62 protein-coding genes, 2 tRNA genes and 2 pseudogenes (1 of these 66 only partly in view) are annotated in these 57,374 nt (G+C 34.1%); 48 read left to right on the plus strand and 18 right to left on the minus strand.

All coding sequences use genetic code 11. The features are described 5' to 3' along the window. From FGF67_RS14230 to bshB1, 3 genes are all read right to left on the minus strand, one after another. On the minus strand, positions 1–112 hold the start of the coding sequence (locus FGF67_RS14230; protein WP_139698432.1) for a hypothetical protein. Its footprint begins 2,336 nt before the window's first position; only the first 112 of its 2,448 coding nucleotides appear in the window; the start codon lies at positions 110–112; the stop codon falls past the left edge of the window. Between the two features lie 204 nt (positions 113–316). After that, a tRNA-His gene (locus FGF67_RS14235) sits at positions 317–392 on the minus strand. 113 nt (positions 393–505) lie between these two features. Beyond that, the gene (bshB1, locus tag FGF67_RS14240; RefSeq protein ID WP_139698433.1) at positions 506–1,222 is read right to left on the minus strand and encodes a bacillithiol biosynthesis deacetylase BshB1; all 717 of its coding nucleotides are present in this window, start codon (positions 1,220–1,222) and stop codon (positions 506–508) included. Between the two features lie 297 nt (positions 1,223–1,519). Here bshB1 and FGF67_RS14245 point away from each other — a divergent pair, with 297 nt between their 5' ends. Next, the gene (locus FGF67_RS14245; RefSeq protein WP_233244093.1) at positions 1,520–3,361 is read left to right on the plus strand and encodes an SLC13 family permease; all 1,842 of its coding nucleotides are present in this window, start codon (positions 1,520–1,522) and stop codon (positions 3,359–3,361) included. A 106-nt stretch (positions 3,362–3,467) separates the two neighbouring features. On the opposite strand, the gene rlmF is transcribed toward FGF67_RS14245, so the two are convergent. Continuing rightward, on the minus strand, positions 3,468–4,346 hold the full coding sequence (gene rlmF / locus FGF67_RS14250) for a 23S rRNA (adenine(1618)-N(6))-methyltransferase RlmF (RefSeq protein WP_199240696.1): 879 nt from the start codon (positions 4,344–4,346) through the stop codon (positions 3,468–3,470). A gap of 111 nt (positions 4,347–4,457) precedes the next feature. Between rlmF and FGF67_RS14255 the strand changes: the two genes are divergently transcribed. Then, complete coding sequence (locus FGF67_RS14255; protein ID WP_139698435.1) at positions 4,458–5,114, plus strand: HAD family hydrolase; 657 nt, start codon at positions 4,458–4,460, stop codon at positions 5,112–5,114. Positions 5,115–5,157: 43 nt separating this feature from the next. Here the strand turns inward: FGF67_RS14255 and FGF67_RS14260 are convergent, their stop codons facing one another. From FGF67_RS14260 to mscL, 3 genes are read right to left on the minus strand one after another with little or no spacing between them, the layout of a single operon-like run. Beyond that, complete coding sequence (locus FGF67_RS14260) at positions 5,158–6,042, minus strand: DUF2167 domain-containing protein (RefSeq protein WP_139698436.1); 885 nt, start codon at positions 6,040–6,042, stop codon at positions 5,158–5,160. 40 nt (positions 6,043–6,082) lie between these two features. Then, positions 6,083–6,244, minus strand: coding sequence for a hypothetical protein (locus FGF67_RS17455; RefSeq protein ID WP_199240694.1), 162 nt, complete (start codon positions 6,242–6,244; stop codon positions 6,083–6,085). A 4-nt stretch (positions 6,245–6,248) separates the two neighbouring features. Next, positions 6,249–6,695, minus strand: coding sequence for a large conductance mechanosensitive channel protein MscL (gene mscL, locus FGF67_RS14265; RefSeq protein ID WP_139698437.1), 447 nt, complete (start codon positions 6,693–6,695; stop codon positions 6,249–6,251). A 204-nt stretch (positions 6,696–6,899) separates the two neighbouring features. Between mscL and FGF67_RS14270 the strand changes: the two genes are divergently transcribed. Both FGF67_RS14270 and FGF67_RS14275 read left to right on the plus strand, forming a co-directional pair. Then, positions 6,900–7,502 (plus strand): transcriptional regulator, encoded by a 603-nt coding sequence (locus FGF67_RS14270; RefSeq protein WP_139698438.1) that lies wholly within the window; start codon positions 6,900–6,902, stop codon positions 7,500–7,502. Continuing rightward, on the plus strand, positions 7,496–8,212 hold the full coding sequence (locus FGF67_RS14275) for a DUF3307 domain-containing protein (protein WP_139698439.1): 717 nt from the start codon (positions 7,496–7,498) through the stop codon (positions 8,210–8,212). Before FGF67_RS14270 ends, FGF67_RS14275 begins: the two co-directional genes overlap by 7 nt. Positions 8,213–8,215: 3 nt before the next feature. Here FGF67_RS14275 and ccsA read toward each other — a convergent pair whose 3' ends face one another. Beyond that, complete coding sequence (gene ccsA, locus FGF67_RS14280; RefSeq protein ID WP_139698440.1) at positions 8,216–11,422, minus strand: cytochrome c biogenesis protein; 3,207 nt, start codon at positions 11,420–11,422, stop codon at positions 8,216–8,218. 120 nt (positions 11,423–11,542) lie between these two features. After that, on the minus strand, positions 11,543–11,932 hold the full coding sequence (locus tag FGF67_RS14285; RefSeq protein ID WP_139698441.1) for a group III truncated hemoglobin: 390 nt from the start codon (positions 11,930–11,932) through the stop codon (positions 11,543–11,545). Positions 11,933–11,973: 41 nt separating this feature from the next. On the opposite strand from FGF67_RS14285, the gene FGF67_RS14290 reads away from it, so the two are divergent. From FGF67_RS14290 to FGF67_RS14345, 12 genes and pseudogenes are all read left to right on the plus strand, one after another. Next, positions 11,974–12,759, plus strand: a complete 786-nt coding sequence (locus tag FGF67_RS14290; protein ID WP_317128561.1) for a Rossmann-like and DUF2520 domain-containing protein — start codon at positions 11,974–11,976, stop codon at positions 12,757–12,759. Then, positions 12,740–13,270 (plus strand): KdsC family phosphatase, encoded by a 531-nt coding sequence (locus tag FGF67_RS14295; protein WP_139698442.1) that lies wholly within the window; start codon positions 12,740–12,742, stop codon positions 13,268–13,270. Before FGF67_RS14290 ends, FGF67_RS14295 begins: the two co-directional genes overlap by 20 nt. 26 nt (positions 13,271–13,296) lie before the next feature. Next, the gene (locus FGF67_RS14300) at positions 13,297–14,217 is read left to right on the plus strand and encodes a geranylgeranylglycerol-phosphate geranylgeranyltransferase (protein WP_139698443.1); all 921 of its coding nucleotides are present in this window, start codon (positions 13,297–13,299) and stop codon (positions 14,215–14,217) included. Next, the gene (locus tag FGF67_RS14305) at positions 14,217–14,810 is read left to right on the plus strand and encodes a Maf-like protein (RefSeq protein WP_139698444.1); all 594 of its coding nucleotides are present in this window, start codon (positions 14,217–14,219) and stop codon (positions 14,808–14,810) included. The genes FGF67_RS14300 and FGF67_RS14305 overlap by 1 nt, the downstream gene beginning before the upstream one ends. 59 nt (positions 14,811–14,869) lie before the next feature. Continuing rightward, on the plus strand, positions 14,870–15,787 hold the full coding sequence (locus tag FGF67_RS14310; protein ID WP_233244094.1) for a septum formation inhibitor Maf: 918 nt from the start codon (positions 14,870–14,872) through the stop codon (positions 15,785–15,787). A gap of 47 nt (positions 15,788–15,834) precedes the next feature. After that, positions 15,835–16,386, plus strand: coding sequence for a mechanosensitive ion channel family protein (locus tag FGF67_RS14315; RefSeq protein ID WP_139698446.1), 552 nt, complete (start codon positions 15,835–15,837; stop codon positions 16,384–16,386). Positions 16,387–16,418: 32 nt separating this feature from the next. Continuing rightward, positions 16,419–17,486, plus strand: coding sequence for a magnesium/cobalt transporter CorA (corA, locus tag FGF67_RS14320; protein WP_139698447.1), 1,068 nt, complete (start codon positions 16,419–16,421; stop codon positions 17,484–17,486). Positions 17,487–17,645: 159 nt separating this feature from the next. After that, positions 17,646–18,089: pseudogene (locus FGF67_RS14325) on the plus strand (DUF4269 domain-containing protein); the annotation flags it as partial. Positions 18,090–18,353: 264 nt separating this feature from the next. Then, positions 18,354–18,839: a hypothetical protein gene (locus tag FGF67_RS14330; RefSeq protein ID WP_139698448.1), complete on the plus strand. Its 486-nt coding sequence runs from the start codon at positions 18,354–18,356 to the stop codon at positions 18,837–18,839. An 87-nt stretch (positions 18,840–18,926) separates the two neighbouring features. Continuing rightward, positions 18,927–21,452 carry a PIG-L family deacetylase gene (locus FGF67_RS14335; RefSeq protein WP_139698449.1) on the plus strand — a complete coding sequence of 842 codons (2,526 nt, stop codon included), beginning with the start codon at positions 18,927–18,929 and terminating at the stop codon, positions 21,450–21,452. 119 nt (positions 21,453–21,571) lie between these two features. Then, positions 21,572–23,293 (plus strand): sodium:solute symporter, encoded by a 1,722-nt coding sequence (locus tag FGF67_RS14340; RefSeq protein ID WP_139698450.1) that lies wholly within the window; start codon positions 21,572–21,574, stop codon positions 23,291–23,293. Further along, a complete protein-coding gene (locus FGF67_RS14345) occupies positions 23,262–24,248 on the plus strand; it encodes a Gfo/Idh/MocA family protein (RefSeq protein ID WP_139698451.1) in 987 nt (328 codons plus the stop codon). Before FGF67_RS14340 ends, FGF67_RS14345 begins: the two co-directional genes overlap by 32 nt. Positions 24,249–24,344: 96 nt before the next feature. Here the strand turns inward: FGF67_RS14345 and FGF67_RS14350 are convergent, their stop codons facing one another. The 3 genes from FGF67_RS14350 to FGF67_RS14360 form a co-directional block, all read right to left on the minus strand. Then, complete coding sequence (locus tag FGF67_RS14350; protein ID WP_139698452.1) at positions 24,345–24,887, minus strand: hypothetical protein; 543 nt, start codon at positions 24,885–24,887, stop codon at positions 24,345–24,347. Positions 24,888–25,052: 165 nt separating this feature from the next. After that, positions 25,053–27,035, minus strand: coding sequence for a helix-turn-helix domain-containing protein (locus FGF67_RS14355; protein ID WP_139698453.1), 1,983 nt, complete (start codon positions 27,033–27,035; stop codon positions 25,053–25,055). 149 nt (positions 27,036–27,184) lie between these two features. Beyond that, positions 27,185–28,036: a DUF2911 domain-containing protein gene (locus FGF67_RS14360; protein ID WP_139698454.1), complete on the minus strand. Its 852-nt coding sequence runs from the start codon at positions 28,034–28,036 to the stop codon at positions 27,185–27,187. Positions 28,037–28,240: 204 nt separating this feature from the next. Here FGF67_RS14360 and FGF67_RS14365 point away from each other — a divergent pair, with 204 nt between their 5' ends. The 19 genes and pseudogenes from FGF67_RS14365 (at position 28,241) to FGF67_RS14450 (ending at position 40,854) form a co-directional block, all read left to right on the plus strand. Continuing rightward, positions 28,241–28,897, plus strand: a complete 657-nt coding sequence (locus tag FGF67_RS14365; protein ID WP_139698455.1) for an MIP/aquaporin family protein — start codon at positions 28,241–28,243, stop codon at positions 28,895–28,897. A gap of 84 nt (positions 28,898–28,981) precedes the next feature. Further along, positions 28,982–29,638, plus strand: a complete 657-nt coding sequence (locus FGF67_RS14370) for a TetR family transcriptional regulator C-terminal domain-containing protein (RefSeq protein WP_139698456.1) — start codon at positions 28,982–28,984, stop codon at positions 29,636–29,638. A 12-nt stretch (positions 29,639–29,650) separates the two neighbouring features. Continuing rightward, positions 29,651–30,964, plus strand: a complete 1,314-nt coding sequence (locus FGF67_RS14375) for an ABC1 kinase family protein (protein ID WP_139698457.1) — start codon at positions 29,651–29,653, stop codon at positions 30,962–30,964. Then, on the plus strand, positions 30,961–31,593 hold the full coding sequence (locus FGF67_RS14380) for a flavin reductase family protein (RefSeq protein WP_139698458.1): 633 nt from the start codon (positions 30,961–30,963) through the stop codon (positions 31,591–31,593). The genes FGF67_RS14375 and FGF67_RS14380 overlap by 4 nt, the downstream gene beginning before the upstream one ends. Next, a complete protein-coding gene (locus FGF67_RS14385; protein WP_139698459.1) occupies positions 31,590–33,014 on the plus strand; it encodes an SDR family oxidoreductase in 1,425 nt (474 codons plus the stop codon). The genes FGF67_RS14380 and FGF67_RS14385 overlap by 4 nt, the downstream gene beginning before the upstream one ends. A 1-nt stretch (position 33,015) precedes the next feature. Beyond that, entirely contained in the window at positions 33,016–33,144 is a 129-nt protein-coding gene (locus FGF67_RS14390; protein WP_139698460.1) for a DUF2256 domain-containing protein, read from the plus strand. Beyond that, positions 33,110–33,274, plus strand: coding sequence for a hypothetical protein (locus FGF67_RS17275; RefSeq protein WP_199240697.1), 165 nt, complete (start codon positions 33,110–33,112; stop codon positions 33,272–33,274). The genes FGF67_RS14390 and FGF67_RS17275 overlap by 35 nt, the downstream gene beginning before the upstream one ends. 112 nt (positions 33,275–33,386) lie before the next feature. Next, on the plus strand, positions 33,387–33,815 hold the full coding sequence (locus FGF67_RS14395; RefSeq protein WP_139698461.1) for a hypothetical protein: 429 nt from the start codon (positions 33,387–33,389) through the stop codon (positions 33,813–33,815). Next, a pseudogene (locus FGF67_RS17560) lies at positions 33,812–34,077 on the plus strand (TIGR03643 family protein). Before FGF67_RS14395 ends, FGF67_RS17560 begins: the two are co-directional and overlap by 4 nt. Positions 34,078–34,120: 43 nt before the next feature. Next, positions 34,121–34,816 carry a GTP cyclohydrolase I FolE gene (gene folE, locus FGF67_RS14405; protein ID WP_139698462.1) on the plus strand — a complete coding sequence of 232 codons (696 nt, stop codon included), beginning with the start codon at positions 34,121–34,123 and terminating at the stop codon, positions 34,814–34,816. Positions 34,817–34,820: 4 nt separating this feature from the next. After that, positions 34,821–35,039 (plus strand): hypothetical protein, encoded by a 219-nt coding sequence (locus FGF67_RS14410; RefSeq protein WP_139698463.1) that lies wholly within the window; start codon positions 34,821–34,823, stop codon positions 35,037–35,039. Positions 35,040–35,198: 159 nt separating this feature from the next. Further along, the gene (locus tag FGF67_RS14415; protein ID WP_139698464.1) at positions 35,199–35,414 is read left to right on the plus strand and encodes a hypothetical protein; all 216 of its coding nucleotides are present in this window, start codon (positions 35,199–35,201) and stop codon (positions 35,412–35,414) included. Positions 35,415–35,437: 23 nt separating this feature from the next. Further along, entirely contained in the window at positions 35,438–36,121 is a 684-nt protein-coding gene (locus tag FGF67_RS14420; RefSeq protein ID WP_139698465.1) for an SDR family NAD(P)-dependent oxidoreductase, read from the plus strand. Between the two features lie 4 nt (positions 36,122–36,125). Further along, positions 36,126–36,662: a glutathione peroxidase gene (locus FGF67_RS14425; RefSeq protein WP_139698466.1), complete on the plus strand. Its 537-nt coding sequence runs from the start codon at positions 36,126–36,128 to the stop codon at positions 36,660–36,662. A 6-nt stretch (positions 36,663–36,668) separates the two neighbouring features. Next, positions 36,669–36,845: a Lacal_2735 family protein gene (locus tag FGF67_RS14430; protein ID WP_139698467.1), complete on the plus strand. Its 177-nt coding sequence runs from the start codon at positions 36,669–36,671 to the stop codon at positions 36,843–36,845. Further along, complete coding sequence (locus FGF67_RS14435; protein WP_139698468.1) at positions 36,832–37,290, plus strand: TspO/MBR family protein; 459 nt, start codon at positions 36,832–36,834, stop codon at positions 37,288–37,290. The genes FGF67_RS14430 and FGF67_RS14435 overlap by 14 nt, the downstream gene beginning before the upstream one ends. Positions 37,291–37,292: 2 nt before the next feature. Then, a complete protein-coding gene (locus FGF67_RS14440) occupies positions 37,293–37,760 on the plus strand; it encodes an SRPBCC family protein (RefSeq protein ID WP_139698469.1) in 468 nt (155 codons plus the stop codon). Beyond that, positions 37,760–39,067 carry a cryptochrome/photolyase family protein gene (locus tag FGF67_RS14445; RefSeq protein WP_139698470.1) on the plus strand — a complete coding sequence of 436 codons (1,308 nt, stop codon included), beginning with the start codon at positions 37,760–37,762 and terminating at the stop codon, positions 39,065–39,067. Before FGF67_RS14440 ends, FGF67_RS14445 begins: the two co-directional genes overlap by 1 nt. 119 nt (positions 39,068–39,186) lie before the next feature. Next, entirely contained in the window at positions 39,187–40,854 is a 1,668-nt protein-coding gene (locus tag FGF67_RS14450) for a formate--tetrahydrofolate ligase (RefSeq protein ID WP_139698471.1), read from the plus strand. Positions 40,855–40,861: 7 nt separating this feature from the next. Here FGF67_RS14450 and murA read toward each other — a convergent pair whose 3' ends face one another. The 3 genes from murA to FGF67_RS14465 form a co-directional block, all read right to left on the minus strand. Beyond that, positions 40,862–42,172, minus strand: a complete 1,311-nt coding sequence (gene murA, locus FGF67_RS14455) for a UDP-N-acetylglucosamine 1-carboxyvinyltransferase (protein ID WP_139698472.1) — start codon at positions 42,170–42,172, stop codon at positions 40,862–40,864. Between the two features lie 6 nt (positions 42,173–42,178). Continuing rightward, on the minus strand, positions 42,179–42,823 hold the full coding sequence (locus tag FGF67_RS14460; protein ID WP_139698473.1) for a DUF4290 domain-containing protein: 645 nt from the start codon (positions 42,821–42,823) through the stop codon (positions 42,179–42,181). A 68-nt stretch (positions 42,824–42,891) separates the two neighbouring features. Beyond that, positions 42,892–43,185, minus strand: coding sequence for a DUF493 family protein (locus FGF67_RS14465; RefSeq protein ID WP_139698474.1), 294 nt, complete (start codon positions 43,183–43,185; stop codon positions 42,892–42,894). A gap of 177 nt (positions 43,186–43,362) precedes the next feature. Here FGF67_RS14465 and FGF67_RS14470 point away from each other — a divergent pair, with 177 nt between their 5' ends. The 5 genes from FGF67_RS14470 (at position 43,363) to FGF67_RS14490 (ending at position 47,955) form a co-directional block, all read left to right on the plus strand. After that, on the plus strand, positions 43,363–43,902 hold the full coding sequence (locus FGF67_RS14470) for an AAA family ATPase (RefSeq protein WP_139698475.1): 540 nt from the start codon (positions 43,363–43,365) through the stop codon (positions 43,900–43,902). 2 nt (positions 43,903–43,904) lie between these two features. Then, positions 43,905–45,812 (plus strand): RecQ family ATP-dependent DNA helicase, encoded by a 1,908-nt coding sequence (locus FGF67_RS14475; protein ID WP_139698476.1) that lies wholly within the window; start codon positions 43,905–43,907, stop codon positions 45,810–45,812. Between the two features lie 51 nt (positions 45,813–45,863). Further along, the gene (gene fmt, locus FGF67_RS14480; RefSeq protein WP_139698477.1) at positions 45,864–46,811 is read left to right on the plus strand and encodes a methionyl-tRNA formyltransferase; all 948 of its coding nucleotides are present in this window, start codon (positions 45,864–45,866) and stop codon (positions 46,809–46,811) included. Positions 46,812–47,000: 189 nt separating this feature from the next. Further along, positions 47,001–47,273: an HU family DNA-binding protein gene (locus tag FGF67_RS14485; RefSeq protein WP_139698478.1), complete on the plus strand. Its 273-nt coding sequence runs from the start codon at positions 47,001–47,003 to the stop codon at positions 47,271–47,273. Positions 47,274–47,394: 121 nt separating this feature from the next. Then, entirely contained in the window at positions 47,395–47,955 is a 561-nt protein-coding gene (locus FGF67_RS14490; protein ID WP_139698479.1) for a YqgE/AlgH family protein, read from the plus strand. Here FGF67_RS14490 and FGF67_RS14495 read toward each other — a convergent pair. Continuing rightward, the gene (locus tag FGF67_RS14495; protein WP_139698480.1) at positions 47,952–48,794 is read right to left on the minus strand and encodes an aminotransferase class IV; all 843 of its coding nucleotides are present in this window, start codon (positions 48,792–48,794) and stop codon (positions 47,952–47,954) included. The two genes, FGF67_RS14490 and FGF67_RS14495, sit on opposite strands and share 4 nt — an antisense overlap. A 66-nt stretch (positions 48,795–48,860) precedes the next feature. Continuing rightward, positions 48,861–49,253: an START-like domain-containing protein gene (locus tag FGF67_RS14500; protein ID WP_139698481.1), complete on the minus strand. Its 393-nt coding sequence runs from the start codon at positions 49,251–49,253 to the stop codon at positions 48,861–48,863. Between the two features lie 129 nt (positions 49,254–49,382). On the opposite strand from FGF67_RS14500, the gene FGF67_RS14505 reads away from it, so the two are divergent. The 3 genes from FGF67_RS14505 (at position 49,383) to FGF67_RS14515 (ending at position 51,545) form a co-directional block, all read left to right on the plus strand. Next, positions 49,383–49,456: transfer RNA gene (locus FGF67_RS14505), tRNA-Met, on the plus strand. 54 nt (positions 49,457–49,510) lie between these two features. Further along, the gene (locus tag FGF67_RS14510; protein ID WP_139698482.1) at positions 49,511–50,845 is read left to right on the plus strand and encodes a tyrosine-type recombinase/integrase; all 1,335 of its coding nucleotides are present in this window, start codon (positions 49,511–49,513) and stop codon (positions 50,843–50,845) included. After that, on the plus strand, positions 50,838–51,545 hold the full coding sequence (locus tag FGF67_RS14515; protein ID WP_139698483.1) for a hypothetical protein: 708 nt from the start codon (positions 50,838–50,840) through the stop codon (positions 51,543–51,545). Before FGF67_RS14510 ends, FGF67_RS14515 begins: the two co-directional genes overlap by 8 nt. 885 nt (positions 51,546–52,430) lie before the next feature. Here the strand turns inward: FGF67_RS14515 and FGF67_RS14520 are convergent. After that, on the minus strand, positions 52,431–52,844 hold the full coding sequence (locus FGF67_RS14520; protein ID WP_139698484.1) for a hypothetical protein: 414 nt from the start codon (positions 52,842–52,844) through the stop codon (positions 52,431–52,433). Between the two features lie 81 nt (positions 52,845–52,925). Here FGF67_RS14520 and FGF67_RS14525 point away from each other — a divergent pair, with 81 nt between their 5' ends. The 5 genes from FGF67_RS14525 to FGF67_RS14545 all read left to right on the plus strand — a co-directional run bounded on the left by FGF67_RS14525 (position 52,926) and on the right by FGF67_RS14545 (position 57,371). After that, on the plus strand, positions 52,926–54,107 hold the full coding sequence (locus FGF67_RS14525) for a tyrosine-type recombinase/integrase (RefSeq protein ID WP_139698485.1): 1,182 nt from the start codon (positions 52,926–52,928) through the stop codon (positions 54,105–54,107). 197 nt (positions 54,108–54,304) lie between these two features. Further along, a complete protein-coding gene (locus FGF67_RS14530; RefSeq protein WP_139698486.1) occupies positions 54,305–54,880 on the plus strand; it encodes a hypothetical protein in 576 nt (191 codons plus the stop codon). 175 nt (positions 54,881–55,055) lie between these two features. Continuing rightward, positions 55,056–55,730, plus strand: a complete 675-nt coding sequence (locus tag FGF67_RS14535) for a hypothetical protein (RefSeq protein ID WP_139698487.1) — start codon at positions 55,056–55,058, stop codon at positions 55,728–55,730. 234 nt (positions 55,731–55,964) lie between these two features. Then, complete coding sequence (locus tag FGF67_RS14540; protein ID WP_158293227.1) at positions 55,965–56,711, plus strand: carboxypeptidase-like regulatory domain-containing protein; 747 nt, start codon at positions 55,965–55,967, stop codon at positions 56,709–56,711. Positions 56,712–56,930: 219 nt separating this feature from the next. Further along, on the plus strand, positions 56,931–57,371 hold the full coding sequence (locus FGF67_RS14545) for a hypothetical protein (protein WP_139698489.1): 441 nt from the start codon (positions 56,931–56,933) through the stop codon (positions 57,369–57,371). Positions 57,372–57,374: the final 3 nt, after the last annotated feature.

Consider the following 57,374-nt stretch of genomic DNA (forward strand, 5'->3'; position numbering starts at 1 on the left):
CGTCATAAACATTATCAAAAGGTGCGTTATCTCCTAACAATACTATTTGAGCCATTGATAGTGAATGTATAAAACATATAAAAAGTATACCTAAGAGGTTTTTAACTGCCATATTTTACGTTTAGTTTAATTAGTCTAGTTTAAACTTAACCTCCTACATGAATAGTCATGCATGATTAAGCATTTATATTTTTCCCGAAAATAATGTTTATAAAGAAAATAGACAATTATGAACTTGCACTAAGTTTCCATAAAACAAGGAGAGTCTAAAAACAAAAAAAGCCCTTCAATAAAAATTGAAAGGCTTGGTATTTTTGGGTGGAAGATCGGTCTCGAACCGACGACCTCCTGAACCACAATCAGGCGCTCTAACCAACTGAGCTACAACCACCATTTTGGCATTTTTGCAATGCGTGTGCAAATGTAAACGATTTCAACGTTATCTACAAAGACTTTTTTCAATATTTTATTTAAAAAAGTAAATTTAAAATTCTAGTGTTCATAACTACTTCAAATCAAATAAACTATCAACAGCCACATAACGTTCAGCCGAAAAACCTTCAGCATATTCCACACCTATTAATCTACCCAAATCTCTAGCTCGATAGATAACACTATCGGTAAAATTTTTACTTGAAATTGGGGTTTCAGGTTCCTTACTATTGGCATCGTAAAACTGTGTTTTATAAGCCAGGACGGCCTTCATTTTAATATCCATAAATCCAGAAACATCAACCACAAAATCGGGCTCTATATTCTTCCATTGCATATAATGATATACTTGTTTTGGCCGCCAAGATTGCTGTAATTTATCTTCTAAATAGGTTTCTATTTTTATTAATCCGCTTAAGAAACAAGCATCACTAGCTAGCCTACTTCCTTTAGGGTGATCAATATGCCTGTCATCAATAGCATTACACAATACAATGTCTGGTTGGTATTTTCTTAAAACTTTTATAACTTCTAATTGATGCGATTTATCATTAATAAAAAACCCATCAGCAAAGCCTAAATTTTCTCTAACACATACACCCAATATATCAGCTGCTTCCTTAGCTTCTTTTTTTCTGGTTTCGGCAGTACCTCTAGTACCTAACTCTCCCTGTGTTAAATCTAAAATACCTACTTTTTTTCCCTTGGTCACTTCTTTGGCTATTATGGCCGCACAGCCTAATTCAACATCATCAGGATGAGCCCCTATTGCCAGAATATCTAATTTCATATTTCTACAATTTCGTATGTTTTTTTAATAAAATTTAGATGAATTACGTTAATTACAAAAATCTAAATCATAAAAATGTGTGCTTTTTTATGAATATCTAAATAAGCAAAATTACTATCACGTTTTCGCTTATGTCATTTATAAATAAAATTGTAAAAATATCACAATTATTAAAAAATGAGCGCTTCGCAAAAATAATGACTAATATCATAATAATTGGAGATTATCGCATGTAGTTTTACACCGTAAACAATCAAGCACTCTTAGGGAGTGTATTAGCTAAAAGAATTATATATTATGATCTATTTAATGCTCACTATTTTAGTCATTACAATTGGGCTTTTTATTTGGGGAAAATTCACCCCAGATATTGTTGCACTCATGTCTATGCTAGCCCTATTCTTAACAGGTATTTTAACTCCTACAGAAACCTTAAGTGGTTTTAGCAACCCCACAGTTATTATGATTGCTGCCTTATTTATTGTAGGAGAGGGCATTGCCCAAACTGGCTGGACCGCTATGGCTGGTAAAAAGTTTGTAGAATGGGCAGGCAAAAGTGTCCCTAAACTTCTGGTTATTGTATCACTTGGAGCTGGTGTTTTATCTGGATTTGTAAGTAATACAGGTACTGTTGCAACCTTGATGCCTTTAACCATATCATCTGCATGGAGCATAGGTACTTTGCCTTCAAAAATGCTTATGCCGGTGGCCTTTGGATCTAATACTGGTGGACTTTTAACCTTAACAGGAACACCACCAAATATTATTGCTAGTAATGCTTTGGTTGAAGCTGGATTTGAGGGCTTTTCATTCTTTGAATTCTCATTAATTGGTGTGCCTTTATTAATTGTTGCCCTACTCTATTTTAGATATGTTGGTTACAAACTATTACCTAGTAACAGAACAAATAATAAACCTGTAAATATTGAATCTACACTTCACAATTGGATTGGAGCTTATAAAGTTGATGACGGGTATTACCGCCTAAGAATAAGAAGTCTTTCACCGCTTATCAATACAAAACTTGAAGATTGGCATTTTGAAAGAGATTATGATGTTATCATCATTCGATTAAAAAGAAGACATCCAAATATTCTAAAAGGTATTCCAGCTTATGAAGAGTTTCCTAGCATGGGAACAGAGTTACGCTATCACGATATCATAACTGTAAAAGGTGAAACTGAAGCAATTAATAAATTGATGATTAAATTCAGATTGGGGCTGCTACCGTTAGAACCCATTACAGATGAACTTAAAAACAATCTCATTAACCAAGAGGTAGGAATGACAGAAGTTATTGTAAACCCTAATTCTATCTTGGTAGGGAGAAAATATAAACTTGGAGACTATTTCCGTAGATTTGGAATCCAGTTACTTGCTGCTTCAAGAAATAATACCCCTTTACAAGACAAAGAAATTACAGTTAAAGCTGGGGATGCATTTCTATTAAGAGGTACCTGGGAAAACATTGATGACCTGAAAAAACAACATGAAAACCTTGTAATAATAGGTAGTCCTGAGGGGATGGCTAAAAATGTAGACAGCTTGAATTCAAAGTCTTATATTGCAATGGGCGCCTTATTACTTATGATTTTGCTCATGGTATTCAAGATTGTACCAGGTTCAATTGCCGCATTAATTTCAGCAGGTGTTGTTTTGCTTACTGGTTGTGTGCCTATTTCAAAAGCATATAAAGGTATTAGCTGGACAAGTGTTGTTATGATTGCCGCTATGATTCCTATGGGTGTGGCTCTACAAAAAACAGGAACGGCGCAATTAATTGCCAACACACTAGTTGAGCACCTAGGTGCTATTCACCCTGTTTTATTACTTGGAGGCGTATTTTTATTAACCACGACCTTTAGTCAGGTTATTAGTAATTCTGCAACAGCTGTTTTGATGGCACCAATTGCTATTTTGGCTGCCGAATCATTAAACCTCTCTCCTGCTCCATTCATGATTGTTGTTGCTATTAGTGCTTCAACAGCATTTTTAACACCAATTGGTACCACAACAAATGCTATGGTGATGACAGCTGGTGGCTATAAATTTATGGATTACTTAAAAGTTGGTGCACCACTACTATTTGTATTCTTCTTAATTTCATTACTCATTGTACCACTTATATGGCCATTTTAACAGTAATTTATCATAAATAAAGAAAATCATTTATATATACTTAGCAGAAATTCAATCTGAAAAAGGGACTCTTTAATGGGTTCCTTTTTCTTTAAGTATAAACCCTTTAGTTAAACGTCCAAGCCACAAATCTAGACACCTTATTCCCTTGCCCCATATTTATAACGTTTACTTCTGTTGCTCCTAATTTTTTTAGTGATACCCTAATACCTCTCACCAAGTCTTTTTTAGACACTAAAGTAGTAAACCATTTAAACTGCTTAGAATGCAGCATACTCTCAAACAAATAGTTATGTATAAAAGCTTTTTCTCCTCCCTTATACCACAATTCATTATGTTTCCCTGAAAAATTTCTAGTGAATTCTTCTGAATTTTTTCCTAAACCTTTTAGTTTTCTTTGCGTGGCCTCTAAAGCTTCTTGTTCAGATTTATAAAATGGCGGATTACACATAGATGAAGTAAATAACTCATTTGTATTTACAATATGTTTTAAAATACAATCAACTTCGGGTTGATGTCTCAACTCAATAGTATCCTTCAAATGATTTTTAGCAACAATACGTTGTGCCCATTTCAATGACATGTTGTCCACATCTGTAGCTACAAAAGTCCATTGATATTCCGCTTGACCTAGCAACGGATAAATACAACTTGCTCCAGTACCAACATCTAAAACCCTTATACCTTTTGTTATGCCTTTTGTTTTTAAAAAATCGGCTAAATGATGGATATAATCAGCTCTTCCTGGAATTGGCGGACACAAATTATCATCAGGAAAATCCCAATACCTAATATTATAATCTTTAAATAATAAAGCGGTATTAAGAGCCTTCACAGCTTTAGGATTTGAAAAATCAATACTCAAATTTCCATAAGCATTCTCAAAAACAAATGGTTTTAATGGCAGATATTCACTACTTAAAGCCTTTAAATTATATCCGTTTTTATGCTTATTGTTTCTATGGAGATTTATATGTTGTTTGATAACAGCCTAATGTATTTTTAAAATTATCATTTGTAAAAGTACAAAATTACTATTCATAATACCGATTGGGTAGTTGCCTTGAAATCTATATCTTCGCAAAAAAAATATAAAATGCTAAAGGCTGTTATTTTTGATATGGATGGGGTAATTATTGATAGTGAACCCATGCATAATAAAGCTTACCACGATATGTTTGATGAGGTTGGCATTGAAGTATCTCCAGAACTTTATGAGTCTTTTACAGGGCAATCAACTATAAATATATGTAAGCGACTTTGCGATCATTTTAATTTAGAAGAAAACCCTGAAACATTAGTAGAGATCAAGCGTAAGCATTACAAACATTTTTTTGATCATAATTCGGATTTGGGGTTAATTGATGGTGTTTTAGATTTAATAAAAGATTATCACAATAACGGACTTACATTAGTCTTAGCCTCATCGGCCGCGATGATTAGTATTAATCAAATTTTTGATCGGTTTGATTTAAATCAATATTTTGTTGCAAAACTTAGTGGTGGTGATTTAAAGGACTCAAAACCTCATCCTGAAATTTTTATCAAAGCTGCAGAAGCCTCTGGTTTTTCACAAAATGAATGCATGGTTATTGAAGACTCTACAAATGGCATTGAAGCTGCAAAAGGGGCGGGTATTTACTGTGTGGGATATGACAGTTTTCATTCTAAAAATCAAGATTACAGCAAAGCTGATTTAGTTATAAAAGATTTTAATGAAATACGCTATCAAAATCTAGTAAACATATTATAAATAAAAAAGAGTCGCTTAAAAAACGACTCTTTTTTATTTAGGTTCAGCTCTTTTTTCCAAAAAGTTTCTTTCTAAAACCGCTGAATAAAGCAACAGCTCCAATGGCTATAAATTTCCAAAACTTTAAGAGCAATGCAAAAAAGCCCGCTTTTGCTAAAATTTTTCCAGCTATTAACCCTCCTATTCCATAGGCTGCCACTTGGTCAATATCAGGATTGAAATCAGAATACCTATTTCCCGGAGAAAACTCGACACTTTGAATAATTTCATCTCTATCCTGATTAAAAGTCTCAAGCATATTAATATCTCCAATGGCATTAAGATTTAAATAGCCTTTACGCCCAAGCACTCTAATATTATAATTTAGTGTATTCACCTCTGCATCTTCAAACTTCAATTCTTTAGCCCAATGTAATTTTTTGTTTTCTTGATCGTAATATGGTGCAGATGCCCACCTTATTAACTCCATAGTAGGGTAACCTTGCTCGATACGCTGTGGATTAGCCGAAATGATATCGGCCTGCATCTCTTCAAGTAAATCATCATAGTCAAGATCTTCAGCATCTTCATCATCAATATAGCCTTCCTCTGCATATTCAATCTCTACGGCATAAGTAAAAGCATCATGCATAGGTGTCATATTATCAGGGAATAAAAGACCTAAGGTTTCTCCTGGCGGATTTCCCCATAAATCTGTTAACACATACTTGCTCTGTTTGCTATCTAAGAACTTAAACCCTTTTGGAACATTTATTGTTGCTAGCCCATCCTTCAGCTCTACGGTTCCTGTTTGATACGTAAACGAATTATTGATACTATCTATAATTTTTTGATACTGGTTAGTATCAAAACTAATGGAGTCTAAGTCATTTTGAGCATAAGTTTGCGTTGCAAAAAACAACACCAAAGTAATAATAAGTCGGTTCATAGTTTTAGGTTTAGTAGGTTATAAAACCTAAAAATACCCTTTATTTTGAATTAGATGAATTTTCTTTCGACTTTTTAATAATATTTCTAAGCCTTTCTTTTCTGGAATGCACTTCATCGCGCTTTTTATTTTTCTTCTGCGCTACTAGTCTGGCATGTTTAGCCTTATTCTTTGTGTTCTTTTCTTTGCCCGTTTTAGCCATTATTTCATGTGTTATTTGACTTTAATAGTTGATTTTGCTCCTCCATTAAATCATTAAGCTTAGTAAGTAATTCTATGTCTTTAGGTGTAGCCACGGTTTTATTTTTGGGATCTTGCGCCTTATTTCTTAAGCGATTCATAAACTTAACCACTATAAAAACCGTAAATCCTATAATTAAAAAATCTAAAAATGCTTCAGCTAATGCGCCATAGCCAATAGCCACCTCATCGGTAAGTACAGTACCACTACCATCTTTTACTACTTCTTTTAATATGATTTTTCTATCTTGAAAGTTAACGCCATCCGTTAACAACGATAAAGGAGGTAAAAACACTTTTTTCACCAATACATCAATAACCTTGTTAAAGGAAGCACCTATAATAATTCCTATGGCCATATCCATCATATTTCCTTTTACTGCAAACTCTTTAAATTCTTTGATTAACTTCATACATCTTGTTTTTAACTGTAAAGATAATTAGTTTCATTATTTAATAAACTTGCATTAACTACATGTTCATTATTATTTGCTCAAATATTAATTTTTTAAAATATTATTCAAATAACTAATAATTTAAAATATTAGCTTTTTTAATAATAATTTGATTTTTTACATTAAAAGTTTTACATTTGAATATAACACTGATTTTTTTGTATGACTAGCATCATAACTGGTGACATTATTAACTCTAAAGGAAGTTCTCCTGAACCATGGCTTAAGGCTTTAAAACTTGTGTTTAGTCAATATGGTGATCCTCCAAAAATCTGGGAGATTTATAGGGGTGATAGCTTTCAATTAGAAGTCTCCCCCAAACAAGCTTTAAAAACTTGCATATTAATAAAGGCAACTGTTAAACAATTTAAAACCATGGATGTGCGATTAGCCATAGGTATTGGCGAAAAAACCTATGCTGCCAATTCAATTACCGAATCGAACGGTAGTGCCTTTATTCATTCTGGAGAATGTTTTGAAAATTTAAAAAAAACGACTTTAGCTATACGTTCTCCTTTTAGTACTTTTGATACCACCATCAATATTATGCTAGACCTCGCTCAATTAACAATAAATCATTGGACCAGCACCACTGCCACACTTGTTAAAACTGCTTTAGAGCACCCTGATTTAAACCAAATAGAACTGGCAAACTTATTAAACAAAACACAAGGCAACATCAGCCAAGGTTTAAAGCGTGCGGGGTTTGATGAAGTATCAAAACTCATAACCTATTATAATACCCAAATACGTACTTTATGCTAGCTCTAGCCATTAAACTTTTCCTTGCTCACATTATTGGAGATTTTTTATTTCAGCCCCAAAGATGGGTGATTCATAAAGAAACCTACAAACACAAATCAAAGTACCTCTACTGGCATATTCTTATACACATTATAACCTTGATAGTTGTATTACAATTTAGCTTTAAATACTGGTTAGGTATTATTATTATTGGTATTTCTCATTTTTTTATTGATGCGCTAAAAGTTAATCTTCAATCAAAAATGAATAACCGATTATTGTTTGGTCTAGACCAGTTAGCACATATAGTAATCTTAGTTGTTGTAGTAAAAATTTACGAACCCTATTCCTTTAATTTCAATCAACTTTTTAATTCGAAAACCCTACTCCTACTAACCTGCATCATCTGCCTTACAAAGGTATCTTCCATCATTATGAAAACCTTAATATCTAAATGGGATTTAAAAGAATACACCAACGAAGCCTCTCTAAACAACGCCGGTGCTTATATTGGTATGCTAGAGCGCTTATTTGTATTTGCCTTTATTATAACCAACCATTGGGAGGGTGTAGGTTTTTTAATTGCGGCTAAATCTGTGTTCCGTTTTGGCGATTTATCAAAAGCAAAAGACCGAAAACTAACAGAATACATACTTATTGGTACCTTGCTCAGTTTCGGCCTTGCTATCCTTTTTAGTTTAGGATACAACTATTTAGTGAGGTATATTTAAGTCTTATTTTTTATAAAACTTAGCATATCCACGGTAGGCAAAAAACCCTACAACCGCTAAAATAGCACAGGCTATACCAATAAACTTAACACTTACTATTTGATCGCCACTAGCATAACTGTGTAATCCTGCCAAGTAAAAATTCACCCCAAAATAGGTCATTAAAATACTACCATAAGCCACAATAGACATTAAATTGAAGAACCATCGGCTTCTTAAACCTGGTACTAATCGCATATGGATAACAAAAGCATAAACCATAATACTAATAAGTGCCCATGTTTCTTTAGGATCCCAACCCCAATAACGTCCCCAACTTTCATTGGCCCACATACCGCCTAAAAAGTTTCCAATGGTTAGCATGACTAAACCAACGGTTAAAGACATTTCATTGATTATGGTTAACTCTTTAATATTCAAATCCATTTTAATTTTATTGGATTTGTTAGTAAAAATCATCAAAAATAACGATACAATACCCAAAATCATACCGAGGGTAAACGGCCCATAACTGGCTACAATAACCGCCACATGAATCATCAGCCAATAACTATTTAAAACAGGTTGTAAATTGGCAATAGCAGGGTCCATCCAATTCCAATGGGCAACCATTAAAATCATAGCCGTAACAAAAGCCGTTGAGGCTAAAGTTAAGTTACTTTTTCTTCCAAAGGCCAAACCAAAAAACATAGTAGCCCAAGCCACATAAATCATGGACTCATAAGCATCACTCCATGGGGCATGCCCTGAGATATACCAGCGTACAATTAAGCCTGCAGTGTGCAACAAAAATAACCCAGCTATTATCCACTTAAACACATTTACAGATATATCAAGGGTTTTATTTTTATCCCTAAATATTTGAACAACAAGTAAAACAAACATAATGCTACCCGCATACAAATACCAACTGAATAATTTTTTAAAAATATCATATTTGTTATACAAAATCTCAGTTTTCACCTTATCGTCACTAATCATCACCTCACTACCATAGCGTTGTTGAGTCTTTTTAAAGGCTTCTAAAAGTTTTTCAGCTTCACTAAAATCACCTGTTTTTTTCGCTTGATTTAAGGTGTATAAATAGGCATTAAACCCATTTTTAACAAAATTAGCATACAAAGAATCTTTTATTATGGCTATATTTTGTCTGTAATCTTGAATAGAAATCCACTTATTATTGGAATCTTCAGGAATTGGAAATATTCGCAATGAAGAGCCCTCAATAGCATTAAACAACAAGCTCACACGTTGATCTGTTTCTTTATACTCCTTTTGAAAACCATTGGGCACTTGAGCCTTATAAGCTTCATCTAAAAAAGGACCTAATTTATACTGACCTTTTTCATTAAAAAAGTCTGTAAATGCTACATATTTTTGTGTTTTAGGCACCCCGATTAAACTTCTTATAGAATCGCCTTTTTTAGGTTTTAAGTAGATAACAGGAAGGCTTTGCCATAGCATAGGGTTTTCATGAATGGATAGAAAAACCTGATTCGCATCAAACTCCAAATACGTATCTTTTTTACTTAGCTTCCGAAGCATTTCAGAAGCATAGGTATTTACAGGCATCATTCTACCGCTTAAATCCTGAATGACTAAATGACCAAACTTATCGGCATGTTCCTTAGGTGTAATATTGGCCTTTAAAACAGAATCAAGCTGTTCTACCGAAGGTCTTTCAAAATGATTGTGTCCATCATTTTCACCGTGGTCTGCATGGTTATGCTCTTGTGCTATAGCAGACAAACCAAAACACAATACTATTACAGAAATTAACTTAGCTTTTTTAGCTTTTACATTTTCTAAATGCCTCTTTAAATCACCAAATCTAGATCCTTTAACAAATAGTATAGCCATTAAACCAAAATACAGCAAAAGATAACCTATATAAGTAATTAAAGTGCCCCAATAATCATGATTTACTGACAAGACGGTACCTTTTTCATCCGGATCAAAACTCGACTGAAAAAAGCGATAGCCATCATGATCTAGAATATTATTCATGTAAATTTTATAATCGAAATCTCCAGTTCTATCATCAATCACGGTAACCTCACTAGAATAGGCCGAAAATCCACGTTCTGTACCTGGGTAGCGCTCAGCTTCAAAATCATTCAGTTTGATAGAAAAAGGAAGTTCTAATACTTTTGAACCATACTTAAAGGCAAAATCTAAACCCCCAACATGGATTTGCTTAAACATACCGCTACTTCCCTGATTTCCCAGTAGACTCACACTTTTAGTTTCTCCTCCCGTAGTAATGTTTAATTTCACACCATCTTGATTACTGCTTTTAAGCATACCCGAAGGCTTAACGATATCAAAAACCCCTTTTACTACTGGGTTTGGCATCACTAATTGCATATTACCAATTACATACCGTGACCTTAAATGCAACGGCTGTAAGCTATCCTTATAGAGTTTTCCTTGTGCTCTGGTTGCCATAGTCATATACTCTCCCTCAAAAGGTGAATTTATCTTTAATTCTCCCTTATCATAAGTAATATTAATAGCTCCGTCTGTAGGCTTGTTTAGGGTGAATAAAATATTATGAATATTCTGTATTTGCCCCACTTTTAAAAAATGTGAATGCGGACCACTGCCACCTGCTTCCACAATTTTTAGGTATTCCTCTCCATTTTCATCTGGAACAATGTCTTCTTCTGCTCCTACAATAAATTTTTCTAATTCAATCGTTACAGCTTGCTGATCGTATTTTGTTTCAACTTTAAATTCATTCTCCAAGCGCCCAGAAAAGTCCACCTCTCGCTCAATAGGCAAGCGTTGTGGCACACCATTTATTTTATAATCGCCATCAATAAGTGCGGTGATATATGTTTTTTGTGATAAAAAGGTATTTTCTGTAGCACCTTCACGAATGGCCATCATCCCCTCAAAACTTGCATATCTGGTAATAAAAGCACCTAATAAAATAAAAATGAAAGCCACATGTAAAACAAGGGTAGCCCATTTTTCTTTACTAAATAATCTGTAACGGTAAATATTGCCTAAGAAATTTATTAAAAAAAATGCCATAATGGCTTCAAACCACCAGGCATTATAAATAAGATTTCTAGTGTAAGGTGTTGGTGAGGTGTCCTGTCCTGCATCTAAAAAAGTACCTATAGCCATAGCGGCAGCAAAAGCAATAAATAAGACGGCAGTTAGACGCGTAGAAAAAAGAATGTTAGCGATTTTTTTTTGCATAATTACAACCCATTGTTTGAGGTCGTGCAAATTTAAGGATTTAAGTTTATTGGCAAATGTTAAAGTAGTGAAAAAAGCCAGCATTGAAAAGCTATGCTATTACGGCTAGAATACTAAGCATCATTGCTGTCTTGCTTCAAAAATCTTCATATATAAGAAGGTACCCATTTTACGCGCACGATGCTTTGCGTTTTCAGCATAATCACCTTCAAAAAGTTCATTAATGGTTTCAAACCACAAGTTTAACCATAAACCAAAATGCCTTTCTGTAATACAATGATTGTTCTCTCGATCTACCTTAACATGAGCTTCAAGAGGATTTCCTAAATAGCGTGTTTTTAAAAACAAACTCGATTCCCAAAAGTCGGTAAGGTTTTCAATATGAGCAGGCCAATCCTGAATGAGATTATTAAAAAAAGGGCCTAATTCTTTATCTTCTCTTATCTTATCATAAAATGAAGACACTAACAAATAAACATCAGCTCTGGTTTTTAAATCTTTTTTCTCCATACCAACAAAGATAAAATAATAGGTTTTTAAATAGGCTATTTATGACTATTTTAGCGGTTATGATTTCAGTAGTAATATTGGGCGCAGGCAATGTAGCCACGCATTTTTTTAAAGCTTTACGCAAAAGCGAAGAAGCCTCTGTCATTCAATGGTATAACAGAAGTTTAGACACTATTAAACATTTTGAAAACACGGTTGCTATTACTAATGACCTAGCACAACTTAAACAGGCCGATGTTTACATATTAGCCGTAAGTGATGATGTTGTGGCAAAACTCTCCTCACAATTACCTTTTAATGATAGGTTGGTGGTACATACCTCGGGCTGTGTTAATGTTTCAGATTTAGATAAAAAACACAAACGTGGCGTTTTATACCCATTACAAAGTTTAAGTAAAGACGCAGCAATAGATTTTTCTAACGTCCCTATTTGTATTGAAACCCTTGATAAAAAAAGTTATCCGTTACTAAAAAAATTAGCGGCAAGTATGGGAAGCCCTACTAAACGTGTAAACAGTCCGCAACGCCGCGTTTTACATTTGGCTGCCGTTTTTGTAAATAATTTTACCAACCAATTATACCGTATTGGTCATGAAATTACAGAAAGTGAAGGCGCAGAATTTGACTTGCTAAAACCGCTTATCTTAGAAACAGCAAACAAAATTCAGACCATGTCGCCATACATGGCGCAAACAGGTCCTGCCCTGCGCAATGACAAAAAAACAATTAATGTACATTTAAAATTATTGAACAACCCACAGCATAAAGACATTTATAATTTGCTAACAGATGCAATTCAACAAACCCATGGAAGAAAAAAGTTATAAAGAATATTTAGAACACATTACCACCTTTATTTTTGATGTAGATGGGGTGTTAACCGACGGCTCTGTAACCGTAACAACTTCGGGTGAGATGCTACGAACCATGAATATAAAGGATGGGTATGCTTTAAAAACAGCGGTTGACAAAGGATTTAATGTTTGTATTATTTCAGGAGGTTCTAATGAAGGCGTGAGAAAACGTTTGCAAGGTCTTGGAATTTCTGATATTTACCTAGGGGCTCATAATAAAATAGAGCAATTGGATGATTATTTTACTAAAAAAGACATTAAATCGGAAAATGTACTTTATATGGGTGATGACATCCCTGATTACCCTGTTATGAAAGGCATTGGTTTACCTTGTTGCCCACAGGATGCTGTACCTGAGATAAAAACTATATCAAAATATATTTCACATAAAAAAGGCGGTAAAGGTGCCGTGCGCGATGTTATAGAACAAGTACTAAAAGTTCAAAATAAATGGAGCGGTAATTTTGGGGCTAAATACGATTAATCATACCCCTTAGAGGATTAAATATTATGGTTTTAAACGTGCTCAACCTTATCCGTTGGAAAAACCTTTTAATGATTGCTTTTGTGCAATTATTAATTAAGTATGCGTTTTTAGAACCTTTTGGTGTTGCTACCGCTTTAAATTGTTTAGGTATTAGTATCTTGATTTTAGCCACAATATGCATTGCCGCAGCGGGGAATATTATCAATGACATCTATGACATAGAGACTGATTTGGTCAATAAACCGCATCGTGTAATTATTGGTAAATCTATTTCAGAGAAATGTGCTTTTAATTTGTTTTTCAGCTTAAATATTATTGGCGTTGGCTTAGGCTTTTACCTTTCTCATTTGGTAGAAAAGCCAGCGTTTTTTACCATATTTGTTTTAATCTCTGCGCTACTATTCCTCTATGCTAGCTATTTAAAACGAACTTTTTTTATAGGTAATCTTATCATTTCTATTCTAGTTGGGTTAAGTCTTCTTATTGTGGGCGTTTTTGAATTAGTACCCTCAATGACCCATATAAACCATACAACTCAAATGGTGTTTTTCAAGACTATTTTTGATTATGCTCTTTTTGCTTTCCTAATTAATGTATTACGCGAAATATCAAAAGATATTGAAGATATTGATGGTGATTACAAAACAGGAATGCATACACTTCCTATTATTTTAGGGAGAGATCGTACCAAGCATATGTTATGCGTATTGAACATTATTCCTCTGGCTCTTATTACCCGTTATGTGATTATTAATTTATATAACCAGTATTGGGTAGTTACTTATTTTTTGGTGTGTATTATTGGCCCTCTCATTTACACATCCATAAAAACCTTTAGTGCCAAAACAAAAAAAGACTTTAAGCATATTAGCAATATGTATAAATTGGTGATGCTTTTTGGTATGCTTTCTTTACTTTTATACAAGTATGTAATACTTTCATAATGCTAAAAGACACGCTAAAACACCACCATATTATTTTGGCTTCAGGTTCGCCAAGAAGGCAAGCATTTTTCAGGCATTTAGGTTTAGATTTTGAAATAAGGTTAAAGCCTGTTAAGGAGGAATACCCAACGCGATTAACACATTTTGAAATCAGCAATTACCTAGCTCAGTTAAAAGCCTTACCTTTTAAAAATGAACTCAAACCCAATGACATTCTTATTACGAGTGACACTATTGTTTGGCATCAAGATAAGGCCTTAGGAAAACCAGCCAACGAAGCTGAAGCTTTTCACATGCTAAAATCATTAAGTAATGCTACTCATGAAGTCATTTCTTCAGTTTGTTTTACAACCAACAACTTTGAAAAAACGTTACACAGTATTACCAAAGTAACCTTTAAACCGCTTACCGATGAAGAAATAGCCTACTACATTCAAAAAGACAAACCTTTTGATAAAGCTGGTGCTTACGGCATTCAAGATTGGATTGGACAAATAGCGGTTACAAAAATTGAAGGCTCTTATTTCAACGTTATGGGGCTACCTACACACCTTGTTTATAAAACGTTAAATGCTATTGCAGAAACCATTTAGCTTTGTAATTTTAAGGTATGTATTTACCAAATAAACTTACAAAACATGCAAAAACGAGCATGCTATCAAAAATTATTTTAAGTTGTATATGCTTTATAGTTTCATGTAAAAATAATACAGAGACATCAAGCTTAGTCAAAAATACAGCGGCGCATGCTCAGAAAAAAACCATTACCCCAACCTTATCTAAATCATTCAAGGCCTATTGGTATACTGGTGAAGCCGAAATTTCGTCCTATCAATTAGAACAAGCACGCTATGGCGAACTAAGAACAGGAAAAGCCGTATTAATTTATGTAACCGAAGATTTTTTACCAGATGCTCTGGTTAAAGCTGAGCACCCAAATCCAAACAACATTCCCGTTTTAAAATTAAATGCAACTAAAACATTTAATACTGGTATTTATCCGTATAGCATCATGCAAAGTACGTTTTATCCTGTGGCTAATAATGGTCACGCCTTAAAAGTATCTAGTTCGGTTCAAGAGTGGTGCGGGCATGCCTACACTCAATTAAATAACCATGATGCCTTTGAAATCATGTCGCATTCTTATTTTCAAGGTGAAGCCGATAAAACGTTTACCCTTAAAAAAGCGGTTTTAGAAAACGAATTATGGGTGCAATTAAGAGTAAATCCAAGTACTTTACCTGTTGGTAATATAAACATTATTCCTGCCTTTGCTTATACAAGACTCAAACACATCCCTATAAAAGCATTTAAAGCAAACGCCTCACTAAAAACTGGAACTTATACCATCACTTACCCCGAACTACAAAGAACATTAAGCATTAATTTCAATCCTGAATTCCCTTATGATATTTTAGGTTGGAAAGAAACGTTTAACAGTGGTTTTGGAACTACGTCCAAGGTTTTAACCACAAAAGCCACTAAGCTAAAATCTATAAAATCACCATATTGGAAAAAGAACAGAAATCAAGATAAAATTTTAAGAGAAACCTTAATGCTAAACGAATAAACTATTAGTTTTGAATGTATCTTTGTACCTGATTTAATTCACAATATATGACATCAGATTTTTTTACCTCTTATAAAGACCAACTTATAATATCAGGAATTGTTCTACTATCGTTACTTATTATTCGATACATCGTCAACTTTACCATTACAAAAGTGGCAAAGAAAAATGGAATTAATGAAGCTAGAATCCGATTGATATGTAGATATGTTACCGTTACTTTATTCCTATTGGCTATGCTCATTGAGGCATTTATTTTTGGTACTGATGCCAAAGAATTGGCCGTGGTTTTTTCCTCAGTTTTTGCGGTACTTGGCATTGCATTGTTCGCCATCTGGTCTATTTTAAGTAATGTAACATCAGGCATCATAATGTTTTTCTCTTTTCCTTATAAAGTGGGAGATAAAATAAACATTATGGACAAAGAGTTTCCTATTGAAGCGATTATTGAAGATATTAGAGCCTTTCAGTTGCATTTAAGATTAGATAATGGCGATTTAATTACCTACCCCAATAATTTAATGCTTCAAAAAGCGGTAAAACTGGTTGAAAAAGATGCCATAGACGAGATTCATGAAGATGATGGTGAAGCTGTATAAATTTCCATATCTTTAGGATATAATTATTCTTAATGCCAAGAAAAAGACTTTACCGTTCAAAGAAAAAACTAGGACAAGTTCCAGGCAGTGTCATCTACACAGGGGAACGATCAAAAGACAAACTCTTTATTGAAACGTTCGATTATAATAAAGATTATGTTTTTGAAAAAGAACTCCCAACCGTTGAAGACACCTTTAAATTTAAATTTACCGACAGCGTTACCTGGATAAATTTGAACGGACTCAATCATGTGGCCTCAATTGAAAAACTAGGGACACATTTTGGTCTACACCCTTTAGTACTTGAAGATATTGTAAATATAGCACAGCGTCCTAAAATTGATGAATATGAAGGCTACATTTTTGTGGTTTTAAAAATGTTGTATTATGACACCAAGCAAAACATTGTTTCAGAGCAAGTAAGTTTTATTTTAGGCAGTAACTATGTATTTTCATTTCAGGAATCTGAAGGAGATGTTTTTGATACCATAAGAGAACGCATTCGTTTAGCCAAAGGCAGAATTAGAACCATGCAGGCCGATTATTTATTGTATGCCCTTATGGATGCGATTGTAGATCATTACTTTAGTATAGTAGAAGTTTTAGGAGACAAGATTGAAGATTTTGAAACCGCCGTATTTGAAGGTCAAACAAAAGATGACGCGAGTAAAAACATTCAAGACTTAAAACGCGAAGTATTGCGACTACGTCGGGCTATTTTTCCACTGAAAGAAGTTTTGAATCGCATTGATAGAAACGAAAACAACCTCATACAGAAGAAAACAATTACGTATTTTAGTGATATTGCAGATCATCTTACCCAAGTAACTGAAAACATAGAAATTTACCGTGAAATGACCTGGAGTTTAATGGATATGTACATGACTACCATTAGTAATAAAATGAATGAGGTCATGAAAGTACTTACCATTATGGCTTCTATATTTATACCTCTTACCTTTATTGCAGGTATTTACGGTATGAATTTTGAAAACATCCCTGAACTACATTATAAAAACGCTTATTTTATTGTTTGGGGTATCATGATTCTTATTGTATTAGGGATGCTTTATTACTTTAAAAAGAAAAAGTGGTTGTAATTTTTAATGAGCTTAAAAGGGTAACGTATTAATCTCGTTAAATAAATTTTAGCGCTTTATACCATGAGTGCATCATTGAATATTGATTTTACAAATATTACATATCTAAAAAATGGAAATAAGCGCCAACAATAAGCCTATTCTTGCCTAAGAGAACTCGGCATTTTTGAAACTCTAGCAGAATACCATCCTATTTTAACAGGCACCATCCCTATTGGTATTGACTTATCCGAAAGTGATTTAGATATTATTTGTGAATGTTCTAACCATTTCAAATTTGCTAAAACACTAACTACCTTATATTCAGATAAGATTGATTTTAACATTAAAACTAAACCCCAGAATAATGTGCTATCAACTATTGCAACATTTTACAGTAGCGATTTTAAAATTGAGGTGTTCGGACAAAATTGCTCAACTACACATCAAAATGCTTACAAGCATATGATTGTTGAGCATAAAATTTTAAAAGCGTATGGTAAAAAATTTAAAGAAGAAGTTATCCGACTTAAGCGGGAAGGGATAAAAACGGAACCCGCATTTGCAACATTACTTGGCTTAAAAGGAAATCCTTATGAAGCATTATTACACATTGACATTTAAAAAAACAGAAAATGTATTGGCAATATGTTTTCCTGAATGACAGATCTAATCTTGAGAGTAAAAAGAATATCATCAAGAAAAACTTGCAAATAAGCCGACGCATTAGGCTCTTGATAATAGTTAAAAAAAAGTTTTTAGTTATTACATAAATTATTGACCTTCCAACCAACCTTCAAAATACGTGCTGTCAATTTGGCATTTTTTTCCAATGGTATATTTTTTGAAAAATTAATACTATCGTATAACTTTTAAAATATATAACCGATGAAAACATTGAAATATATGCCTTTGTTTTGTTTGTTGTTATTTTTTAACTGTTCTGGACAAAACAAAGACTCTAAAGCCAAAAATGGTAATTCTCCAGATGAAAATATTTCTGTAAACAAAGAATATGATGAACACGGAAACCTCATCAAGTATGATTCCATTTATTCATACAGCTATTCTTCAAATGGAAAAACACCTGATAGTTTAAAACTAAAATTCCAGAAGCATTTCAACAGCCACTCTTTTTTTAATGATGCCTTCTTTGATGATTTCTTTCAAAAAGATTCCATTTCAAACCATTTTGATTATGAAAATTTCTTTTATGATGGTTTTATGAATCAAGATGAACACATAAAAAACATGATGCGTCGCATGGACTCTATTCAGCAACTCTTCTTCAACCAACAACAAAAACCAATCATTCCTGCCGAGCCAGAAAAAAGTCGTTCAAACACTAAAAACATGGCACTCAAACAAATATAAACCGCCCCTTGTAACCGTTAAATAAAAATTAAAACCAGCTGTTCTGCTGGTTTCTTTTTTATATTTGATTTTAGCTAACAAAACATTATGAACAAAACACTACTTTCCTTAACCATAGCTATATTTAGCTTATGTTATGGTATAGCTCAAAAACCCACTACCCCATCATCAGTTCAAATTTATGAATCCATTCAAAAATTAAATTTTTTGGGTTCTGTTCTTTACGTAGCCGCGCACCCCGACGATGAAAACACGCGCTTAATTTCTTATATGTCTAATCATGTAAAGGCAAGAACAGCCTATTTATCATTAACTCGTGGTGATGGTGGCCAAAATTTAATTGGTCCTGAAATCAGAGAATTACTTGGTGTTATAAGAACTCAAGAACTTTTGGCTGCCCGAAGAGTTGATGGTGGCGAGCAACTATTCACAAGAGCTAATGATTTTGGATATTCAAAACACCCTGAGGAAACCTTAAATATTTGGAATAAAAATGAGGTATTGGGTGATGTTGTTTTGGCCATCAGGAAATTTAAACCTGACGTGATTATTAACAGGTTTGATCATAGAACACCTGGAACTACTCATGGACATCATACTACTTCGGCTATGTTAAGCATGGAGGCTTTTGATTTAGCAAACGATAATTCGGCTTATACTGACCAGTTAAACCAAACTAGCTTATGGCAACCCAAGCGTATATTTTACAACACCAGTTGGTGGCGCTATGGAAGTGTAGAAGCCTTTGAAAAAATTGATAAAAGTCAAATGCTACATTTTAATATTGGAACCTACTACCCTTTAAAGGGGTTATCAAACAATGAGTTGGCGGCTTTGGCTAGTAGTCAACATTTATGTCAAGGCTTTGGCCGCTTGTCCCAACGTGGTTCGGAAAGAGAATACATTGAGTTTTTAAAGGGTAAACCTATTCAAAATAAAGCGGATATTTTTGATGGCATTGATACCTCATGGAATCGTATAAAAGGCGGACAAAACATAGGCACTATTTTAGAACAAGTTGAAAAGAATTTCAATTTCACAGATCCATCTACCCATATTCCAGAATTACTCAATGCCTACCAATTACTCCAAAATATTGATGATGAACACTGGAAAACTCAGAAATCTAAGGAGCTTAAAACGATTATAGCCATGTGTGCAGGCTTGTATTTAGAGGCTTCAGCAGAGAACAATTGGGCTTCACCAAATGAGCAAGTAAAGGTAACACTAGAAGCCTTAAACCGTAGCAATGTTACAATCACCTTAGTTAGTATTAATAGCGCCAATGGTTTAAATATTTCTAAAAACATGGCGCTAAAAAATAACATCAAACACACCTTTGAAACGTCTTTAAAAGTAAAGGCTCATCAAAAGCCAACCTCTCCCTATTGGTTGAATGAAAAAGGATCTTTAGGTATGTACACCGTAAATAATCCTGAGCTTATTGGGCAACCTGAAACCCCCAGAGCATACAGCATAGCATTTAATTTAACCATTAATGAGGTGCCGCTTACTATTTCAAAAGCCATAGTTCACCGTTTTTCAAAACCAGATAAAGGAGAGTTATACCGCCCCTTTGAAATCATTCCAGAGGCTTCGGCCAAAATCAATGAAAAGGTTATCATTTTCAATTCAGACAAAAGCCATGATATAAATATGATAATAAAGGCTGGTAAAGACCATTTGAAAGGTACTGTTGAATTATGTCTTCCAAACCACTGGAACGTTTTTCCAAAACATCAAAAGGTTGATATCACACATAAAGGCGAAGAACAAACCTTTACTTTCAATGTTACACCACCTAAAGATGAAAGCGAAGGTTATATAAGTCCGTTAGTACGTATTGAAGGAAAAACATTTACCAAGGAACTTATTGAAATTGATTACGACCATATTCCTTTTCAAACGGTATTGCTACCAAGCGAAAGTAAAGTGGTGCGTTTAAACATAAAGAAAAGCGGCGAAAACATTGCCTATATTCAAGGTGCAGGCGATGTAGTCCCTGAAAGTTTAGAGCAAATTGGTTATCATGTTAGGGTGATATCTCCTGAAGACATTTCGCCAGAAACCCTAAGCAAATTTGATGCTATTGTTATTGGTGTTAGAGCTTATAATGTTATTGAGGATCTTGAATACAAACACGATGACTTATTTAATTTTGTGGCACATGGCGGAAATATGATTGTGCAATACAATACAAGCTACAGGTTAAAAACAGAAGCATTAGCCCCGTATCACTTACACCTTTCTAGAGATCGGGTAACCGACGAAAAGGCCGAGGTTAGATTTTTAACCCCAAACCATCCTGTTTTGAATTACCCCAATAAAATCACAAAACAAGATTTTGATGGATGGACTCAAGAACGCGGTTTGTATTTTCCTGATTCCTGGGCTAAAGAATTTACGCCTATTCTATCCATGAATGATAAAAACGAAACGCCTAAAGAAGGTAGTTTATTGGTAGCCAAATATGGAGAAGGCCATTACATATATACTGGTTTAAGTTTTTTTAGAGAGTTTCCTGCAGGTGTTTCAGGCGCTTATCGCTTATTCGCTAATATGCTCTCTCTTGGTAAAGACAAGATGCTTCAAGACAAACAATTTAATGACTAAGCCTATGTCTGAGCAGCAACCACCTAAACAAACCTGGCTTAAGTTGTATTCCATAGTCTTGATAGCGAATGCCATATATTTTATCATCTTTTACATAATCACCAAATCATTTTAAAACCATGCAAATTTTAAATTGGGTAGATTGGATAGTGCTCGGCGTTACGTTAGTCACTATTGTAACGTATGGCACCATTCAAACCAGAGGTAGTAAAAATGTAAAAGATTATCTAAGGGGTGGCAACACATCAAAATGGTGGACGATTGGTTTATCGGTTATGGCTACCCAAGCTAGTGCAATCACCTTTCTATCTACACCTGGGCAAGCGTTTCATGACGGCATGGGGTTTGTTCAATTTTATTTTGGTTTACCCATTGCTATGGTAGTGATTTGCATGGTGTTTATCCCCTTGTATTATCGGTTGAAAGTATATACAGCTTATGAATTTTTAGAAAACCGTTTTGATTTAAAAACCAGAACACTGGCAGCAGTATTGTTCTTGATTCAACGTGGTTTAGCCGCTGGAATAACTATTTTTGCTCCCGCAATTATTCTTTCGGTGGTGCTTGGTTGGGATCTTTTAACGCTTAATATTGTGATAGGATTACTGGTAATTATTTACACTGTTTCGGGTGGTACCAGAGCGGTGAATGTCACCCAAAAACATCAAATGGTTGTCATCTTTATAGGAATGCTTGTTGCGTTTTTCCTGATTGTAAGTCAACTTCCCCAAGATATTACCTTTTCAAAAGCGCTTCAAATTGCTGGCGCTAGTGGCAAAATGGAAGTTCTTGATTTTTCATTTGACCTGAATAACCGATATACGTTTTGGAGTGGCATTATTGGTGGTACTTTTTTAATGTTGTCTTATTTTGGAACAGATCAAAGTCAGGTACAACGCTATTTATCGGGTAAATCTGTTAAAGAAATGCAACTCGGGTTAATTTTCAATGGTATTTTAAAAGTACCCATGCAATTCTTTATTTTACTTGTAGGCGTTATGGTTTTTGTGTTTTATCAGTTTAATGAGGCACCAATAAACTTTAATCCAACCGCCACAGAACTGGTTTTAAATTCAGAGTATGCCGAAGACTATAAAAGCCTTCAAGAAGAACAAAAAACCCTATTTAAAGAACGTCAACAATCTATTAACGCCTTGATTCATTCTGAAAATCAAGACGCTTCCATACAATTAGCTGAAAGCGCTATCACTTATGAAGCATTGCGATTAAAGGCGCAAGACCTTATTAACAAAGTTTCAGAAAAAAAAGATATAAAAGTAGAAAGTAATGATAAAGACTATGTGTTCATCCATTTTATCTTAAACAATTTACCTAGAGGATTAATTGGTTTATTATTAGCTGTTATTTTAAGTGCTGCCATGTCTAGTACGGCTAGTGAACTCAATGCTTTGGGGTCAACAACAACCATTGATTTATACAAGCGAAATGTTAGTGAAAAATCTGAAGCTCAGATGGTAAACACTTCAAAATGGTTTACCTTTGCTTGGGGCATCATGGCTATTGGTGTGGCTTGTGTTGCCAATTTAGCCGAAAACTTAATTCAGTTGGTAAATATTATCGGTTCCATTTTTTATGGCAACGTTTTAGGTATTTTTCTTCTGGCCTTTTTCTTTAAATTTGTACAAGGTAATGCGGTTTTTATTGCGGCTTTAATCACTCAAGTTGTTGTGATAGGTCTATTCTTTCTCAATGAATATGGTATCATCAACCTGCCATTTCTTTGGTTAAATTTTGTAGGCTGTATTATTGTTATTGCCGCCGCTTGTTTGATTCAAATATTACATCCAAATGACAAAACAATCACAAAAGCAAATCATTAATTGGGGCATTATGGGTCTGGGAAGTATTGCCCATAAATTTGCTACTGATTTACTTACTGTTGAAGGCGCTAACTTGTATGCCGTAGCTTCAAGGTCTGCCGAAAAAGCTAATGCCTTTAGTACTAAATTTAAGGCTAATAAAGCCTATAGTAGTTATGAAGCGCTTGTTAAAGACAAAACGATTGATGCCGTTTACATAGCTACACCACACGCTCTACATAAAGAAAATACACTTTTATGTTTAGAACATGGTATTGCGGTTTTATGTGAAAAACCATTTGCTATGAATGCTACTGAAGTCTCTGAAATGCTGGCAGTAGCAAAGGAAAAAAATGTCTTATTAATGGAAGCACTTTGGACGTATTTCTTACCGCATTATCAATATGTTTTAAAGGCTTTAAACACTAAAATGTTTGGTGATATAAAAAAAGTTGAAGCTGATTTTGGATTTTACAGAGCTTTCAATAATGACGCTCGTTTGTTCAACAAATCCCTTGGTGGAGGTAGTTTGTTAGATATTGGCATCTACCCTATTTTTGTTGCATTATCAACCTTAGGCCTACCAGAAAATATCTCCGCTCATGCTACGTATTTTGATAATGGTGCTGATGCTTCATGTGACATGATGTTTACTTACCCAAAGGAAGCAAAAGCCTTCCTAAAAAGTACACTTTTAGAAGACACACCCACCCAAGCTATTTTTTATTGTGAGCGCGGTACGATTAAAATAAATACTATGTTTCATCAGCCTTCTACAGTCACACTTATTTCTGAAGATAAAGAAGAAACCATCCATTTTGGATACGAAACTATTGGTTACAACTTTGAAGTGATTCATTTTAACACATTACTTCGCGAAGGTAAAACAGAAAGTGATGTGATGACTTTTCAGTTTAGTGAGCAACTTATTGCCTTGCTCGACGATGTTAGAGGCTTAATTAATTTAAAATACTAGTTTAAGATCCTTTTTGTATAAATAACGATTTATAGCTTTTAGATGCACACAGCGCAACCTTTTTGGTTGCGCTAGTTGTTTTGTAGAAGTCGCTTTCTATTGAATAAACGTTCCATCAGCATGCATTTTAATCTTTTTAATGTCCGATCCTTTTCCTATTTTTACATAATACAGCTTTTCAACACTTCCGTTTTTGTAATTCACCAAATAGTCTGAATCTAACAAAATGAATCCTTCGTAAGTTTTAAATAAACTAATTCTAACCGCTCTGGGAAGCTTTACCTCTTTATATCGCCCTTTAGACTCTATTACCGTTCCATCTTTATCATAGAATACTTCCACGTAGCCTTTTTCAGTTTTAAATTTTACCTTAAAAGGATGTGCTTTACTCTTTTTAAAGCCTCTAGATTTAGTGACATCAAAAAAAGCAACTCGGTTTTCAAGCGCACTTACATGCACCGCCATGGAGTGATCTAAAACTTTATCTAAGTAATTTGCATTTAAAGCTCGTGAAGAAGTCTTTGTTTTAAATGCCTCCACATCAGATGTTTTTAACACAGCATATTGTGTATGCCCAATTTGAGACTGTCCGCTAAACATCATAAATACTGCGACCAGTGTTAATACAATTGTTTTCATGATTATAGTAGTTTTGATTAATATTAAAATCTTTACACAAAGATGAAACAATAGTAAGCACAGTACTTAACAGCAATGTTGCAATAGTTTTAAAGTTTTATTTTAAGTATGACAAACATTATTTAAAGCGTTTAAATCATGTTGTTTGAAGTGTGAATCGGCATTTTAAATGATGTGATGGTTTTCATAACCACCTAAATTCATTTTTTTCAGAAATTCAATAAACTCAGGATGTGTACGCATGCCTTTAAAAAAGTGATTAAATTTCACAGAATATAATTGAGAGTTTCTTTTGTTGTAAGCTATATGTAGCCATTTCATGGTATTTTCCCGGTCATTTAACACAGCAAATTTTTCGGCAATCCAATACGCGTTATGAAATGTTCTATCATCTTCAGCATACTCAATATCTAGATAATTAATCCATTTAAAAACGCCAGGTATCCCATCCTTTTGATAAACCGCCAACATAGGGTCTATATTAACTCGCGTATTGGGAAGTAGCCCCCAACTATACACCAATTGTTTTATAGCTAAATCATTTTTTCCTTGATTAACATAAACTAAAAACTTAATCCAATAGCCCCATAAGTTTTCGGGGTTAATTTCAATAGTTTCATTAGCGTCTTGAAGCGCCAAAGTATATTCTCCTGTTAACAAATAGGCCTCAGCACTCACAATGTACATAAAATAGGCTACTGGAGCCAGTTTTTTAGCCCTTTCAATAAACTCACGCCCTTTTTTAAAATCGCCTTTTACATGTATCAAATAGCGGGCGTACTCAATATTTACACTGGCATTGGTTGGGTCAATCTCTAATGCTTTAAGGAGTTCCTTTTCGGCCTCTTTCCAATCCCATTCATACTCCATGTTGATGAGCCCCATAACACGGTGAGGTTCTGCTAAACTACTATCTAATTGCAAGGCTTGAGCGGCATAATACTTAGCTTTTAAATAATCTGCTTCTGACACCGATGGATACCCCTTACACAAGAGCAACTCTGCCAAACCAGCATAAGACAATACGAAAGTGGGATCTTTCTCAATACTTTCTTTAAAATACTTTTCCGAAAGCTCATAATTCTCTTCAGGGTTTTTATACTCGCCCATTTCTAAATAGGTAAAGTATTTTCCTTTTAGATAAAGATTATAAGCTTCTTTGTTATTCGTGGGTATTTTTTCAATTTTCTGAATTTCAATAGGCGATAACACTACATCCAACTCTGAGGCTATTTGTGTTGAAATATCTTTTTCTAAATTAAAAACATCTTCAAAGGGGCGATCAAAATCTTTAGACCATAAATGGGTATCGTTTTTAGCATTGATGAGATGCACAATAACCTTTATTCTATCTCCATTTTTTTGCACACTCCCGTCAATCATATAATCAACATTGAGCGCTTTTCCTATTTCAAGACCAGACAAATCACTACTGCCATAGCGGTCTGCCGACTGTCTTGATTTCACTACAATACTTTTAACTTTTGAAAGATGATTAATAATATCATCACGCATGCCATCAACAAAATATTGATTCTCCTCATCATTACTTAAATTTTCAAAAGGCATAACAGCTATTGCGGTGTGCCCGAGGTCATAAGCTCCAACAGATGTTAGGCTGTTTTCTTTGGGCATATTAAAGAAAAAATAGAATAAAGCACTAACTGTAATCAATAGAATTAAAACAACAAGAATATTAAGTTTTGAAAACACGTTGCCATAGTTCCGGGCAAATGTTCCAGAATAACTTGATGCGCTAACGCCATTTATCCCAACATGTGACTCATTATTATGCTCGGTAGGTATTGAACTTCTGTATTTTACTTCACCAGGCGGATACCCAAAATAATCTTTAAAACTTGAATTAAAATATGTAGGGCTACTAAAGCCCACACGATAGGCTATCTCTGAAGCCGTGGCCTCATTATTCTTTAACATATCCATAGCTTTACCCAGTCTATACTCTCGTATAAACTGCGTAGTTGATTTACCAACAACCGCATTTAATTTTCTATGAAGCTGCGATCTGCTCACGCCAAGCGCTTTTGCTAAGTCATTAACGCCAAACTGTTCATTGCCTAAATTATCGTCAATAAGCCTGATAATGTTTTCAACAAAAGAATCTTTGATGGATGCTGGACCTGACATTTTTTGATTATAATTTGGTTTGATTGTGATCTACACATACTAAGATACTTATTTTTAAACAATTAAAATAAAACCTAACTTTTTCATTTACAAATAAAAAGGCGCAATCCTAAGAATTGCGCCTTAAAATAGTTTTGCAAACCACTAAATTACATAGCCCCCCACTCTTTTAAGGAGTCCTTATTCATTTTTACATAATCATCATTACCTGCTTTTTCAGCATGTTCTAATGAGGCCTTTGCAGCAGCAATAGCCCCCTCTGTATCCCCTGCTTTAGCGTGAATTAATGACTGTTGTCTTAAAATCCAAAATTTTGGCTCACCAGAAGTCATCTCAACCGCTTTATCAACCCACTCTTTAGCTTGATTTATATCTTTACTCTCTTGAAGATAATATAACGCTGAATAAAAATAATCATTAGCAGTAGGTGTTCCATTTAACGCATCATTAATACTTGCTAAAACCGCATCATCTGTAGGCACAGTAAAAGGAATGCCCAAATAGGTTTTTTCCCAAATCAAATCAATTGTAGCACTACTATTTGTAATATTATTGATATCTAAAGTAAAGGTTTCTACGTTAAACGGTACCGGATGAGATGGTACTTCTCCCATGGCCATTACTTTGCTATCATCCCATTTTTGAGGGGTTCCCCAGTTTTCTGTATCTCCATAAAAATATACTTCCCAGGCTGTTTTACCCGGTTTTGTAAATATCGCATATGATCCTGCTTTTAATTTAGATCCAAAAACTGTTGCGTCTGTACTAAATGTAATCACAGTATTCTTGTTTGCTCCTGTTCTCCAAAGTTTTTCAAACGGCACTAAATCGCCAAAAACTTTACGATCTTTTACACTTGGTCTAGAGTATTCTAATGTCACATCAGTCAAGCCAACCTTCTGCTCCAATTTCGAAAAAGGACTAGGTTGCGGTGTTTTCACTTGCGCAGACACCATGTAAGTAGAAGCACAAGCCATAAAAAGTAATAGTAGTTTTTTCATTTTGAAAGATATTAAATTATTGGTTTTATAAATCTAAAATTAAACAACCTAAATCTGTTTATTGTTAACAAAAGCTTAAAATAAGACATTGTATATTTGCCATTAGATTATTTAGGCGTTCCCTAACGGTCAGGATTTCGGCAGTAGCTCTTTTCAAGGAGCTCCAACACAGGCCTCAATCCTTAACGGTAAACTGACAAAAAAATGAAACAGTATATTTCAGAAAGCATAGGTACCTTCGGTTTAATATTTTGTGGCTGTGGCGCCATGACCATCAACGAAATTACAAATGGGGCCATATCGCATGTGGGCGTGGCGGCAACTTGGGGACTCATTGTTATGGGTATGATTTATGCCTTCGGAGAAATTTCAGGGGCCCATTTTAACCCCGCAGTAACAATAAGTTTTGCGGTAGCTAAAAAATTTCCTTGGCAAAAAGTACCACCTTACATTTTAGCACAAGCTATAGGCGCCATCGCCGCCATAGCACTATTGTGGTTCCTGTTTCCCCAAAGCCAATATTTAGGAGAAACCACGCCTGCCGATAATTTCCCTGCTTACAAAGCAGCAATTTTAGAGTTTATATTAACCTTCTTTTTAATGGTTGTTATTATAAACGTATCTACCGGAAGTAAAGAAATAGGTACTATGGCCGGCATAGCCATTGGTGCTGTTATTCTTTTAGAAGCCATGTTTGCAGGCCCCATGACCAAAGCTTCTATGAACCCCATTCGCTCCTTAGCTCCAGCCCTTTTTACAGGTAATTTTCAATATTTATGGCTCTATATTTTAGCTCCTATCTCTGGCGCTATAGCAGCAGTTTCCAGTTGCAAACTGGTAAAAGACAACAATTGTTGTTAACCGCAAAAATATTAATAAAAATTTTTGTTTAACTTTTTTCTTTTTTTGTTAAACATTTTGTATCTTTACCATAAATAAAGAATTATGGCAAAGAAGAAAGCACCCTCAAAACATGATTTATTATCGGCTTACATTGATTTTGTGCTCACACACAATGAGAATCCAAAGTCTGTGTATGGGTTCACCAAAATGAATAATACAGACGAAAGCGAGTTTTACAAATATTTTGCCTCCTTTCAAGCCATAGAAAGTGCAGTATTCACATCGTTTTTTGAAAACAGTATGACCGTTTTGGAACAAACTGAACAATACCAAACATTTGATGCCAGAAATAAGCTATTAGCTTTCTACTTTACTTTTTTTGAAATCTTATCAGTGAATAGAAGTTTTGTACTCTATGTATTGAAAAAATACGACAACAGTTTAAAATTTGCACCAGCGCTAAAGGGGTTAAAACTTGTATTTATACAATATGTAGCATCACTTGGTATCCAAATGATAGACATAAAACAAGCACAATTAGAGCGTATGCAACAGCGAACCTTAAAAGAATCGGCTTGGATCCAACTGCTTATTACCATGAAATTCTGGAAAGAGGATCATTCTAATGCCTTTGAAAAAACCGACATTTTTATTGAGAAATCGGTGAATACCACTTTTGATATTCTTAACGTTGCTCCCCTTGAAAGTATGATGGACTTAGGTAAATTTCTTTTTAAAGAAACCTTTAGCATGAATTAAAACCCCTGTTGCATGAAAACCATAGATTCCATACCCACAAGCAAAATACAAAGAGCCACTAAACTGGTTTCAACTGGAGCAAAAGTTGGTGTGAATTACTTAAAATATTACGGTGATAAGCTTGTAAACGATAATGTTATTGCCAAATCCAGACTGGATGCTAATAATGCCAATGACATATACAATGGTTTGAAACAACTTAAGGGAAGTGCTTTAAAAGTAGCGCAAATGCTAAGCATGGAAAAAAGTATATTACCGCAAGCTTATGTTGAAAAATTTTCATTAGCTCAGTTTTCCGTGCCTCCTTTATCGCCACCTTTAGTCTTCAAAACTTTTAAAAAATATTTAGGAAAATCCCCTTATGAACTATTTGATACTTTCAATGCAACTTCTGTAAACGCTGCAAGCATCGGTCAGGTGCATCAGGCAGAAAAATATGGGAGAAAACTTGCTGTGAAAATCCAATATCCAGGAGTTGCAGAAAGTATCGCTTCAGATTTGGCTATGGTAAAACCCGTGGCAATAAGCATGTTCAATATCAAGGGTAAAGATTCTGATAAATATTTCCAAGAAGTAGAAGACAAATTAACGGAAGAAACAAATTATTTGTTAGAAATAGCGCAAAGCAAAGAAATTTCTAAAGCTTGTGCTCATATTCCTAATCTAGAGTTTCCAAATTATTATGATGAGCTTTCTTCAGAGCGTATAATAACGATGGATTTTATGGATGGTGAACATCTTTCAGAATTTACAAAGCGTAACAAAAATCAAGAATTGGCTAACTTGTTAGGTCAAGCACTATGGGATTTTTATATGTTTCAAATTCATGAACTTAAAAAAGTACATGCCGATCCGCATCCGGGTAACTTCCTCATTTCTAATGACGGTAAATTAATAGCTCTTGATTTTGGGTGTATGAAACAAATACCCAACACGTTTTATAACCCTTATTTTGAATTGGCAAAAAAAGAAAACTTAGAAAACAAGAGATACTTCAAACAAAAACTTTTTGAATTAGAAATTTTAAAAGAAGAAGATTCTGAAGATGAAAAGGCTTTTTTCACTACCATGTTTCATGATATGCTGAGCGTATTTACACAGCCCTTTCACAAAGACACTTTTGATTTTTCAGACCAAGATTTTTTCTCTCAAATAGTCCAACTTGGTGAACGATATTCAAAAAGTGCCAATTTAAAAAAGATGAATGGTAACAGAGGTTCTAAACATTTCATTTACATCAACCGAACTTTCTTTGGTTTGTATAACCTGATGTTTGATTTGAAAGCAGATGACATAACAATCAATAACTACATCACTTTACAATGACATTCTTTTCAGATTCAGATATACAGGCGCTTAACCATATATACAGAATTAACCTAATTAACAGTTGTTCTGGTTATAAATCGGCAAATCTTATTGGCACAAAATCCTTAGATAATATTGAAAATGTAGCTGTTTTTAGTTCAGTAACGCATTTAGGATCAAGCCCGGCACTCCTAGGCTTTTTTCTCAGGCCAACCACTGTGTTACGCAACACCTATGAAAACATAAAAGCCACAGGCTCATACACCATCAATCACATTTTTGAAGGGGTTCTACAAGAGGCACACCATACCTCTGCAAAATATGATGCCAATGTTTCTGAATTTGAAGTCACCCATCTCCAAGCCGAATATAAAATAGGATACTCTGCACCTTTTGTAAAATACAGTCCAGTACAAATGGCCATGCAGTATGTGGAAGAATATCCCATTAAAGCGAATAACACCATACTAGTTGTAGGTAAAATAACAGGATTGTTTGTTGAAGATAGACTAATTACTGAAGATGGGTTTGTAAACCTATCAGAAGGGAATATTGCAGCGATAAACGGTCTTGATGGTTATGCCATTCCAAAGAGCAACAAACGTTTTGGCTATCAAAGACCCAAAGCACTAAGTTCAATGTTATGACTATTTTAGTAACAGGAGCCACGGGCTACATAGGTAAGCGACTTATCCCCATGTTATTACACCATGGACATACAGTGGTTTGTGCCATAAGAGACCGCATGCGTGCAGATAAACATTACAGTGACGAAGAAAATATTTTTTTCATAGAAGTTGACTTTTTAAAACCAGAAACTCTTAAAAACATTCCTCATGCTATTGATGTAGCCTATTACCTCATTCATTCTATGTCAAACTCTTCAAGAGATTTTAAATCTTTAGAAGCCCAATGTGCAAAAAATTTTAAAACATATATAGAACAAACAGATGTTAAACAGGTCATATACTTAAGTGGTATTACCAACGATAATAATTTATCTGAACACCTTAGCTCAAGACAACAGGTAGAACAACTTTTAAAGTCTGAAACATATGCCTTAACAACATTTAAGGCAGGTATAATTGTGGGTTCTGGAAGTTCCTCTTTTGAAATTATTAGAGATTTGGTTGAAAAACTCCCTTTTATGATTGCTCCTAAATGGCTCAATACAAAAACACAACCTATTGCTGTTCGGGATGTACTTCATTTTTTACATCGAGCGGCTGGCCATCAAGAACTGTATAATAAAGCCTATGATATTTTTGGACCAGAAACCCTGACCTACAAACAAATGCTTTTACAATTTGCCGAGGTAAGGCATTTAAAAAGACGCATTTTAACCGTCCCAGTTATGACTCCAAAATTATCATCGTATTGGCTATATTTTGTTACCTCAACCTCTTACAAATTAGCCTCCGCCTTGGTAGATAGTATGGGCGTAGAAATAATTGGCAACCCCAGCAGCATTAATCAACTACTAAATATAAAGCCTCTAACTTATAAAAAATCTGTAGCCTTAGCGTTTGAAAAAATAGAACAAAATGGTATTATCTCCAGCTGGAAAGACTCTATCGTGAGTAGTGGCAGACTAAATAAAAACCTTCACAAATACATTAATGTGCCAAAATTTGGCTGTTTCAAAGATTACAAAGAGCTCCCTGTAAATAATGCCGAAAAAACTCTTGATAAAATTTGGGCGATTGGAGGAAAAACAGGCTGGTATTACGGTAACATTTTATGGAGAATGAGAGGGTATGTAGACAAGGCATTTGGCGGAATTGGTTTACGACGAGGAAGAACCAATCCAGTAGATTTAGATGCTGGTGATGCGCTTGATTTTTGGCGAGTCATTTTTGCGGATAAAACACAACAAAAACTACTATTATATGCTGAAATGCGTTTGCCTGGTGAAGCCTGGCTTGAATTTAAAATTGAAAACAATGTATTAAAGCAAACAGCAACCTTTAGGCCGCGAGGTATATGGGGCAGATTATACTGGTTTGGAGTCTTGCCATTTCATGGTCTAATCTTTAATGGTATGATTAATAAATTAGTTGCTGTTTGATTTGAGAAAACAACATTTACCACAAAAAATTTGTCCAGCTTGCAAGCGTCCGTTTTCATGGCGAAAGAAATGGGATAAAAATTGGTCTAATGTAAATGTCCAAAATGGAACAAGCGTTTTATCAATTTAAACTAGGTCATGACTACCCTTTTCCCATTATAGATTTAGAGGCGGCACGTAAAACAGCTAGCAATACCTTTTGGAATTTAAGAAAACACACCTTAAATAGGTCGGTAACCAACAGTAAAAGTATCAAGTAATACAGGGTTAATCCAAAATTATAAGTTTTTCTAATAGTGCTATTACATATTTTGTTTAATTTTTTTTATTATTTATTAAACATTTTGTAGTTTTGAGTAATATGGAAAACGTATGATACTCAATTCAACATTTTACAATAAGGAAGAAAAGCAAATTTTAAAAGATCTGGTCGGTGATTCTTTTTCATTCTTTGAGTCAATTAAAATAGGTGGTATAGGATCAAAACGAATGATCATTAATGATGTTAGTCCGAACCTAAAGCCATACATAAATAAAGTGGCCGATATCAATTATGCCAATATTGAATTAAGAAAAAAAGGCATTTTAATATACATTAATAAAGGCCTGAAAAATTTCACTTGGGCCATTCCCTTTTTTCAATTGGTTATTTACAAAACCAATGGTTCAAGCATTCATGCGCAAGGAAAGTTTATTAATTTTTTGAATAACAAAACCTTTAAAGAGAATAAAAAGTTTTTCACCAAGTTGATGGATTTAAAAACTGAATACGATTTACAATATAATTTTCAAAATTTATGATTCAGCAGGCTACAGATAGAATTATTGAAATGGCTTGGGAAGATTGCACTCCATTTGAAGCCATCTCCTTTCAGTTTGGGTTGGCTGAAAAAGAGGTCATAAAACGGATGCGTACCGAATTAAAACCTTCAAGTTTTAAGTTATGAAGAAAACGTGTTCAGAATAGAAAAACGAAACACCAAAAAAACGAGACTTTAAATTAGGGTGTTTTAAATGTACTCGTCAAAGATATATTTCAATTAATAAAATATCAAAACGCTAAGGTGCTTTGATTAGCTATCAATAATACAGCACAAAAAGAAACTATGGAACTAGAAACATTAAAAACAAAAAAAAACGGACATAAATTAAACGGTTTTACAATAGATGATATTGGAGATGACCATCTTTACACTGGTGTTGAAACTCCTTTAAAGGCAGATGCCTTCAAAATTTCCGATACAGAAAAAAAAGAGCGTATTGCCATACTGTTTCAAGAAATTATGGATGTTATGGGCTTAGATCTGACAGACGATTCCTTGAAAGGTACTCCTGAACGCGTAGCCAAAATGTATATTGATGAGATTTTTTCTGGTTTAAATCCAAAAAACAAACCAAAAATTGCATTGTTTGATAATAAATATAACTATAACCAAATGCTGGTAGAAAAAAATATTTCGTTTTATTCAAATTGCGAGCATCATTTTGTTCCCATTATAGGTAAAGCGCATGTAGCATATATCTCGTCGGGTAAGGTTATTGGCTTATCTAAGCTCAATAGAATGGTGCAATATTACGCCAAACGACCTCAGGTTCAAGAACGTTTAACCAACCAAATAGCTAAAGATCTGCAAGATATTTTAAACACCAATGATATTGCTGTAATAATAGATGCAAAACACCTGTGTGTTTCATCACGAGGTATAAAAGATGACACATCTTCAACGGTTACTGCCTTTTATAGTGGAAAATTTAAAAGCCCTGAAAAAATTAGAGAATTACAAAACTTTTTAAATAATTAAAATTATGGACGTAATAAACAGAGCTTTAGAGTTTGAGCAAAGAAAGACAAAATCACTCTCAACCAGTGATCGCGTAAAACTATCAAGAGAAGCCAAAACCTTGATTTTAGACCTCAACCAAATCTATAAACAAAAAAAAGACGAACGTATTATGGACATCATGAAAAGGCTAACAGTAATAAAACGCAAGGTGGAAAAGCGATTAAAAGGGCGTTTGTTATAATGGTAATGGGACCTCTTTTTTTCTTTAAAGTATTAAATTTTACTTAATTAAACATTGTAAAAATTAATAATAACATAGTTTTTGTTATATTGTCCGATTATGAAAGGAACCAATCTCTGTTCCGACATAAAACATTGGTATAAAGATTAAACAAACACTATGGAGCTTATTGAACGTGCTTTAGAATTTGAGCAGCGCAAACACACTTTTAAAACAACTAGCGAACGCATTGAATCTTCTAGAGAAGTTAAAGACTTAATACTTAGTTTAAACACTATTTATAAAGAGAATAAAGATCCTGAAATCATGGATCTTATGAAACGCTTAACCGCGATAAAACAAAAAATAGAGAAAAGGCTTAAGGGCAGGCCATAACGAAAATAATGCCCTGAAACCATATGAAAACAGTAATTCTTGTAGGTGGTAGTAAGGGCATTGGAAATGCCATTCTAAACAAACTTGTTGGCACTCATCAAGTTATAAACATCAGCAGAACCGCACCTGCTGAATCACATCACAATTTAACACACCATACGTGTGATATACTCAATGATGAATTGCCTGTAATTAATAATGCCGATCAGCTTATTTATTGCCCCGGAAGCATCAATCTTAAGCCCATTTCAAAATTAAGCTTAGAAGACTTTAAGAACGATTTTGAAATAAACGTTTTGGGGGCTGTGAAAACGATTCAACAATATCTGCCCCTTTTAAAAGATGGGCAAAATCCCTCTATATTATTATTCAGCACCGTAGCCGCAAAATTAGGTATGCCTTACCACGCCAGTATTGCCGCTTCTAAAGGAGGGGTTGAAGGCTTGGTTAAATCTTTGGGGGCTGAATTAGCACCATCTATAAGAATAAATGCCATAGCGCCTACTGTGACTAACACAGATTTGGCTGCAAGGCTTTTAAGAAATGAAAAAATGATAGCAAACATAACAGAAAGACACCCTCTGAAAAAATTTCTATCACCAGAAGAAGTTGCAGACATGGCAATTTTTTTAATTTCTGAAAACGCGAATTCTATTTCAGGTCAGGTTTTTGAAATGGATTGCGGTATTGTAAGTTTCAAAATATAATATTATGAGTTTAAATGCTATACTTCGTCCAAAACTAAATCGAAATCAATCTAATGACGCTTCAAATGAGATTAACCTTTATGATATTGAAATAAACGCGCTGAATGGCCAGCCTGTTCATTTAGAAACCTTTCGTGGTAAATATCTTTTATTTGTAAATGTAGCTTCACAATGCGGCTTTACCAAGCAATATAAAGCGCTTCAAGACTTGCAAAACAAATACAATGATAAATTACAAATTATAGGCGTGCCTTGTAATCAATTTGGTGGTCAAGAGCCCGGAAATGCCGAAGATATAAAAAACTTTTGCTCGGTTAATTACGGGGTTTCGTTCTTAATAACCGAAAAAATTGAAGTAAAAGGAAATAACCAGCACCCTTTGTATCAATGGCTTACCCAGAAAAAATATAATAAGGTTAAATCTTCCTCGATACGCTGGAATTTTCAAAAATACTTGATAAGCCCAGACGGGAAATTAATCGATTATTATTACTCCATAACCCAACCTAATAGTTCAAAAATTTTAAAACACCTAAATTAAATTGCTATGTTCGGATTTTTAAAAAGACAATCAAAAAAACAAAAATTAGAAAAAAAGTTCAAACAACTTATGCAGGAGTGGCATGCCTTATCGCAAATAGATAGATCTGAAAGTGACAAAAAATTTGCCGAAGCACAAGCGATTGCAAAAATATTAAACAAACTAAAACATGAAGTTGCTTAAATATAGTGTTGTATTCTTAATTATAAATTTTTTAGCCTTGTATCTAGGCAACCTGCTAATGGCCAATGGCCCGCGAACAGATTGGTATAAAAACCTGAATCAAGCGTCTTGGACGCCTCCCGGTTGGGTATTTGGTGCAGCCTGGACCATTATTATGATTTGCTTCTCCATATATATGGCCTGGCTATATGATAGCATACAACATAAAGTTATTCTCTTGTTTTCTATTCAGTTTATACTCAATGTAATATGGAACTACGTATTTTTCAACCAACACCTAGTAGGTACCGGATTAATTGTAATAACCCTGTTAACGGCAGTAGTAACTATATTTCTTTTCAAATATTTTCATGTGCTCAAATACAAGTCACTATTCATTGCCCCGTACTTTATTTGGCTTTGTATTGCTACTTCACTTAATATGTATATTTACATACACAACTAACCATGAAAATTTACAGATTACACAAAACGCAAAAATTGCCCATTTCTGTTGATGACGCTTGGACATTTCTTTCAAATCCGGCAAACCTAAAAATCATAACCCCAGATTATATGGGATTCAATATCTTATCTGGTGCAGACAGACCCATGTTTGCAGGGCAAATCATTCAATACATAGTTACCCCCGTATTGGGTATTAAAACCACATGGGTAACCGAGATTACCCATTGTATTAACAGAGAATATTTTGTAGATGAACAGCGTTTTGGCCCTTACGCTTTATGGCATCACAAGCATTTTATAAAGAAAATTGATGGCGGTGTTGAAATGGAAGATATTATTGATTACAAAATGCCAATGGGAATGCTTGGTCAATGTGTGCATCCCTTCTTAGTGAAACCCAAGCTTGAAAATATTTTTAACTACAGAATGGCAAAATTAGAAGCCCTCTTTGGAACCTACAAAAGATAATGAAAGACACTATAGCAATTTTTTGGTTCAGGAGAGACCTGAGGCTTGATGATAATCACGGCTTTTATAAAGCACTTATAGGAGATTACAAAGTGCTTCCTATATTTATTTTTGATTCTGAAATTTTAAATGAATTACCAAAAGATGACGCTAGGGTTTCCTTTATATATGACACTCTAAATGCATTAAACAAAACACTTAAAACAAAATGGAATAGCCAGATTCACCTATTTTATGGTACTCCCATAGATGTTTACAAGCAAATTGTAAAAGACTACAACGTGGCCTCGGTATTTACCAATCATGATTACGAACCCTATGCTAAGCAACGCGATGAAGAAATTAAAATATTTTTGAAATCGAAACGCATCACATTTCTAAGCTTTAAAGATCAGGTAGTCTTTGAAAAAAATGAAGTTTCTAAAGCGGATGGAACCCCCTATTTAGTATACACCCCATACTTGAAGGCATGGAAAAACAAATTTAAGGACGTAAATTTAAAACCCTTCCCTTCAAAAAATCACCTTAATAACCTTATTTCTAATATTGAAACTGCACCAATTGAGTTAAAAGATATTGGATTTAAACCATCCTCGCAAACTATTGCTCCTTATGAATTGAATCCGTCTTTAATTCAAAACTATGAAGCGCTTAGAAACTTTCCAGCGAAACATGCCACATCAAGAATTGGTCCGCACTTACGTTTTGGTACAATCAGCATCAGGAAAACCATGAAACAAGCCATATCTGAGACGAATGAAATATTCTGGCAAGAGCTAATTTGGCGTGAATTTTTCATGCAGATACTTTGGCATTTTCCTAATACAACGCACGACAGTTTTAAGCCTAAATATGATAGAATTGTATGGCGTAATAATAACGATGAGTTTAAGTTATGGTGTGAAGGAAAAACAGGATATCCGCTGGTTGACGCTGGGATGCGAGAATTAAATGAAACGGGCTTTGTGCACAACCGAGTGCGCATGCTTGTGGGCAGTTTTTTATGTAAACACCTGCTTATTGATTGGCGTTGGGGAGAGGCTTATTTTGCTAAAAAACTTCATGATTATGAGATGGCAAGTAACATAGGCAACTGGCAATGGGTAGCAGGTTGCGGTGTTGATGCAGCCCCTTATTTTAGAATTTTCAATCCTACAACGCAAATCAAAAAATTTGACAAAGATTTAAAATACATTAAGCGATGGATTCCTGAGTTTGATGAGCTAACCTACCCTAACCCCATAGTAGACCATAAATTTGCTAGAGAACGTTGTTTAAATACTTATAAAGTTGCTCTAAATAATTAATTCTATATACATAAATGAGTTATAAAATAATATTTGCGGCCATGACTAACGTATGATATATATCACCTGTAATCGATTATAAATTTCATATTTTTAGGATAGAGATAAAAACAACTTATATGACCGATTTACAAATAGCAAAAACCATAACACTTCAACCCATAACAAACATATCCCAAAAATTTGGCATTGACCCCGATGATATAGAAATGTATGGCAAATACAAAGCGAAACTGCCCTTAACCGCTATTGACAGGGAAAAAGCCAATAAAAGCAATCTTATTTTAGTTTCAGCCATTTCACCCACACCCGCTGGTGAAGGTAAAACCACTATGTCTATTGGCTTATCGGAAGCCCTAAATCAGCTCAATAAAAAAACAACCGTGGTATTAAGAGAGCCATCTTTAGGTCCTGTTTTTGGCATAAAAGGTGGCGCCACGGGTGGAGGATATTCACAGGTGTTACCTATGGAAGATATTAACCTTCATTTTACTGGTGATTTTGCTGCCATTGAAAAAGCGCACAATTTATTATCAGCCCTTATAGATAATAATATTCAAAGTAAAACCAACTCGTTACGAATTGACCCACGAACCATAGGTTGGAAACGTGTAGTAGACTTAAATGATCGTGCTTTAAGGCATGTTATTGTGGGGTTAGGAGGCACAAGTTCTGGAGTTCCAAGAGAAACAGGGTTTGACATTACAGCGGCTTCTGAAATCATGGCCATACTCTGCTTAGCTGAAAGCTTGACAGATTTAAAAAACCGATTGGGCCATATTTTTATTGGTTATACTTATGATAAAGTTCCCGTTTTTGCGAGAGATTTAAAGGCAGAAGGTGCTATGGCTGTATTACTCAAAGATGCTATAAAACCCAACTTAGTGCAAACCATTGAAGGGAATCCTGCTATAATACACGGTGGTCCCTTTGCTAATATTGCCCAAGGCACCAATACGGTATTAGGTACTTTAATGGGTATGTCGCACTCAGAATATACGGTTACAGAAGCTGGATTTGGATTTGATTTAGGCGCAGAAAAGTTTTTTGACATCAAATGCCAAAGTGCAGGCCTAAACCCAAAAGCTGTAGTTTTAACTACAACCATAAGAGCTCTAAAATATCATGGTGGTTCAGATTTAAAATCGCTTACAACTCCTGATTTAAAGGCTTTAAAAAAGGGATTACCTAATCTTGAAAAACATCTGGAAAACATCACAAAGTTTAACGTACTACCTGTTATTGCGATTAACCGCTTTACATCTGACAGTGACGACGAAATTGAACTTATTAAAGCTTTTGCTCAACTTAAAGACATAAAAGTAGCCTTAGCTAATGTATGGGCAGAAGGTGGAAAGGGCGCAATTGAACTTGCAAAACATGTTATTGATATCGTAGAATCAAAAGCGTCTAATTTTAAACCACTCTATAATTGGAAAGCAGATGTAAAGGCTAAAATTGAAACGATTGCTACTGAAATTTATGGAGCTGAACATGTTGATTACAGCTCAAAAGCTAAGACTCAATTGAACCAAATATCGGCCTTAGGGTTAAATGATTTACCGGTGTGCATTGCTAAAACGCAAAAGTCTCTATCAGATAACCCGAAATTATTAGGGCGCCCAAAAGATTTTATAATCACCGTAAGAGAGATTGAAATAGCAGCTGGTGCAGGATTTCTAATTCCCATTACTGGCGACATTATGCGTATGCCCGGACTCCCAGTTCATCCTTCATCTGAAGGTATTGATATTAATGATGCCGGTGAAATTACGGGGTTATTCTAATAGAATTTTAATCGATTCGTTCAATATGTGCGCCTATAGCGCGTAAACGTTCGTCAATATTTTCATACCCGCGATCAATCTGTTCTATATTCTGAATAGTTGATGTCCCTTTCGCCGATAAGGCAGCAATTAATAATGATACCCCAGCACGAATATCTGGAGATGTCATGGTTGTAGCTTTTAAAGTTGATTTAAAATCATGGCCTATAACCGTAGCTCTGTGCGGATCACAAAGAATAATCTTCGCGCCCATATCAATCAGTTTATCCACAAAAAACAATCTACTCTCAAACATTTTTTGATGCACTAAAACACTGCCTCGGGCTTGTGTAGCTACTACTAGTATAATACTTAACAAATCGGGCGTAAATCCAGGCCAAGGCGCATCTGCAATGGTTAAAATAGAACCATCAATAAAACTTTGAATCTCATACCCGTCATTATGCGCAGGAATATGAATATCATCTCCTCTCCTTTCAACGGTTATTCCTAATTTTCTAAATGTTTCAGGAATCAACCCTAAATCATTCCAAGATACATTGGTGATGGTCAGTTCGCTTTTTGTCATCGCTGCCAAACCTATCCAACTTCCTATTTCAATCATATCAGGAAGCATTGTATGCTCGGTACCACCTAAACGGTCTACCCCTTCAATAACCAACATATTAGACCCTACTCCACTAATTTTTGCCCCCATTCTATTGAGCATTTTACATAACTGTTGCAGGTATGGTTCACAGGCTGCATTATAAATAGTGGTTTTACCTTCAGCAAGAACAGCGGCCATTAATATATTTGCTGTTCCCGTTACAGAAGCCTCTTCAAGCAACATGTACGTTCCTTTCAGCCGTTCAGCTTCTACACCGTAAAACTGTTCTTCTTTACTGTAGCCAAATTTAGCGCCAAGTTTTATTAAACCTTCAAAATGGGTATCTAATCGGCGGCGACCAATTTTATCTCCCCCTGGTTTTGGGATGTAGCCTCTACCAAAACGTGCTAAAAGCGGTCCTACAATCATGATAGACCCACGTAAACCGCGACCATCAATCTTAAATTGATCAGATTCTAAATATGCTAAATTAACCTGATCTGCCTGAAACGTGTAAACACCTTTGCTTAATTTTTCAACCTTAACCCCTAACTTTTTAAGTAAGGCAATGAGTTTATTTACATCAACAATATCAGGAATGTTGTTAATGGTTATTTTTTCTGAAGTTAATAAAACTGCGCATAAAATCTGTAAGGCTTCGTTTTTGGCACCCTGCGGCTGAATGCTTCCTTTTAGTTGATGCCCGCCTTCAATTTTAAATGTTCCCATGAAATACTAGAAGCGTTTTCTTTGTCGGTTATTTGAATTCTTTTTCTGGTGTCCCTTTTTATTACTAGAAAATTTATTTTTTGAACGCATCAAGCTTGTAGCGTCTGATAATTCTTCTGTAGAATTTTTTAAATTTATCTTGCCTTCTGAAAGTTCATACAAGTGATCATAAATTACAGCATCTTCAACCGTATCTTTGTTCCAATTTAAGAAACACTTTTTCATATGATTGGCAATAGTAAAAGATAGCGCCTCTTTCATATCACCTTCTTCCCAAGTATTGGCCACATCTATCATCGTTTTAATATTATTTCCGTAGAAACGATATTTTGGAAAATTCTGCGGATACTTCAAGGGCTCTGGGCGCGCATAAATTAAGTCCTTTGTTGGTTTTTCATAAGGTGAATCAACATCTAATTCAAAATTTGACATGATAAACAACTGATCCCAAAGCTTGTGCTGAAAATCAGGCACATCTCTTAAATGTGGCTGCATATTTCCCATCACAGAAATTATGGCCTTGGCTAATTTATTGCGTTCTTCTTTACTTTCTATAGTTTTGGCATGATTAATCATTTTCTGCATATGTCTTCCATATTCTGGAATGATTAAATGTTCACGCTCTGTGTTGTATTCTAAATTATCAATCAAAATAAATGTGTAGAGTTAAAAAATGTAATGCATGAAGTATTTCTGCATGCGCAAAATACAAAAAAAAACTAAAGACTTATGACGCCGTCAATTTTTTCTGCAACTTCTTTGTATTTGGCAATTACCGCATCAGGATTTTTCATAGTTACATTAATGGAAACACTTGTATATTTTCCATTTTTAGAGGCTTTGGTATCAATAACAGCTCCCAAATTATTAAAAAGGTTTTCAATTTTATTGATTTTTTCAGGATCTGAAACTACAATAAATTTATAAAGATATTCTGAAGGCCAAAGGGCAGTATCCTGTAATTGCTTTTTTAATTTTTTATAAAATTCTTCTGAATTCGGTGTATCGTTCATAATTCATTTTTGTATTGCAAATATACAGTTTCATCTGTTTATTTAGTGTCTTTTTAACAGTATCGCTAAACATAATTAACATGAAAGCCGAACTAGAATAGGTAAAAGAAATTATTGACAAAACCTTCATTTTTTTTATCGCTTGTAAATTCCGATTTTTACAGCAAATTTTAAAATTTGACCACAAATAAAATTGTAATAACGGGTGGCCCTGGAACAGGCAAATCATCTCTTATCAATGAACTGATAAAAAGGAATCATATTTGCTTGGAAGAAATTTCAAGAGCGGTTACCTTAAAAGCTCAAAAAGAAGGCATTGAACAGTTGTTTTTAACAAACCCGTTGTTGTTTAGTGACTTACTTTTAAAAGGACGTCTAGAACAATATAAACTTGCTGAAAAACATGCCGATAAAACGGTTTTTTTTGACCGTGGAGTGCATGATGTTTTAGCGTATATGGACTATATTGGAGATACCTATCCGCAACGATTTAAGGAGGCTTGCTCGCATTCAAAATACGATGCTGTTTTCATTTTAAAACCATGGAAAGACATCTATACCAGTGATAATGAACGTTATGAAAATTTTGAACAAGCACAGCATATTCACAAACATCTGGTAAACACTTATGAAGCTTATAACTATACGTTAATTGATGTCCCTTTTGATACTGTTGAAAACAGAACAGATTTTATATTGAATACCTTGGGTTTATAAACATGACACACCCCATTAACATATTAGAACGTTATTGGAATTTTACAAGCTTCAGGCCAAAACAAGAAGCTATTATTAACGCCGTAATCAATGGCGAAGACACCTTTGTTTTACTGCCTACTGGTGGTGGAAAATCGTTGTGTTTTCAAATACCAGCCCTTGCCAAAACAGGCATTTGCATTGTTATTTCCCCACTCATTGCTTTAATGCAAGATCAGGTTGAAAGACTAAAGGAAAAGGGTATAAAAGCTATGGCAATTACAAGTGGTATTAGCAATAGCCAACTTGATACATTGCTTGACAACTGTATATATGGTAATTATAAATTCTTATACTTATCACCAGAACGCTTGCAACAAGAACTGGTTCAGGATCGTATTAGGCAAATGAACGTTAACTTAATAGCTGTAGATGAAGCGCATTGTATTTCGCAATGGGGTAATGACTTCAGACCCGCCTATAAAAACATTGCTATACTGCGTAGGCTACAACCTAGTACTAATGTAGTAGCCCTTACCGCCTCGGCCACACCTCTAGTAGTTGAAGATATTATAACTGAACTTGATTTTATTCAACCCCAAATATTCAAAACTTCGTTTTCAAGACCCAACCTTGCATATATGGTGTTTCATGAAGATGATAAATATTATAAGCTAGAAGCCATTTTAAAGAAGAATACAGCGTCATCAATTATATATGTTAGAAACAGGAAGCTTACTAAAGAGATTACATTGTTTTTAGAATCAAAAGGCATATCAGCCACCTACTATCACGGCGGTTTATCATCTGAAGAAAAACAAAAGCACATGACCTCCTGGCTACACAATCAAAACCAAGTTATGGTGGCCACCAATGCTTTTGGCATGGGCATTGACAAACCCGATGTAAAAACGGTGATTCATTTAAATCTGCCAGAAAGCATAGAAAGTTACTTTCAGGAAGCAGGTAGAGCTGGCAGGAATAATGAAAAAGCTTTTGCTATTATCCTAAAAAACAAAAATGATGAAGCTTTAGTTAAAAATCAGTTTTTAAGCGTATTACCAGATGTTAACCTCATAAAACAGGTGTATAGAAAGTTGTGTAATTATTTTCAAATATCTTATGGAGAAGGCGCTTATACAACATTTGACTTTGATTTCAGTTCATTTTGTAAAACCTATAATTTCCCTTCAATACTATGCTACAATGCACTTTTGGTGTTAGACAGAAATAGCATTATTAATTTATCAAAACAGTTTAAAAATAAAGTTACGGTTCAATTTATTACATCAAACCATAATCTTTTTAATTATTTAGACAGGCATCAAAATTCAAATATTATTGTAAAATCTATATTAAGAATGTATGGCGGTGTTTTTGACCATTTAACAAAAATTGAATTAAAAAAAGTCGCATCAAAAGCCTCGGTTACTGAAGACACCCTTGTAAACACATTAAAACAATTAGAACACGATAACGTTATCACACTGCATTTAACCAAAACTGATGCACAAGTTACCTTTGTTGAACCCCGAGAAGATGATAACACCATTAATAGAATTGCTGCTGTTATCAATCAACAGAATCAATTAAAAGCAAAACAAGTTCAGGCCGTGTTGCGCTATGTTTCAAATGAAGATACCTGTAAAAGCATTCAACTACTCGTCTACTTTGGCGAAACAGATATAAAACCCTGTGGGATCTGTTCTGTGTGTATATCTCAAAAACCATCGGAAATAAACCCAGTTAATCAAGATATCATAAAAAAAGATATTATTGATTATTTAGCCTTTGGCGAACAATCATCAAGAGCTCTTGTAGCACATTTGAATGCTCCTGAAAACCAGGTAAAACAGGTTTTAAAACTATTATTGGAACATCAAATCATTGTATTAACACCAAAAAACACATACAAACTAAGCCATATGTAACATGACTAGTTTTATCACAAAAAACATTAAATAGAAAAGCATACCTAAAAAATGAGAGATTTAAGAATTGTATTTATGGGAACTCCAGATTTTGCTGTGACTACCCTAAAAGGATTGGTTGAAAACAATTATACTATTGTGGGTGTTATTACAGCTCCAGACAAACCCGCTGGTCGTGGCCGAAAGCTCAATGAAAGTGCTGTAAAAAAATATGCGCAATCACAAAACTTAAATGTATTGCAACCCACCAATCTAAAAGATGACACCTTTTTAAAAGCACTTAAGAACCTAAATGCCAATCTTCAAGTTGTTGTAGCCTTTAGGATGCTGCCCAAAGTAGTATGGCAAATGCCTGAATATGGCACTTTTAATTTACACGCTTCTTTATTACCGCAATACCGAGGTGCTGCTCCTATCAATTGGGCTATTATAAACGGGGAAACAGAAACAGGCGTATCTACTTTCTTTATAGATGAGAAGATTGACACAGGTGATATGATTCTGCAAGAACGCATCTCAATTGATCCTGATGAAAATGCAGGAAGTTTACATGATAAATTAATGTATTTAGGAAGTCATCTTGTTTTAGAAACGGTAGCATTAGTTGCAAATGATACGGTAAGAACAAAGCCACAAACAGACAATCAAGAGATAAAAACGGCGTACAAACTAAATAAAGAAAACTGCAAAATTAACTGGGATGCACCTATTGATCAGATTTATAATCACATTAGGGGGTTGAGTCCGTATCCTGCTGCATGGACGCGTTTAATTAATGGAGATGACCAACTAGATATTAAAATTTACAATGCCCAAAAAGAGTATGAAACACATCATTTTGCGAATGGCACCTTATTTTCAACTAAAAAAGAATTAAAGGTATCTGTAACAAATGGTTATATTCATTTAAAGGAAATTAAGCTTCCAGGAAAACGTGCCATGGATATTCCATCACTTTTAAATGGATTTACTTTAGAACCCCAAGCCAAAGTCTTGTAAACCCTTATTATTATTGATATTACAAAATATTCGATAAAACGCACCACCTTTATTAACAAATGCTCAAAGTTATCAACAAATATAAGCATTTCCCCCGCTGTTACTTGCATGGTTTCATAATCCGTATAAATTTGTAGAGGATTTAACAAAAAAGTTTAACCATTTTTATTAATAATTAAAATTTATATTATGAACAAAACAGATTTAATCGACGCAATGGCAGAACACGCAGGAATCACTAAAGCGGCTGCAAAGAAAGCTTTAGAGTGTGCGCTAATTGAAATTGAAGGAGCTTTACAAAAAGGTAACAGAGTTTCTTTAGTTGGATTTGGATCTTGGTCAGTATCTAAAAGAGCTGCCAGAGAAGGAAGAAATCCTCAAACAGGAGAAACAATCAAAATCAAAGCTAAAAACATTGTTAAGTTTAAAGCTGGAGCTGATTTATCAAATGCAGTAAACTAATCATTTACTTCTTTATAATTTAAAAAAGTCTTCACCATGTGAAGGCTTTTTTTTATATCCATCACTAAAATGTTGCATTTTAGCGAAATAAACATTAGATTTAATTAAAAATTCCTCACTTATGGTTAAGATTAAACCCAAAAAAGGAGATTTATTGATTGCAGAACCTGCAATTATTGGAGATGTTTCATTTAACCGTTCTATTGTTTTATTAGCTGATCATTCCACTGAAGGTTCTATTGGCTTTATTCTCAACAAGCCTTTAGAATATACTATTAATGATTTGATTCCTGAGTTAGAAGCAGATTTTAAAGTATACAATGGCGGTCCTGTAGAACAAGATAACCTATACTTTATTCACAAAATTCCAGATTTAATTCCGAATAGTATAGAAATTTCACTAGGTATTTATTGGGGTGGCGATTTTGATAAGGTTGCAGAACTCATAAAAGATCATACCATTAGCGAACACGATATCAAGTTTTTTCTGGGTTATTCTGGGTGGGAATCTAGTCAGTTAGACAACGAATTAAAATCTAACTCTTGGGTTGTCTCTGAAAATATTTATAAAAACAGTATTATAGAAAAAGATTATGAATCGTTTTGGAAAGAAAAGATGATTGAATTTGGTGGCGAATATAGTATTTGGTCTAATGCGCCAGAAGACCCAAGTTACAACTAGGTTAATCTTATTTTTACATTCAGCTTTTGTAATAGCATCTTAGCAACCTCTGTATTAAACACTTTCTTTCTATATTTTGTGATAGGTTGTATTCCTGAAATAACATTCGTTAAAAAGAATTCATCCGATTTTTGTATTTCAAATGGAGAAATAGAACTTTCTTCCAACTCATAATCATCCATGGTTTTGATTATGTTTATCAATTGCGTTCTCATAACTCCTTTTAAACAACCATCACTTAATGGTGGTGTTTTTATAACATTTCCTTTTATTAAAAATACATTTCCGTTTAAAGCTTCAATAACTTTTTTATCTGTATTTAAAATCAAACAGTTGTTAAGCTTATTTTCCTTTGCATAAACACTCCCTACTACATGCAACACTTTATTGTTTGTTTTTAAAGTAGAGAGTAAACTTGGAGAGACGTAATAATCTTTAAACAAATCGACTTCATAAACATCATCATGTATATGATAGAAATCATCTTTAAGAGGTTTTACAGTTATTATAAAACTTACAGCGTTAGAATTTGGTGTATATAACCCGCCTTCATTCCTATGAACTATAAGTTTTACTCTGGCAGATTTAGTGTTCAATTGATTTTTCTCAAGCGTTTTTAGGATTTGATCTTCTAAAAATTCCATAGTAAACTGCATTGGAATTTCCATACGAAGTATACGCATAGAGGCCATTAATCTGAAATAGTGATCCTCCCAAAAAAGTACTTTGCCTAAACTACATTTTATCGTTTCAAAAACTGCATCGCCATAATTATACCCTCGGTTGTTTACAGATAAAACATTGGTGTTTTCTACAAGGTTTCCATTAAAATTTATCATAAAAAATCCCGCTTGCTACTTTTGGTGCAAGCGGGACAAATATAATTTAAATAATAGGATTCTTAATTAAGCTGAACCTAATACTTTTTTAAGACTTGATATTTGATTAACCCAAAGCATTTTGGCTTCATCTATTTCATCTTCATCAGCAAAATCAGTAACCATTAAAGATACATCTTTTGTGATTTCATCTACTTGAATTCTGATTTCAAAATAACATGACAGTCCATCTTCTTCATCCTCAAGCCATCTAAATTTTACACGTTCACCACTTTTTTTGTTTAAAAGTTTCGCCTGTTCTTCACTCCCATCCCAAATAAATGTAAATAATTCGCCACGCGAGTTAACATTGTCTGAAAACCATTCAGAAAGACCAGAAGGTGTTGAAATATATTGATATAGTAATTGTGGTGATGCATGTATTGGAAATTCAATATCAAATCTAGTTTTATCGTCCATAAACAATTTCAAAATTTATTTTGCCCAATATATACATTAATTGCTAAGTTTAACAACAATTTTTAATAATATTTTCTTCAACTAATGTTTGGTTAAACTATAATTGTTTTTATATTTGCAGCCTCAAATGGCGAGGTAGCTCAGTTGGTTAGAGCGTCGGATTCATAACCCGGAGGTCTCGAGTTCAAATCTCGATCTCGCTACGAAACGCAAATCACGCATAATCAGCGGTTTAGTCTTCACTAAACCGTTTTTTTATGCTTAGTTCAAAACAAATTCATAGATTTGCATACGATTTTGAATACGAAAGTGCATACGATTTGCCCAAAACACCAAAATTTTCCAATCCAAAAATCTATTCCGCCAAAGGCGACTTATCCAAACGCTGGTATGTGTATTTTTCCTATGAACATCCTGAAACAGGAAAGTTAAAACGCTTAACCCCATTTTACGGACAAGCCAACAAGTACCAAACCAAAGAAGAACGTATGGAAGTTTTGGTGGTTTATAGAAAAGCACTGCTGCAGTTACTAAAACAAGGTTACAATCCTTTTTCAGACAATACCGAACTTCATAATAAGTTAAACGGAACATCGGAGCCTAATACCAAACCAACCGAACAAGGGGCAACATCAACAGAAAAAACAACGGCTACAACCCCAACAGCGCATCAAGAGCCAAGCATGTCTACCAAGGCGGCTTTTGATTTTGCCTTGCAACTAAAAGAAAAAGAAGTAAGCCCGCGTACCTTCAAAGACTACTCGTATAAAGCCAAATACTTTTTAAATTGGATTACTGAAACCCATTCAGATATAACAAGTATTGACCAACTGACCAAAAAACTTTTGGTTGAATTCTTAAATCAAATCCTTTTAAAAACATCAGCTAGAAATAGAAACAACTACCGTGTTGAGTTGGGCAGTTTATTGCAGGTTTTAGAAAATAATGAACTTATAACCACCAATCCTGTAAAACACATTACCATACTTAAATCTCAACCAAAGCGCAATAAAACCTATTCGCAAACTACACAAGAAAGCATATTTAAGCATTTAGAAGTTAACGACCCTATATTGCTGTTGTATATCAAATTTTTGTCTTATAACTTTTTACGTCCTGTAGAACTGTGTCGTTTAAAAATTGGTGACATCAACCTAAAAACTCATATCCTAGAGTTTAAAGCCAAAAACAGTCCTTTAAAAACTAAAATCATTCCTGATATTTTATGGCAAGATTTACCTGATTTATCTCAGATGAATAAGGATGACTATTTGTTTACCCCAAAAAAACTTGGTGGGCAATGGGCTATTGATGAGGTTAACAAGCGCGATTATTTTACCAAGCGTTTTAAAAAAGTGGTGAAGGATGTGTTTAAATTAGAACAAGATTACACCTTGTATAGTTTCCGTCATACCTTTATTACCAAGCTCTACCGTGCCTTAAGTGAAGAAAACACACCCTTTGAAGCCAAGAGTAAACTCATGCTTATTACAGGTCACAGTTCTATGAAAGCTTTAGAGAAGTATTTACGTGATATTGATGCGGAATTACCTGCTGATTATTCCAACCTATTAAGTCCAACAAATGGCTGATACCACTTTACATAAATTCTATTTGAGTTTATTGCCTAATGTGATTAGGGAATTGTATTTCTATATTCCAGATACAGACTTTGTAAAAGAAGTTTTAAAGGAGGTTGATAACATAGCCCATGTGCCTGTGAACATAGTATATGTGTTAGATGATTTTGACGGTCCTGTGGTGTATACTTCGGAAAGAAAACCCATAATGGCTTTTTCTCGCTCTGGCAGATTAGAACGTAATCTGTTTGCATTAGTTGAAAAGAAAGCGAAGGTATCGCCAGAAGCTTTTAAATATACCATTGATAAATACCTTAAACTACTTAAAGCCGTTTTGTATGTGTTGCAATGGATGGAGCAACATATGGCCGAATATATTAAAGACTCAGAAGCTACAATCGACATGTTTAGATTACAAACTCAAAATACAGAAACTCATGTTAAGCAGTTGATAACCGATTTTTATAACGACCCTAATGATGCGCCAAACACAACATTAAAAAATAGTGCAGATATCAATGTATATTACCAAGATCTGCAAGACTGTGTTTCGGGTTTGTCTCAGAGTGATACTTCAACGCAACAGATTACTGTAAAAGATAAACCATCAACCCAACACGTAAATAAAACATCTCAAAAAATTAAAGAGCCACTAATAACTAAGGAAAAGGCAAAAGCACAGTTATTAAGCTACTACTTCAATATCACATAAAGGATGTGTAAAGTACTGCGGTGCACTTTTGGTGCGGTCGTGGTGTGGTATAATATAGCTTTTCCACCCATACCTACGTAAAAGGTTTATTAAGAAACACATAACTAATCACAAAACCCATGTAAATTCACACCTAATGTAAGTGTTTTGAGTGCTCTTTGAGCGGTTTTTCAGTTTTTTATTCGTCTTTTTAAGTGGTATCTCAGTGCTGGACCGATTAACTATGGGTGATATTTAAGTGGTACTTCAGTGGTTATTAAGTGGTTTTGGTGTGGTATAATATTACTTGTTTACCTATACCTAAGTAAAGGCTTTTTAAGAAATACGCAACTAATCACATAAACCATGTAAACTCACACTTAATGTAAATGTTGTGAGTGGTTTTTTAGTTTTTCTTGGTCTTTTTAAGTGGTTTTTCAGTGGTGGCACAGTTGAATATGAGTGGTCTTTAAGTGGTACTTCAGTGGTGTTACATGATCGATAAACCAACCTGCGCATTAAAGTGTGAGGTTGAAGAATTCATTGGGTGTGGTTTGGTGCGGTATAATATAGCTTTTCCACCTATACCTACGCAAAGACTTTTTAAGCAACACCTACCTAATCACATAACCCATGTAAACTCACACTTAATATAAGTATTGTAAGTGGTGTTTGAGCGGTTTTGTAGTTATTATAAGTGTTATTTCAATGGAACATCAGTGGTCATTGAGTGGTTTTTTAGTTTTTTATCGTCTTTATAAGAGGTTTCTCAGAGGTGGAAAAGTTAAACAAGAGTGGTCTTTAAGTGGTACTTCATTGGTTATTAAGTGGTTTTGGTGCACTTTTGGTTTGGTTTGGCAGGAAGAAAAGCATAAATACAGCTAAAGATAATTAATACATAAACCATTAATCTAAATTCTGAATACGTACAGACCATGGATTGAATTTTATATTACTCATATAGTCTTGTTTTTGAATAATAAGTAGTTTGTCTTGACCCTTTTCTTGGATGGGCAAATAACCGTAATCGTAACAAAAAAAGTAAGTGCCTGTTTTAAATGGAAACATATCTGTGAAATATATAAATGAGAACCCTAGTTGATGTAAAACCGATTTTTTAACCGTACTTTTTCCACTGGGGCAGAACTGCGCTAATAAGCCTCTATTTTTTCTGAGTATTTTATTAATCTCTTGCATCTGCATTTCATGAGGTGCCCTGTTTTTGTTGTGATATATGCTTCTGCATTGAGCATCGCAAAATTTCTTATCCGATCTTCCCTTTAAAGGTTTGTTACAAGCTAAACATAATGTTAGTTCCATAAACGTTTTATTACATGTTTATATACGTATATAAACGTATAAATATACATTTTTTAATATGATATTTCTGATTTTTGATACATGAAACCACTTCCTCAAATCCGTCTGAAACGCGTTGCGCATCAAAACAAAGATATTTTAATCTTAGAGTTCAGGTATAATGACATGCTTATTCAAAAGGTAAAAGATACGGGCAAGGCCAGATGGAGCGCTACAAAAAAGGCGTGGTATTTGGTCTTTTCAGAATCCCATATCAACCTAATAAAACGTATTTTTCAGAATGAAGTTACATTTATAGAAGATGCTTCGTTGCTTTCAGTTCCTAGAGGCTTAAAACCAAAATATACAAAAGTTGGCAGAGTTATTTCCGAAGAAAACAAAACCATGATACGCAATTTTGTGTCTTATTTAAGAGGTAAGCGCTATAGTAAAAGTACAGTAAAAACTTATTTTACTTTTGTGGCTGACTTTTTTCAATATGCAAACCATATTCCCATAACAGATCTAACCAATCGTGATGTAGAATTATTTTTAGAAAATGTTTTTGTGCCCAGACAATATAGCATCAGTTCACAAAGGCAGTTTATTAGTGCCATGAAGTTGTTTCTGAAATTTAATACGAGCACTCAAATTGATGAATTACATTTAATTCGGCCAACGCGATCAAAATTATTACCGACCGTTTTATCTATAGAAGAAGTGGTTGAGATGCTGCGTTGCACTAAGAATTTAAAGCACAGAGCTATATTAGCTTTAATTTATTCGGCAGGACTCAGGATTAGTGAATTACTGAATTTACAATTGGCGCATATAGATATTGACAGACGGCAAATTTATGTAAAGAACTCAAAAGGCCGAAAGGATAGAACCATTATATTAGCGGAAAGTTTTTTACCCGTTTTTAAAAACTATTTTCATACGTATAAACCTGAATTCTATTTTGCTGAAGGTCAACCCAGACAACGTTATAGTGCAGAAAGTGTACGAGCTTTTTTAAGGCGTTCTTGCCGATTAGCGCGAATTTCAAAACGGGTGACACCCCATACATTAAGGCATAGCTATGCTACACATTTGTTGGAAAACGGCATTGATTTACGTTATATTCAAGAACTTTTGGGGCATGCCAAGCCTGAAACTACTATGATTTACACGCATGTAAGTAGAAAGGATTTGCTAAATATTCAAAGTCCGTTAGATATCGCTGTAAAGAAAATAGTTGCTATTCAAGAACAAGATACCCCGCGATTATCTAAGAATCTTTAGCTTACAAAAAACGTAGGAATAATTGTAAGAATTTCTGTTTAATTCAATATATTTGAGCAAGTGAAACCAGCACGACAGTGGTATTTTGGCTTTTGTATAAACTTAACGTTTATTACGTTTATCCGGAACGGTAAGCCAATAAACAGTATAGTCTGTTGGGATATAACGAGTTGTAAGTAATTTAACCCAAACCGAGAATGAAGTACCTGACAATAATAATACTTTCCTTATCGATACAATCCTGTGCCCAAGATTGTGAGAATGTTTATTTTACTGAAAATGATAAAACTTGGTTCTCTAATTACAATATTGGAGACAAACTAATTTTTAAATCTCAAAAGAATGATTTGGATACTATTTTCATAACTAATAAAGTATTGAAAGAACCAAATGGTAATTGCAAAACCTTCGTTTCTGGTGGATTTGATAGAGAGTTTGCAAGAATTGACTATAAAATTAAAAAAGACTCTCTGAAAATAATTGAGGACTATTTTATACAAATCAACGCAAATGAAAAAAAGAAAGATGCAAGTCCTGTCATTCGCTTATTAAATTTGGAATTTAGCAGTTTCAATAATATTCTTCCGAAAACAAAACAATCTGAATTAAAAACTGAATGGAAAAATGTTTACACGTTTAACAAAAATAATTGTCCTTATTCGAATCTAAATGGAAAATTTGGACTGACCGAATTTGAATGGGATAAAGAATTTGGACTTATCTCATACACAAATGAAAAGGGAGAAAAATGGACATTAATAAAAAAGGAATAAAAACTACTTACAACAATGTATAACCGCAATTACGGCGGATTCGACTACGTCCGAATCCACTCGGAATTGCTAACGTTAGTTCTAAACCGAAAATCATTAACCTTAAAACCGTAACGGACGGTTATACGAGACCGTTAGGCAACATTTGACAAACCAATCAACATCTGAATAGAATATGGGATTTTTTGATTTTTTAAGTTTAAAAACAACTGACGAAAAACTGACAGAAAAATTAGTGAATTTTGTTTACAACAGTATTCAATCTAAAAAAGGGGTTCGAGTAGAAGATGCGATATGTTTGATTTCTACAATTGTTGCAGAAAGATGTATTGAAGTTACGAATGAATTTTCAATTAACGAACACGAATTCGAACCTGGTTCAGCAGTTTTTTCCGAGAAAATTAATGAATTACTTGTTGGAGAAATCGCTGTAGAAAAATGGACTGAATTGCCTGAAGAATGTGTTTTTGCTAGAATTAAAAGTAAAATTAATTCTCATTTTGACAATAGTTCTTTTCCTTCTCTAACTGGAATTTTTGAAAATTACGCGAAGAATGTTGGAAAAACGGAATGGGGAAATCTAAATTTATCAATTCCAGAAGATAACAAACCATTCTTATTGCCATTACGAGTTGGATATGAAACAAGAAAATTCATTGATAATAATATAAATATTGAAAATAACGAAAAGACATTACAGATAGCGATTAATGCAATTGGAAAAATACTTATAGAAACTAAAATGGCTTTGGACTCATCAATTGCTTTGGTTATGACATTTGAAATTATAAATGGAATGTCTAAAACAGCAACAATGACTGACAAAAAAATGGCGGAATTAGAACCTTAAAAAAAATAAAAACGTTGCCTAACACCGTATAAAAAAAATTGCTAGTTTTAGCTAAACCAAAGTTAGTTGCTCGTTTGCTTGCTTCTGATTTTCCTTCGGAAAATCCTCGCACACAAACACGCAACTTTCCTTATACAACAACGTTATGCGTAAACTAAAAAAATGAAGAACCATATTTATACATTTATCCTGTTTCAACTTCTTACCTTTCAATCTTTTTCGCAAGAGATTGAAATGAACGGAATAATTGCTGATTCTGAAACTGAAAACCCAGTTGAATTTGTAAATATTGGTGTTTTAAATAAAAATAAAGGAACAATTTCAAATCTAAATGGAAAATTTAAACTGAGCGTTTCAAAGAAGTTTTTAAATGACAGTTTAACCATTAGTCATATAAATTATTATCCTGTTAAAATCCCAATCAAAAATTTTAATAATAAAACTATATTTTTAGAACCCAAAATAAATGAACTTTCCGAAGTTATAGTTTCTAATAAAAAGAAAAGGAATAGGAAAATAGGAGTTAAAAGTTATAACCCTTTATTATGGCTTGGTGCAATTTCGGAGGATATGGACATTATTGAGAATGCTCAAAGAATTAATATTCCAGATAAAACTGTTAGAGTAAAATATGTTAATATCTATTTAAGGGCAGGTTTTAAAGCTGACAGCAGTTTTGTTAGAATAAACTTCTACAAAAATGTGGACAACAAGCCTGATGAAAAAATTATTTTTGAAAATATAGTTCAGAAAAAAAAGATTGAACCTGGTTGGTTACAAATTGACCTGACAAAACAATATATTTATTTGGAAGAAGATTTTTTTGTTGGTGTGGAATTCATACCAAATTTTAAAAATAAACTTGAAGTATATATTGGGGCAATATTGACAAAAGGAAAAGGATATTCAAGAAGAAACAGCCTAGGGAAATGGAATAAACTTCAAGGAGCATCAACAATAAATGTAGAAATCGAATATTAAACGAGCAAAAGTCTACGCATAACAATGTATAAAAAAAATAGGGCAGAAAAGTGCTTAAACAAAGTCTTGGGCGTATTTGTGAAGTCGCCAAATCTTTTGATTTGGCTTTTTAAAAAATAAGATAAAAACAAAATGCAAAAGTTTTGGCTTGTGGATAATCTGAATGGACACCGTTTACAACCAGCCCTACTTTTCTTATACTAACCGTTGTGCTTAATTATGACAAACCAAGAAATCATTTCTGAAATCACATCGAGAGACACACATAAAGTTTGGAACTCATCTTGTAAAATAATTGAAATTGGACAGGACACTGAACGGATTATAGAACTAATTCCTTATTTGGACTTGATTAAGAACAAAACAAAAGGTTTAAAAATGGGAGGCGGATTAGCACCTAATCAACGATTTGTTGATTTTGCCATCAGAATACTCGAACATTATAAATCTAGTCAAGAGTGTTCTTGTAATCTATATTTAGAACATAGCATTAATCCCGAAAGAGAAGAAAAAAATGGATTTATAACAATATTAGAAAAAAAGCAAGGAGATTGGGAAATGGATTATCTTATCGCATGCTCAAAATGCGGAACGGAATACAAAGTTAATAGAAATGATGGCGGACATTTTCCTTATTTTGACTGGAAAAAAAATAACTAAGCA

Source organism: Allotamlana fucoidanivorans (assembly GCF_006265225.1).
GTDB classification, from domain to species: domain Bacteria; phylum Bacteroidota; class Bacteroidia; order Flavobacteriales; family Flavobacteriaceae; genus Allotamlana; species Allotamlana fucoidanivorans.

Excerpts from the sequence above, each read along its gene's own strand:
- FGF67_RS14330 (WP_139698448.1), top strand. The coding sequence starts at position 18,354 with ATGAAAACATTGAAATATATGCCTTTGTTTTGTTTGTTGTTATTTTTT.
- FGF67_RS14380 (WP_139698458.1), top strand. The coding sequence starts at position 30,961 with ATGACATTCTTTTCAGATTCAGATATACAGGCGCTTAACCATATATAC.
- FGF67_RS14385 (WP_139698459.1), top strand. The coding sequence starts at position 31,590 with ATGACTATTTTAGTAACAGGAGCCACGGGCTACATAGGTAAGCGACTT.
- FGF67_RS14345 (WP_139698451.1), top strand. The coding sequence starts at position 23,262 with ATGACAAAACAATCACAAAAGCAAATCATTAATTGGGGCATTATGGGT.
- FGF67_RS14510 (WP_139698482.1), top strand. The coding sequence starts at position 49,511 with ATGCTTAGTTCAAAACAAATTCATAGATTTGCATACGATTTTGAATAC.
- FGF67_RS14440 (WP_139698469.1), top strand. The coding sequence starts at position 37,293 with ATGAAAATTTACAGATTACACAAAACGCAAAAATTGCCCATTTCTGTT.
- murA (WP_139698472.1), bottom strand. The coding sequence starts at position 42,172 with ATGGGAACATTTAAAATTGAAGGCGGGCATCAACTAAAAGGAAGCATT.
- FGF67_RS14375 (WP_139698457.1), top strand. The coding sequence starts at position 29,651 with ATGAAAACCATAGATTCCATACCCACAAGCAAAATACAAAGAGCCACT.
- FGF67_RS14485 (WP_139698478.1), top strand. The coding sequence starts at position 47,001 with ATGAACAAAACAGATTTAATCGACGCAATGGCAGAACACGCAGGAATC.
- FGF67_RS14310 (WP_233244094.1), top strand. The coding sequence starts at position 14,870 with ATGCTATCAAAAATTATTTTAAGTTGTATATGCTTTATAGTTTCATGT.
- FGF67_RS14500 (WP_139698481.1), bottom strand. The coding sequence starts at position 49,253 with ATGGACGATAAAACTAGATTTGATATTGAATTTCCAATACATGCATCA.
- FGF67_RS14335 (WP_139698449.1), top strand. The coding sequence starts at position 18,927 with ATGAACAAAACACTACTTTCCTTAACCATAGCTATATTTAGCTTATGT.
- FGF67_RS14315 (WP_139698446.1), top strand. The coding sequence starts at position 15,835 with ATGACATCAGATTTTTTTACCTCTTATAAAGACCAACTTATAATATCA.
- FGF67_RS14495 (WP_139698480.1), bottom strand. The coding sequence starts at position 48,794 with ATGATAAATTTTAATGGAAACCTTGTAGAAAACACCAATGTTTTATCT.
- FGF67_RS14515 (WP_139698483.1), top strand. The coding sequence starts at position 50,838 with ATGGCTGATACCACTTTACATAAATTCTATTTGAGTTTATTGCCTAAT.
- FGF67_RS17455 (WP_199240694.1), bottom strand. The coding sequence starts at position 6,244 with ATGGCTAAAACGGGCAAAGAAAAGAACACAAAGAATAAGGCTAAACAT.
- FGF67_RS14415 (WP_139698464.1), top strand. The coding sequence starts at position 35,199 with ATGGAGCTTATTGAACGTGCTTTAGAATTTGAGCAGCGCAAACACACT.
- FGF67_RS14355 (WP_139698453.1), bottom strand. The coding sequence starts at position 27,035 with ATGTCAGGTCCAGCATCCATCAAAGATTCTTTTGTTGAAAACATTATC.
- FGF67_RS14445 (WP_139698470.1), top strand. The coding sequence starts at position 37,760 with ATGAAAGACACTATAGCAATTTTTTGGTTCAGGAGAGACCTGAGGCTT.
- FGF67_RS14290 (WP_317128561.1), top strand. The coding sequence starts at position 11,974 with ATGACTATTTTAGCGGTTATGATTTCAGTAGTAATATTGGGCGCAGGC.
- FGF67_RS14350 (WP_139698452.1), bottom strand. The coding sequence starts at position 24,887 with ATGAAAACAATTGTATTAACACTGGTCGCAGTATTTATGATGTTTAGC.
- FGF67_RS14525 (WP_139698485.1), top strand. The coding sequence starts at position 52,926 with ATGAAACCACTTCCTCAAATCCGTCTGAAACGCGTTGCGCATCAAAAC.
- FGF67_RS14450 (WP_139698471.1), top strand. The coding sequence starts at position 39,187 with ATGACCGATTTACAAATAGCAAAAACCATAACACTTCAACCCATAACA.
- FGF67_RS14530 (WP_139698486.1), top strand. The coding sequence starts at position 54,305 with ATGAAGTACCTGACAATAATAATACTTTCCTTATCGATACAATCCTGT.
- FGF67_RS14275 (WP_139698439.1), top strand. The coding sequence starts at position 7,496 with ATGCTAGCTCTAGCCATTAAACTTTTCCTTGCTCACATTATTGGAGAT.
- FGF67_RS14395 (WP_139698461.1), top strand. The coding sequence starts at position 33,387 with ATGATACTCAATTCAACATTTTACAATAAGGAAGAAAAGCAAATTTTA.
- fmt (WP_139698477.1), top strand. The coding sequence starts at position 45,864 with ATGAGAGATTTAAGAATTGTATTTATGGGAACTCCAGATTTTGCTGTG.
- FGF67_RS14300 (WP_139698443.1), top strand. The coding sequence starts at position 13,297 with ATGGTTTTAAACGTGCTCAACCTTATCCGTTGGAAAAACCTTTTAATG.
- FGF67_RS14465 (WP_139698474.1), bottom strand. The coding sequence starts at position 43,185 with ATGAACGATACACCGAATTCAGAAGAATTTTATAAAAAATTAAAAAAG.
- corA (WP_139698447.1), top strand. The coding sequence starts at position 16,419 with ATGCCAAGAAAAAGACTTTACCGTTCAAAGAAAAAACTAGGACAAGTT.
- FGF67_RS17275 (WP_199240697.1), top strand. The coding sequence starts at position 33,110 with ATGTCCAAAATGGAACAAGCGTTTTATCAATTTAAACTAGGTCATGAC.
- FGF67_RS14260 (WP_139698436.1), bottom strand. The coding sequence starts at position 6,042 with ATGAACCGACTTATTATTACTTTGGTGTTGTTTTTTGCAACGCAAACT.
- FGF67_RS14520 (WP_139698484.1), bottom strand. The coding sequence starts at position 52,844 with ATGGAACTAACATTATGTTTAGCTTGTAACAAACCTTTAAAGGGAAGA.
- FGF67_RS14425 (WP_139698466.1), top strand. The coding sequence starts at position 36,126 with ATGAGTTTAAATGCTATACTTCGTCCAAAACTAAATCGAAATCAATCT.
- FGF67_RS14420 (WP_139698465.1), top strand. The coding sequence starts at position 35,438 with ATGAAAACAGTAATTCTTGTAGGTGGTAGTAAGGGCATTGGAAATGCC.
- FGF67_RS14365 (WP_139698455.1), top strand. The coding sequence starts at position 28,241 with ATGAAACAGTATATTTCAGAAAGCATAGGTACCTTCGGTTTAATATTT.
- FGF67_RS14360 (WP_139698454.1), bottom strand. The coding sequence starts at position 28,036 with ATGAAAAAACTACTATTACTTTTTATGGCTTGTGCTTCTACTTACATG.
- mscL (WP_139698437.1), bottom strand. The coding sequence starts at position 6,695 with ATGAAGTTAATCAAAGAATTTAAAGAGTTTGCAGTAAAAGGAAATATG.
- FGF67_RS14295 (WP_139698442.1), top strand. The coding sequence starts at position 12,740 with ATGGAAGAAAAAAGTTATAAAGAATATTTAGAACACATTACCACCTTT.
- FGF67_RS14535 (WP_139698487.1), top strand. The coding sequence starts at position 55,056 with ATGGGATTTTTTGATTTTTTAAGTTTAAAAACAACTGACGAAAAACTG.
- FGF67_RS14475 (WP_139698476.1), top strand. The coding sequence starts at position 43,905 with ATGACACACCCCATTAACATATTAGAACGTTATTGGAATTTTACAAGC.
- FGF67_RS14490 (WP_139698479.1), top strand. The coding sequence starts at position 47,395 with ATGGTTAAGATTAAACCCAAAAAAGGAGATTTATTGATTGCAGAACCT.
- ccsA (WP_139698440.1), bottom strand. The coding sequence starts at position 11,422 with ATGCAAAAAAAAATCGCTAACATTCTTTTTTCTACGCGTCTAACTGCC.
- FGF67_RS14410 (WP_139698463.1), top strand. The coding sequence starts at position 34,821 with ATGGACGTAATAAACAGAGCTTTAGAGTTTGAGCAAAGAAAGACAAAA.
- FGF67_RS14255 (WP_139698435.1), top strand. The coding sequence starts at position 4,458 with ATGCTAAAGGCTGTTATTTTTGATATGGATGGGGTAATTATTGATAGT.
- FGF67_RS14285 (WP_139698441.1), bottom strand. The coding sequence starts at position 11,932 with ATGGAGAAAAAAGATTTAAAAACCAGAGCTGATGTTTATTTGTTAGTG.
- FGF67_RS14340 (WP_139698450.1), top strand. The coding sequence starts at position 21,572 with ATGCAAATTTTAAATTGGGTAGATTGGATAGTGCTCGGCGTTACGTTA.
- folE (WP_139698462.1), top strand. The coding sequence starts at position 34,121 with ATGGAACTAGAAACATTAAAAACAAAAAAAAACGGACATAAATTAAAC.
- FGF67_RS14430 (WP_139698467.1), top strand. The coding sequence starts at position 36,669 with ATGTTCGGATTTTTAAAAAGACAATCAAAAAAACAAAAATTAGAAAAA.
- FGF67_RS14245 (WP_233244093.1), top strand. The coding sequence starts at position 1,520 with ATGATCTATTTAATGCTCACTATTTTAGTCATTACAATTGGGCTTTTT.
- FGF67_RS14540 (WP_158293227.1), top strand. The coding sequence starts at position 55,965 with ATGAACGGAATAATTGCTGATTCTGAAACTGAAAACCCAGTTGAATTT.
- bshB1 (WP_139698433.1), bottom strand. The coding sequence starts at position 1,222 with ATGAAATTAGATATTCTGGCAATAGGGGCTCATCCTGATGATGTTGAA.
- FGF67_RS14305 (WP_139698444.1), top strand. The coding sequence starts at position 14,217 with ATGCTAAAAGACACGCTAAAACACCACCATATTATTTTGGCTTCAGGT.
- FGF67_RS14435 (WP_139698468.1), top strand. The coding sequence starts at position 36,832 with ATGAAGTTGCTTAAATATAGTGTTGTATTCTTAATTATAAATTTTTTA.
- FGF67_RS14270 (WP_139698438.1), top strand. The coding sequence starts at position 6,900 with ATGACTAGCATCATAACTGGTGACATTATTAACTCTAAAGGAAGTTCT.
- FGF67_RS14370 (WP_139698456.1), top strand. The coding sequence starts at position 28,982 with ATGGCAAAGAAGAAAGCACCCTCAAAACATGATTTATTATCGGCTTAC.
- FGF67_RS14545 (WP_139698489.1), top strand. The coding sequence starts at position 56,931 with ATGACAAACCAAGAAATCATTTCTGAAATCACATCGAGAGACACACAT.